At 45.2% G+C, this 57,671-nt stretch carries 50 protein-coding genes and 3 tRNA genes (2 of these 53 running past the window's edge); 26 read left to right on the top strand and 27 right to left on the bottom strand.

The window, feature by feature from the left end; translation table 11 throughout:
- The 3 genes from ACJJIS_RS06610 to ACJJIS_RS06600 all read right to left on the bottom strand — a co-directional run.
- Positions 1 to 711: the beginning of a SulP family inorganic anion transporter gene (locus tag ACJJIS_RS06610; RefSeq protein WP_445361991.1), read on the bottom strand. Its footprint begins 1,017 nt before the window's first position; only the first 711 of its 1,728 coding nucleotides appear in the window; it begins with the start codon at positions 709 to 711; its stop codon lies beyond the left edge, outside the window.
- 97 nt (positions 712 to 808) lie between these two features.
- On the bottom strand, positions 809 to 1,222 hold the full coding sequence (locus ACJJIS_RS06605; RefSeq protein ID WP_475709761.1) for a protein tyrosine phosphatase family protein: 414 nt from the start codon (positions 1,220 to 1,222) through the stop codon (positions 809 to 811).
- Positions 1,223 to 1,277: 55 nt separating this feature from the next.
- Positions 1,278 to 2,156, bottom strand: coding sequence for an MBL fold metallo-hydrolase (locus ACJJIS_RS06600; protein ID WP_475709760.1), 879 nt, complete (start codon positions 2,154 to 2,156; stop codon positions 1,278 to 1,280).
- A 92-nt stretch (positions 2,157 to 2,248) separates the two neighbouring features.
- On the opposite strand from ACJJIS_RS06600, the gene ACJJIS_RS06595 reads away from it, so the two are divergent.
- The 16 genes from ACJJIS_RS06595 to ACJJIS_RS06520 all read left to right on the top strand — a co-directional run bounded on the left by ACJJIS_RS06595 (position 2,249) and on the right by ACJJIS_RS06520 (position 18,045).
- Positions 2,249 to 2,563, top strand: coding sequence for an ArsR/SmtB family transcription factor (locus ACJJIS_RS06595; RefSeq protein ID WP_282932131.1), 315 nt, complete (start codon positions 2,249 to 2,251; stop codon positions 2,561 to 2,563).
- Between the two features lie 4 nt (positions 2,564 to 2,567).
- Positions 2,568 to 3,011: a YeeE/YedE family protein gene (locus ACJJIS_RS06590; protein ID WP_444897843.1), complete on the top strand. Its 444-nt coding sequence runs from the start codon at positions 2,568 to 2,570 to the stop codon at positions 3,009 to 3,011.
- The gene (locus tag ACJJIS_RS06585; protein WP_444959741.1) at positions 3,011 to 3,445 is read left to right on the top strand and encodes a DUF6691 family protein; all 435 of its coding nucleotides are present in this window, start codon (positions 3,011 to 3,013) and stop codon (positions 3,443 to 3,445) included. The genes ACJJIS_RS06590 and ACJJIS_RS06585 overlap by 1 nt, the downstream gene beginning before the upstream one ends.
- Positions 3,446 to 3,540: 95 nt before the next feature.
- A complete protein-coding gene (locus ACJJIS_RS06580; protein WP_444897845.1) occupies positions 3,541 to 5,271 on the top strand; it encodes a SulP family inorganic anion transporter in 1,731 nt (576 codons plus the stop codon).
- 66 nt (positions 5,272 to 5,337) lie between these two features.
- Positions 5,338 to 7,557 (top strand): ATP-dependent helicase, encoded by a 2,220-nt coding sequence (locus tag ACJJIS_RS06575; RefSeq protein ID WP_475709759.1) that lies wholly within the window; start codon positions 5,338 to 5,340, stop codon positions 7,555 to 7,557.
- A gap of 60 nt (positions 7,558 to 7,617) precedes the next feature.
- A complete protein-coding gene (locus ACJJIS_RS06570) occupies positions 7,618 to 8,106 on the top strand; it encodes a DUF1993 family protein (protein WP_475709758.1) in 489 nt (162 codons plus the stop codon).
- A gap of 248 nt (positions 8,107 to 8,354) precedes the next feature.
- Positions 8,355 to 8,996: an outer membrane beta-barrel protein gene (locus ACJJIS_RS06565; RefSeq protein WP_475709757.1), complete on the top strand. Its 642-nt coding sequence runs from the start codon at positions 8,355 to 8,357 to the stop codon at positions 8,994 to 8,996.
- Between the two features lie 251 nt (positions 8,997 to 9,247).
- Positions 9,248 to 9,324 (top strand) — tRNA-Arg (locus ACJJIS_RS06560).
- 806 nt (positions 9,325 to 10,130) lie between these two features.
- A complete protein-coding gene (locus tag ACJJIS_RS06555; RefSeq protein WP_475709756.1) occupies positions 10,131 to 10,928 on the top strand; it encodes a potassium channel family protein in 798 nt (265 codons plus the stop codon).
- A 693-nt stretch (positions 10,929 to 11,621) separates the two neighbouring features.
- The gene (locus ACJJIS_RS06550) at positions 11,622 to 12,647 is read left to right on the top strand and encodes a hypothetical protein (protein ID WP_475709755.1); all 1,026 of its coding nucleotides are present in this window, start codon (positions 11,622 to 11,624) and stop codon (positions 12,645 to 12,647) included.
- A gap of 190 nt (positions 12,648 to 12,837) precedes the next feature.
- Positions 12,838 to 12,914: transfer RNA gene (locus ACJJIS_RS06545), tRNA-Arg, on the top strand.
- A 119-nt stretch (positions 12,915 to 13,033) separates the two neighbouring features.
- Complete coding sequence (locus tag ACJJIS_RS06540; protein WP_413662625.1) at positions 13,034 to 14,017, top strand: right-handed parallel beta-helix repeat-containing protein; 984 nt, start codon at positions 13,034 to 13,036, stop codon at positions 14,015 to 14,017.
- 157 nt (positions 14,018 to 14,174) lie between these two features.
- Positions 14,175 to 14,489 (top strand): hypothetical protein, encoded by a 315-nt coding sequence (locus ACJJIS_RS06535; protein ID WP_413662626.1) that lies wholly within the window; start codon positions 14,175 to 14,177, stop codon positions 14,487 to 14,489.
- Positions 14,489 to 15,031: a hypothetical protein gene (locus ACJJIS_RS06530; RefSeq protein WP_444911155.1), complete on the top strand. Its 543-nt coding sequence runs from the start codon at positions 14,489 to 14,491 to the stop codon at positions 15,029 to 15,031. Before ACJJIS_RS06535 ends, ACJJIS_RS06530 begins: the two co-directional genes overlap by 1 nt.
- 621 nt (positions 15,032 to 15,652) lie before the next feature.
- The gene (locus ACJJIS_RS06525) at positions 15,653 to 16,813 is read left to right on the top strand and encodes a patatin-like phospholipase family protein (protein ID WP_475709754.1); all 1,161 of its coding nucleotides are present in this window, start codon (positions 15,653 to 15,655) and stop codon (positions 16,811 to 16,813) included.
- Between the two features lie 584 nt (positions 16,814 to 17,397).
- The gene (locus ACJJIS_RS06520) at positions 17,398 to 18,045 is read left to right on the top strand and encodes an MOSC domain-containing protein (protein ID WP_444897856.1); all 648 of its coding nucleotides are present in this window, start codon (positions 17,398 to 17,400) and stop codon (positions 18,043 to 18,045) included.
- Between the two features lie 401 nt (positions 18,046 to 18,446).
- On the opposite strand, the gene ACJJIS_RS06515 is transcribed toward ACJJIS_RS06520, so the two are convergent.
- Entirely contained in the window at positions 18,447 to 19,931 is a 1,485-nt protein-coding gene (locus ACJJIS_RS06515; protein WP_475709753.1) for an APC family permease, read from the bottom strand.
- A gap of 730 nt (positions 19,932 to 20,661) precedes the next feature.
- Entirely contained in the window at positions 20,662 to 21,369 is a 708-nt protein-coding gene (locus ACJJIS_RS06510) for an alpha/beta hydrolase (RefSeq protein ID WP_444914241.1), read from the bottom strand.
- A gap of 174 nt (positions 21,370 to 21,543) precedes the next feature.
- Here ACJJIS_RS06510 and ACJJIS_RS06505 point away from each other — a divergent pair, with 174 nt between their 5' ends.
- The 4 genes from ACJJIS_RS06505 to ACJJIS_RS06490 are packed head-to-tail and all read left to right on the top strand — an operon-like array spanning position 21,544 to position 24,159.
- On the top strand, positions 21,544 to 22,629 hold the full coding sequence (locus tag ACJJIS_RS06505; RefSeq protein ID WP_475709752.1) for an alkene reductase: 1,086 nt from the start codon (positions 21,544 to 21,546) through the stop codon (positions 22,627 to 22,629).
- A gap of 10 nt (positions 22,630 to 22,639) precedes the next feature.
- On the top strand, positions 22,640 to 23,212 hold the full coding sequence (locus ACJJIS_RS06500) for a TetR/AcrR family transcriptional regulator (protein ID WP_475709751.1): 573 nt from the start codon (positions 22,640 to 22,642) through the stop codon (positions 23,210 to 23,212).
- 26 nt (positions 23,213 to 23,238) lie between these two features.
- Positions 23,239 to 23,541 (top strand): YciI family protein, encoded by a 303-nt coding sequence (locus ACJJIS_RS06495; protein WP_475709750.1) that lies wholly within the window; start codon positions 23,239 to 23,241, stop codon positions 23,539 to 23,541.
- A gap of 9 nt (positions 23,542 to 23,550) precedes the next feature.
- Positions 23,551 to 24,159: a DNA-3-methyladenine glycosylase I gene (locus ACJJIS_RS06490; protein ID WP_475709749.1), complete on the top strand. Its 609-nt coding sequence runs from the start codon at positions 23,551 to 23,553 to the stop codon at positions 24,157 to 24,159.
- A 108-nt stretch (positions 24,160 to 24,267) separates the two neighbouring features.
- Here ACJJIS_RS06490 and ACJJIS_RS06485 read toward each other — a convergent pair whose 3' ends face one another.
- The 3 genes from ACJJIS_RS06485 to ACJJIS_RS06475 all read right to left on the bottom strand — a co-directional run bounded on the left by ACJJIS_RS06485 (position 24,268) and on the right by ACJJIS_RS06475 (position 26,372).
- Entirely contained in the window at positions 24,268 to 24,555 is a 288-nt protein-coding gene (locus ACJJIS_RS06485) for a LysR substrate-binding domain-containing protein (RefSeq protein ID WP_475710337.1), read from the bottom strand.
- A 36-nt stretch (positions 24,556 to 24,591) separates the two neighbouring features.
- A protein-coding gene (locus ACJJIS_RS06480; RefSeq protein ID WP_475709748.1) for an IS3 family transposase occupies positions 24,592 to 25,730 on the bottom strand; the annotation gives its coding sequence in 2 pieces (ribosomal slippage) (positions 24,592 to 25,481 and positions 25,481 to 25,730; 1,140 coding nt in all).
- A gap of 21 nt (positions 25,731 to 25,751) precedes the next feature.
- Positions 25,752 to 26,372 (bottom strand): LysR substrate-binding domain-containing protein, encoded by a 621-nt coding sequence (locus tag ACJJIS_RS06475; RefSeq protein WP_475709747.1) that lies wholly within the window; start codon positions 26,370 to 26,372, stop codon positions 25,752 to 25,754.
- Positions 26,373 to 26,499: 127 nt separating this feature from the next.
- Here ACJJIS_RS06475 and ACJJIS_RS06470 point away from each other — a divergent pair, with 127 nt between their 5' ends.
- Positions 26,500 to 27,609 (top strand): NADH:flavin oxidoreductase, encoded by a 1,110-nt coding sequence (locus tag ACJJIS_RS06470; RefSeq protein ID WP_475709746.1) that lies wholly within the window; start codon positions 26,500 to 26,502, stop codon positions 27,607 to 27,609.
- A gap of 127 nt (positions 27,610 to 27,736) precedes the next feature.
- Here the strand turns inward: ACJJIS_RS06470 and ACJJIS_RS06465 are convergent, their stop codons facing one another.
- Positions 27,737 to 28,873, bottom strand: coding sequence for a serine hydrolase domain-containing protein (locus ACJJIS_RS06465; RefSeq protein ID WP_475709745.1), 1,137 nt, complete (start codon positions 28,871 to 28,873; stop codon positions 27,737 to 27,739).
- Between the two features lie 575 nt (positions 28,874 to 29,448).
- Between ACJJIS_RS06465 and ACJJIS_RS06460 the strand changes: the two genes are divergently transcribed.
- The 4 genes from ACJJIS_RS06460 to ACJJIS_RS06445 all read left to right on the top strand — a co-directional run bounded on the left by ACJJIS_RS06460 (position 29,449) and on the right by ACJJIS_RS06445 (position 34,363).
- Positions 29,449 to 31,026: a phytoene desaturase family protein gene (locus ACJJIS_RS06460; protein ID WP_475709744.1), complete on the top strand. Its 1,578-nt coding sequence runs from the start codon at positions 29,449 to 29,451 to the stop codon at positions 31,024 to 31,026.
- A 771-nt stretch (positions 31,027 to 31,797) separates the two neighbouring features.
- Positions 31,798 to 32,775, top strand: a complete 978-nt coding sequence (locus tag ACJJIS_RS06455; protein ID WP_475709743.1) for a trypsin-like serine peptidase — start codon at positions 31,798 to 31,800, stop codon at positions 32,773 to 32,775.
- Positions 32,776 to 32,878: 103 nt separating this feature from the next.
- On the top strand, positions 32,879 to 33,100 hold the full coding sequence (locus ACJJIS_RS06450) for a hypothetical protein (protein ID WP_475709742.1): 222 nt from the start codon (positions 32,879 to 32,881) through the stop codon (positions 33,098 to 33,100).
- 675 nt (positions 33,101 to 33,775) lie between these two features.
- Positions 33,776 to 34,363, top strand: coding sequence for a hypothetical protein (locus ACJJIS_RS06445; RefSeq protein ID WP_413662643.1), 588 nt, complete (start codon positions 33,776 to 33,778; stop codon positions 34,361 to 34,363).
- A 758-nt stretch (positions 34,364 to 35,121) separates the two neighbouring features.
- Here ACJJIS_RS06445 and ACJJIS_RS06440 read toward each other — a convergent pair.
- The 7 genes from ACJJIS_RS06440 to ACJJIS_RS06410 form a co-directional block, all read right to left on the bottom strand.
- Positions 35,122 to 35,469, bottom strand: coding sequence for a hypothetical protein (locus ACJJIS_RS06440; RefSeq protein ID WP_475709741.1), 348 nt, complete (start codon positions 35,467 to 35,469; stop codon positions 35,122 to 35,124).
- A gap of 93 nt (positions 35,470 to 35,562) precedes the next feature.
- Entirely contained in the window at positions 35,563 to 36,009 is a 447-nt protein-coding gene (locus ACJJIS_RS06435; RefSeq protein ID WP_444907774.1) for a GNAT family N-acetyltransferase, read from the bottom strand.
- A gap of 97 nt (positions 36,010 to 36,106) precedes the next feature.
- Positions 36,107 to 36,637 carry a DUF6882 domain-containing protein gene (locus tag ACJJIS_RS06430; RefSeq protein ID WP_444907773.1) on the bottom strand — a complete coding sequence of 177 codons (531 nt, stop codon included), beginning with the start codon at positions 36,635 to 36,637 and terminating at the stop codon, positions 36,107 to 36,109.
- Positions 36,638 to 38,298: 1,661 nt separating this feature from the next.
- A complete protein-coding gene (locus ACJJIS_RS06425) occupies positions 38,299 to 38,706 on the bottom strand; it encodes a hypothetical protein (protein WP_444907772.1) in 408 nt (135 codons plus the stop codon).
- A 490-nt stretch (positions 38,707 to 39,196) separates the two neighbouring features.
- Positions 39,197 to 40,561 carry an IS4 family transposase gene (locus ACJJIS_RS06420; protein WP_475708396.1) on the bottom strand — a complete coding sequence of 455 codons (1,365 nt, stop codon included), beginning with the start codon at positions 40,559 to 40,561 and terminating at the stop codon, positions 39,197 to 39,199.
- 1,650 nt (positions 40,562 to 42,211) lie between these two features.
- A complete protein-coding gene (csrA, locus tag ACJJIS_RS06415; RefSeq protein WP_444893306.1) occupies positions 42,212 to 42,391 on the bottom strand; it encodes a carbon storage regulator CsrA in 180 nt (59 codons plus the stop codon).
- Positions 42,392 to 43,743: 1,352 nt separating this feature from the next.
- A complete protein-coding gene (locus tag ACJJIS_RS06410) occupies positions 43,744 to 44,367 on the bottom strand; it encodes an IQM protein middle domain-containing protein (protein WP_475709740.1) in 624 nt (207 codons plus the stop codon).
- A 488-nt stretch (positions 44,368 to 44,855) separates the two neighbouring features.
- Here ACJJIS_RS06410 and ACJJIS_RS06405 point away from each other — a divergent pair, with 488 nt between their 5' ends.
- Positions 44,856 to 45,179 carry a hypothetical protein gene (locus tag ACJJIS_RS06405; protein ID WP_475709739.1) on the top strand — a complete coding sequence of 108 codons (324 nt, stop codon included), beginning with the start codon at positions 44,856 to 44,858 and terminating at the stop codon, positions 45,177 to 45,179.
- Positions 45,180 to 46,094: 915 nt separating this feature from the next.
- On the opposite strand, the gene ACJJIS_RS06400 is transcribed toward ACJJIS_RS06405, so the two are convergent.
- The 11 genes from ACJJIS_RS06400 to thrS form a co-directional block, all read right to left on the bottom strand.
- A complete protein-coding gene (locus tag ACJJIS_RS06400; protein ID WP_475709738.1) occupies positions 46,095 to 47,954 on the bottom strand; it encodes a hypothetical protein in 1,860 nt (619 codons plus the stop codon).
- Positions 47,955 to 47,968: 14 nt separating this feature from the next.
- Positions 47,969 to 50,521, bottom strand: coding sequence for a DUF8727 domain-containing protein (locus ACJJIS_RS06395; RefSeq protein WP_444917716.1), 2,553 nt, complete (start codon positions 50,519 to 50,521; stop codon positions 47,969 to 47,971).
- Between the two features lie 588 nt (positions 50,522 to 51,109).
- A tRNA-Pro gene (locus ACJJIS_RS06390) sits at positions 51,110 to 51,186 on the bottom strand.
- Positions 51,187 to 51,300: 114 nt separating this feature from the next.
- Positions 51,301 to 51,669 carry a MerR family transcriptional regulator gene (locus tag ACJJIS_RS06385; RefSeq protein ID WP_108733836.1) on the bottom strand — a complete coding sequence of 123 codons (369 nt, stop codon included), beginning with the start codon at positions 51,667 to 51,669 and terminating at the stop codon, positions 51,301 to 51,303.
- The gene (gene ihfA, locus ACJJIS_RS06380) at positions 51,650 to 51,955 is read right to left on the bottom strand and encodes an integration host factor subunit alpha (protein WP_108733837.1); all 306 of its coding nucleotides are present in this window, start codon (positions 51,953 to 51,955) and stop codon (positions 51,650 to 51,652) included. The genes ACJJIS_RS06385 and ihfA overlap by 20 nt, the downstream gene beginning before the upstream one ends.
- 129 nt (positions 51,956 to 52,084) lie before the next feature.
- Positions 52,085 to 54,460: a phenylalanine--tRNA ligase subunit beta gene (gene pheT / locus ACJJIS_RS06375; RefSeq protein WP_413662663.1), complete on the bottom strand. Its 2,376-nt coding sequence runs from the start codon at positions 54,458 to 54,460 to the stop codon at positions 52,085 to 52,087.
- Positions 54,461 to 54,589: 129 nt separating this feature from the next.
- Positions 54,590 to 55,603 carry a phenylalanine--tRNA ligase subunit alpha gene (gene pheS, locus ACJJIS_RS06370; RefSeq protein WP_108733839.1) on the bottom strand — a complete coding sequence of 338 codons (1,014 nt, stop codon included), beginning with the start codon at positions 55,601 to 55,603 and terminating at the stop codon, positions 54,590 to 54,592.
- 193 nt (positions 55,604 to 55,796) lie between these two features.
- On the bottom strand, positions 55,797 to 56,156 hold the full coding sequence (gene rplT / locus ACJJIS_RS06365) for a 50S ribosomal protein L20 (protein ID WP_108733840.1): 360 nt from the start codon (positions 56,154 to 56,156) through the stop codon (positions 55,797 to 55,799).
- Between the two features lie 36 nt (positions 56,157 to 56,192).
- Entirely contained in the window at positions 56,193 to 56,387 is a 195-nt protein-coding gene (gene rpmI, locus ACJJIS_RS06360; RefSeq protein WP_020413351.1) for a 50S ribosomal protein L35, read from the bottom strand.
- A 146-nt stretch (positions 56,388 to 56,533) separates the two neighbouring features.
- Positions 56,534 to 57,073 (bottom strand): translation initiation factor IF-3, encoded by a 540-nt coding sequence (infC, locus tag ACJJIS_RS06355; RefSeq protein WP_282934667.1) that lies wholly within the window; start codon positions 57,071 to 57,073, stop codon positions 56,534 to 56,536.
- 27 nt (positions 57,074 to 57,100) lie between these two features.
- Positions 57,101 to 57,671, bottom strand: the end of a protein-coding gene (thrS, locus tag ACJJIS_RS06350) for a threonine--tRNA ligase (protein WP_475709737.1). Its footprint extends 1,358 nt past the window's final position; 571 of the gene's 1,929 nt are visible here — the last part of the coding sequence; its start codon lies off the right edge, out of view — the gene reads right to left on this strand; it ends in the stop codon at positions 57,101 to 57,103.

Raw genomic sequence — 57,671 nt, 5'->3', positions numbered from 1 at the left:
AAAAGTATATGAGAAGTACACGGTTATCAGCACTGCTACTGCGGGGGATGACTTAGACAGAAGATTAGCGGTATCAGCTCTGATTCCTAATCTTTGCAATAGTTTTGCCGCACAAGCTCTAGATAGGTATAGAAATAGCACCACCCCCAAACCGACTAACAAGGTCAACTGATTATAGCCTCCCAATTTTTCAAACAAGCCAGGCAACAGCTCTAATATTGTATCTCCATGGACCGATAGCCCCAGCAATTGGGTAATCTGATTAAGTGCAATTAATAATGCAGAGGCAGTTATAAAGCCGGAGATTACCGGGTGTGATAAAAAGTTAGCGAGAAAACCTAACTTTAATATACCTAATACTGTGAGAATTCCTCCAGATAAGAGCGCCAATATCGCTGCTGCAGTGAGGTAGTCCACCTCACCGCTCGCTGTTACCTTTCCAAGAGCAGCGGCGCTCATTAAGGAGATTACCGCTACAGGTCCTACGGATAGTGTTCGACTGCTGCCTAACAAGCCATAGACTAGCAGCGGAACAATACTCGCATAGAGGCCCACCTCAGGTGGCAATCCGGCAAGCAAAGCGTAAGCAAGGGACTGGGGAATAAGGAGCACGGTAACAATTGAAGCCGCCAGTAGGTCCTGGGTTAGCAGCTGCCGATTATAGGAGTGAATAGTAGCCAGAATGGGAAACCATCTGGTGAGATGCTGCATCGCCATGATCTGTTTTCCGCTCTGGCCTTACGGCCTGAGTTCTATCGCCTTAAAAGAAGGGGGTGAATTGCAGCACCGAAAGTGCTGCACTTTAGAGCTAGGGTTCAATCGATATCAGCACAGCGCCAATATCAAATCCTGCGGCCTGTGCCTGGGAATTGAGCTGCTTTTTATCTGCCCCCATCAGGATCTTGGCACCGGCCCATACCTGGCTGGAACGATTTCCCGTCCGGCAAAACGCGTGCACTTTGTCTCCTTCCTGCAAAACATCACGAAATGCCTCGCAGTGATTCCGCATCAAACGTCCGCGAGTAAAAGGAATAGCCACAAATTTAATGCCCACCGCCAATGCGGCCTGCTCCATTTCCACATAGGAAGGGTGAGTCTCACTCTCACCTTCCGGGCAATTGCATACTACAACTTGCACCCCACTCTGAGCCAATGGCACCATACTTTCACAGGTTATATGCTCAGAAACGCTCACCTGTTCATCTAATTGTTTAATATTCATTGTCACCTCAGTTCTATGCATTCAACTGAATTAATATATCGATCAATAATTTCGTCTAAAGCTGATTAAGCGGCACTTTCAAATAAACGGTGCCATTCGATTCTGCCGGGGGCATTTGCCCCGCACGAATATTCACCTGCACAGACGGTACTATCAGCCGCGGCACAGATAAAGTGGCATCGCGCTTGCGGCGCACCGCGACAAAATCTTCCTCGGCAACCCCATCGCGCAAATGAATATTCTCCCTGCGTTGCTCTCCCACGCTGGTCTCACACTGATAGCCCCGTTTACCTTTAGGCGGGTAGTCATGACACATAAACATGCGGGTTTGGTCGGGAAGGGACAAAATCTTACGCACTGAACGATACAGCTCTGACGCATCGCCGCCGGGGAAGTCACATCGCGCACTGCCAACATCCGGCATAAATAAGGTATCGCCAACAAAAAGCGCATCGCCGATTAGCCAGGCCATATCTGCAGGGGTGTGACCGGGACTGTAAATCACTTTCGCTATCAGCTTACCGACCTGGAAGGTTTCACCATCCTTAAAGAGATGATCAAACTGACTACCATCTGCCAGGAATTCCCGCTCAAGGTTAAATACATCGCGGAAGATTTTCTGCACCTGGCAAATGTGTTCACCGATCCCGATACGTCCACCCAATTGCTGGCGTAAAAACGGTGCCGCTGATAAGTGGTCAGCATGGGCATGAGTCTCCAGTATCCACTCCAGAGTCAGGTCTTTCTCTTGAATAAATGACACCAGCTCCTCAGCACCTCGGCTACTGGTGCGACCCGAGGCTGAATCAAAATTCAGCACAGAGTCCACAATAGCGGCGGAACCCCCTTTCCTGTCGTACACCACATAGCTCCAGGTTTCTGTATCCCGATCCAGGAACGGCTGCACCCGGGCACAGTGTTCTTCATGAGCCATCTTCTGCTCTCCCGTATTCACTACACCAACAATATACAATGTGATATTATATAAAACAATATATTGTAATTGTGTAAATTGATTTAGTTCCTATGCCTGATACTGAACATCTCGATCTCAACAAAATGCGCGATTCCGCTGGCCAGGCGGCAGCGATGTTGCGCTCCCTGGCCAATCAGGACCGCTTGCTACTTCTATGTCAGCTCAGCCAGGAAGAGTTAAATGTAGGCGAATTGGAAGAGCGCCTGGGTATTCATCAGCCAAGCCTGTCCCAACAACTGGGTGTCCTCCGTCGCGAAGGCCTGGTCGAAACACGCCGCGAAGGAAAAAACGTCTTCTACCGGGTTGCAGACCCGCGAGTACTCGCCCTGCTGCAAACCCTTTACCAGCTCTACTGTGCGGAGTAATCCCATGACCATCGATTGGACCGCTTTCACCCCGGGCACTGCACTCGCCGGGGGGCTACTGATTGGCCTCGCCAGTGCCGCTTTACTCGCCTTCAACGGTCGTATCGCAGGTATCTCCGGCATCATTGGCGGACTGCTTGACCAAATCCAGGGTTCCCTGTGGCGCCTGGCCTTTATCGGGGGGCTATTGATAAGCCCTCTTGCCTGGAAAATCTTTGCAACAGTGCCCGACATTGATATCCAGGCAGGTTATCCCACCTTAATTGCAGCGGGATTACTGGTGGGCCTGGGCACGCGGATGGCTTCCGGTTGCACCAGTGGCCATGGTGTTTGCGGCTTGTCCCGACTCTCCACTCGCTCGCTAACCGCCACCCTGACATTTATGGCTGGGGGCTTCGCAACCGTGTTTCTAATGCGACACCTCCTGATCAGCCAGCTGGGGCAATGATGATGAAAACCAATATCAGTGCACTTTTGGCCGGGCTCACTTTCGGCCTGGGGTTATTGCTCTCCGGTATGGCCAACCCGGAGAAAGTTCTGGGCTTCCTCGATTTAGCCGGCGCCTGGGACCCCTCTCTGGGACTGGTGATGTTTGGCGCTATCGCCGTGGGCCTGCCACTATTCCATTTCATCAGACGGCGGGGACAGTCTATCTGGAAGCAACCGCTTCACCTGCCGGCAAGTAACCAGGTTGATCGCCGATTGGTATTGGGCAGCCTTCTATTTGGCGCCGGCTGGGGACTGGCGGGGTTTTGCCCCGGACCGGCGATTGTCGCTACCGGGGCGGGACAACTTAAAGCGGTAATTTTTGTACTCGCCATGCTCACGGGTATGGGGATATTCCAACTCTTCGGGATCAAGCGTACTGCCGCAGTGGAGTAACTTGCGCCCAAGCACAACGGTGAGGCAGCCGCCGTCTATCTTGTTTGAGCAGTTCACACAATTGCGGCAGGAAGAGAGCGGAAACAAGTGTAAGGATGCGGCTACTCCACCTAATCCCTCCATGGCTTCGACGCTACCAGCCCAAGTGGCTGGTGGGAGATAGTGTTGCCGCCCTCCTGGCCAGCATGATGCTGATCCCACAGGCCCTCGCCTATGCCGCACTTGCCGGCCTACCCCCATATCTAGGGCTCTACGCTGGGCTGCTCCCATTAATAGGATACGCACTGTTTGGCTCCAGCTCAGTGCTGTCCGTCGGCCCGGTGGCCGTGCTCGCCCTAATGACCGCTTCAGCTCTCACCCCCATAGCCTCACCGGGCAGTCCCGAGTACATTTCCGGCGCCATATTATTAGCACTCTTGAGTGGAGTAATCCTGCTATTAATGGGGTTTCTTGGCCTCGGTAGCCTCGCTAACCTCTTGAGCCTTCCGGTTGTTGACGGTTTTGTCTCCGGCGCCGCGCTGCTGATTATTGCCGGGCAGTTTGCCCCCTTGCTGGGAATATCAAGCAATGGGGATACGGTTCTCGAAATATTGATCAGCACCTTTAACCACCTGCCCGAAACCGATCGGGAAGCAGCTCTGCTAGGGCTCATTGCACTGGCCAGCTTAATTGCCGCCCGTCTAGGTTTGCCCTTCCTGTTCAGGAAAATCGGGGTCGGCCCAGCACGATCCAAATTGCTTTCGCGGTTGGCGCCCATGCTTATCGTGGTGATTGCCATTGTGCTTACCACTATTTTTCACTGGGAGAAAGAATTACCCGTTGTGGGAGTTATTCCCGCTGGCCTACCGCACTTAAGTATCCCCTCTATTAACCCGGGGCTGATTTACAAACTGCTTTTGCCCGCCCTGATTATTGCCCTGCTCGGCTTTGTCGAAAGCTTATCTATTGCCCACTCTATCGCCCAGCGGCGCGGCGAGAAGCTCAACACTAATGCGGAACTACGGGGACTGGGTGCCTCCAACCTTCTCAGCGCATTTTCAGGAGGATTTGCGGTAACCGGCAGCTTTGCACGGACAGCCGTTAACGATGAGAGTGGAGCAAAAACCCCTCTCAGCGGCGTGATAGCCGCAGTGCTAATAGCCCTGCTACTCCTGTATGCCACCAAAGTCTTTACCGAGCTACCAATCTGCGTGCTAGCTGCCACCATCATTGTTGCAGCCGCAAACCTGATCAACTTCCAGGGTATGGCCCACCACTGGCGCTACGACCGCACCGATGGACTGGCTATGGCCGGCACATTTCTCGGGGTAGTGTTTTTTGGCGTGGAGACCGGGATTGCCCTGGGCGTCGGGCTCTCATTCGCCACATTGATCTGGCGAGCCAGCCGGCCACATATCGCTGTTGTGGGGCGTGTACCGGGTACTGAGCAATTCCGCAATGTACTTCGCCATACGGTGAAAACCGACTCTGAGATTTTGTTCCTGCGTATTGATGAGAACCTGTTTTTTAGCAACATCAATGCGATTGAGGAGCGACTTTTTGTAGAGATAAAGCGACATCGCAATACCCGCCATATGGTGCTGATCTTATCGTCTGTTAACCGGATCGACAGCACAGCGATAGAGCGTCTGTTACAAGTAAACCGGGATTTACAGAATCGAAATATCCAGCTGCATCTGGCTGAGGTAAAGGGGGCTGTACTGGATCGCCTGGGCCACTCCAAGTTACTGCAGGAATTGAGCGGCCGCGTGTTCCTCTCCCCCTACATCGCAGAGCTTGCTCTGCGCCACCATCAAATCTCCGATAGCGACAAACCATCCGAATAAGGTTGCGCGACTTGTAAGACAGCATCAAACACTGGCAAAATATCCAGTATTTGAGCAAAGAGCGCGATGGGCGGAAATAACCTTACCTCTGAACAGCAGGCAATTGCAGATCATGCCGGTGGTCACGCCAAGATCATTGCCGTTGCCGGCTCTGGCAAAACCACTGCTCTGTTGCACTACATAAAGAACCGCCTTGATGCAGGTATCGCCCCCGAACGACTGCTGGTATTAATGTACAACCGCAGTGCTCGGGAGGACTTCGACCGCCGCTTACGGCAGCTGACTGAAGGCTCGACACCAGCGGTACATACCTTTCACAGTGTTGGATATCGTTTATACCAACGCATGATCGCCAATGATCATATCGCTGCTGCCAACCTATCCCCCCTGCCCCAATCCACAATCCAATTACAAATCTGGAAGGCCATTGAAGAGTGCGCGCCCACTCACGAACTCGAAGAGATTAGAGCACGAAAGCAATCTGAGATTGAGGCCGCTGAATTTTTTATTGACTACACCAAAACGATTCTGTCGGGAGATCTCAGCGCATTTCAGGAACTGAAGCTCGGCGATGAATACATGTATTTTCTGCAGGTGTTTCGCACTTTTGAAGCTTGGCGCCGCAGCCAAAATGCGGTTACCTACGCCGATCTGATTTATGACCCAGCCATACTGCTCAGCATGGATGAGGAAATGGCCGAGCAGTACGGCAGCTATTACGAAGATATCCTGGTGGACGAATACCAGGACATCAATGAGATACAACACTTTTTATTGCGAGTTCTCTACGGAAAGTCTGGCAACGTCATCGCGATTGGCGACCCAGACCAAACCATTTACGAATGGCGAGGCTCCAAACCAGATTTCCTGCTCACATTTTTCGATGGGGATTTTCCCCCCTCGAATATTTATCACCTGAGCCGCACTTTCCGTTATGGCCACCAATTATCCCTGGCCGCCAACCACTTTATTGAGAACAATCGCGATCGCGCCGATATATTCTGTGTTTCAGCCAATGAAGATCAGCAAACAGAAATCGAGTTGGTAAAAACCGATAAGGAGGGGCGCTGGCTTGTAGAGCACCTGCGCCGATGTCAAAAGCACGGCCAGTCACTCAGGGAGGTCGCCGTATTGGTGCGGCTGTGGTCTATCGCCGCTCCTATTGAACTGGCACTGCTGGCCAATAATATTCCCTACCGTTCAGCAAGCCGCAACACCGTCCTTTCGCGCCGGGAGCTCCGCCCCTTATTTTGGAGTTTAAATATTGCCTCCGGTCGATTCGCCGAACTTCCTCCCAAGCGTCGCCAGCAGGGACTTTATGAATGGCTGACCTCTCCCCATGTGCGTATTCCGCGCAAAGTCCTGGAGCCCATCTGTTCCTCTCTGGCAGCGCTGGACAAAGGCTGGGGCAAGAAGCTAATTGCCCTGCTACCTGAAAACCTGAGCAAGCCCCAGACCAAACGCTTGCGCCAACGGGCAGACCTGCTTACCCAGATTGAGAACTGGCGCGGTCACGCCGGAGAGCTACTGCGTCGCCATATCGGTGAACTGGAACTTCTCAGCGGAATCGCTGACGACGCCTTCACCCGCCAACAAGGGGAGGAAAGGCAGCAAACCATCCTCGCTTTCTGCAAATATCTGGACACACTGAAGCAGCCGCCCGCTGAAGCCCTGGCACATCTACAAGAGCTTCAACGCCAACACCGGGAGGGTGAACAAACCGAAGCGGATGCTATACAAATAACGACTATGCACCAGGCTAAAGGTTTGGAGTGGGAACAAGTGATTATCCCCACCCTCACCCAGCACAATATGCCCTATCAGCCCCAACGGGACTTCAGCACACCCGCGTCACTGGAGAGCGAACGCCGCTTAATGTACGTGGCGATGACCCGCGCCAAGTCAAAACTCTTCTTGTTGGCCCCTGCAGAAGACTCCAAAAAGAATGATCCCGAGGCTTCGCAGCCTTCATTATTTATTAATGAAATGCAGCTTCCTTTAAGTAAATTGATGGCAGACTCCCTTAAGGAGCGCCCGGAAAAAATCGACACTGATGTGCCGGTTTCACGCCAAGCGCTCCACTATTTAGAAGCTTGCGATTACAACCCCACTATCAGTGCACCCCGGGCACCAATACGAAAACCAGAACCTGGAGAGGGGCTGCGGCATCGAAAACTTGGCTATGGAAGGGTTTTGGGATGGGAGGACAAGCGTATCGAGGTTTTATTTAGCGATGGAAAAGCTCGGCGGTTTGATTGGGAGACTTTGTCACAATATCTGATGTAGCAATACCCAGGAACGTGCGCACCAAAAAAATTAATTCACTCCGCTGTTATCAGGTTACCTATGCAAATATCTATCAAGAGCCTTCTTCATAATCATCTTTCCCAACTGCTTTCCATTACGACTAAAATTCCACAGGAAATATTTCACAAGCAGCTGGCACCTGACATGTTCAGCTTAGCCGAGAATGCAAAAATTGCAGCCAATTTTTCTCTTCGCGGATACTGCCCACTCGTTGATCAGAAAATTGTGATATTTGAAGAAGATGGGAATACAAAGGAAATTATTCTGAGAACTATCCAGAAAACACTAAATTATTTAGATTCTTTACCCGAAGCAACCGATCTGGACAGCAGTAAAAGAATCAATGATAAAGCAGGTTTTACAACCGTAAATCTCCCACAACCTCAATATATCCATCAATATATACTTCCAAACTTACTATTCCATATAAGCATGGTATATGCAAATGCACGCCACTGCGGTGCAACCCTTAGCAAAGGCGATTTTGATGGGTTCCACAGCTATCCAGCTGAATTTAGCTTTATGTAAAACTCACCAAAATACTTCAATACCAAATTCTACCAGCCCTTTACTATCAAACTACTTCGCCGAACATACACCCTCACGGCATTAACCAGAATATCACCATGAGTCGTAACTATTACTATGGTGCTAAGAATTCAGACTCAGAAATTTCACCTCATTTAAAATAACTTGACCAAGTTCATAAAAAAAAATATAAACGCGATACAATTCGACATCTACACCAAACTTTTCATGGAATAGAAGTAACCGGTATGAAAATCTCCAAACTATTATTAGTCCCCTTAGCTCTAACAATCTCTAATGCCACTTTAGCAGAAGAGAACCCGTTCTATATCGGGTTTGGCTTAGGCTACTATGACCTTGATGGCCAGAAGGCTCAGTCCGATCATTACCTTGATGGCCAGCGCTTTGGCGATCAAACAAATTCTTTAAATATTTATCTCGGGTATAAATTTAACCCGCACTTCTCTGTAGAAGCAGCATACAGCAATTTTGGCAGTGCCTATGACGAATATATCGCCTCGGTTAACTATTATGACGAATGGGAAGGAGAGTACAAACATGCCTACATCGCAGATGACGAAACACTTAAGGTCAGCAGTTTTCAGTTGAGCGGTGTCGCTCACTACCCCGTTCTCGAAAAACTAACCTTGAGTGCGAATCTTGGTGTTTCCTACACCAAAGTCGACAGTGAGTTCAGACCTGTATCCACTTGGTGGTCACTCATATCTCCAATTGAGAGATACAGTGAAAAAGATGTGGATCTAACTTACGGCCTTGGTGCTACCTATGACTTTACCGATAAGTTCTCAGGAAAGCTTCAGTGGAAGACAATCGATAACGACATCGTAGCCGTTAACGGGTTTGACCTATCGCTGGAAGCCCGCTTCTAATCCACCTTGCAAACAGGAGGGGCTACAGAGAAAGCAGCTGCAGCTCCCTTCACTTACTAGAGTTAAGAACAATCAAATGCCTCTCAGCCACCTAGAGGTAACCGGGAGCCAATCGGCAACCAAGAAAATCTCGGCTTGCACTAAATACCCCCAAAATGCCTAATCTTTAGCCAACACAATGATTTTTAAGGGTTTTTTCATTCTTTAGGTTGACTTGCACCAGGGGCATCTATAATATCCGCACCCGTAACGCGCTCGTAGCTCAGCTGGATAGAGTACCTGGCTACGAACCAGGCGGTCGGAGGTTCGAATCCTCCCGAGCGCGCCATACAAACAAAGGGCTTATGCTTAACGGCGTAAGCCCTTTTTTGTTATAGCGCGGTAAAACCCGCATGCATATATCACCGCCAGCACTACCTTTATGCCTGAGTCGGCCCCACCGCTATCAACTCCCCCAGAACTCCACCATAAGGCATCCGTCACCGGGCCGTAATACAAGAACTTCTAGGAAGTATTCCTCACCTTGAACCCATTGCTGGGAGCTAGTGATGGAATTGGCCGTTCACTGCCAGAAACATAAATTGCCAGTGATATAGATAAATTTATATAAGCAGGGGCTGAGCCAGCTCCTCTTTCCCAAGAAGAAAACCAGCGATTGGGTAAGTGGTAGATTTTAACTGAGTTCCACTAGCAATAATTAATTGGACGAACCGCAGTGGGTAAATAGCCAACGAAAAGCCATTATTAGATGCAATAGCATTACGTATCAGGACCCGCTTCTAAAGAGCAATAATTATATCCCCTCGTGTACAGGCAGTTTTAGGTGTTAGAAAAATTGAGGGGCGAGCTTCTCGATGATATAGCCAACCTCTTCCCCATCAAGTCATGAATGTAAATGATGCTCTCAACATCACCACCAACCTATAAGCAATACACCTTGTAGTATCGACTCAATAATTCACAACTTAGCTAACGTTACTATGCTAATAGAAACGTAAGATCAAAACAGTCACCATAATCCAGATTGACTGATTGCAAGCAGCCCTCTTTTAAACTTGCTGGCGCGATCGTAATTATCCGAAAAGGAATGACGCAGGCACAAATTATATCGCTTATAGTTAATGAGCACAGAACATGACACATTTCCTATCTTTTCTGACATGGAAAAAAATACTTGTCGGCTATTTTTCAGCAATCTTCATCTTTGCCGCCATATATAGTGGGTGTGACTCCTGTATAAATGAAAAGCTCAATTTCACAAAAAGCATTTACTTCAGCATTGTAACTATAACGACTTTGGGCTACGGAGAAATTCACCCTATCAATGAACTCGGTTATCTACTAACCTCCATTGAAACACTGACGGGAATTGCAACATTTGGGCTACTATTGAATGAATTTACAAAATACCAATCAAACCGACAAGAAAAATTAAGACAAGAAAAAAGAGTCGAACAATTAAAAAATGCATACCACTATTTTCGAGTTCATATGGCCGACTTTTGTGCCGCGGCTATCAGCACCATAACTCACAAAGAACAAGCCCCAGCATCCTATGACATGATGGGTTTTAGAGCATACTTGGAGAACAACAATAATAGAAATGCAAATATCCTTAAGGAAGCCCTCCCTCGCGACTACAAGTTCAGAGTAATGGTCATGACGGAATACAAAATATATGCCCGACAAATAGAACTGGCTTGCTCAACGATAAATCTCCACGATACAAGGCTATTGGACTTCTTCTATACCCATATAAGCCAGTCTGTCCGACTTGAAGCTGTGAGTGAAGCATCAGAGACCTTATCGGAAACTCTATTCAATCTAATCAATGACATTATGGCAGGAGTCGATGCAAATGGAGACAGGCGTGACCGAGACATATATATGGGTTATATCAATTCACTAGAATCGCACGTTAGCCAAGGCTAATAAACCGCCAAGAGGTTAAGGGCAAACTAGATCCAAGCCTTAATATTTATCTCAACCATAAGTCATCCTGTTCGGGGTATACAAGGGCCCCACCTTAATAACAGATACTGCCGGACATGCTATATCCAGCTTCCAAAGTTCCAATTCAAGTATTATTTATCAGTAGCAAGTAGCAATTTTTCGAATTGTACTACGATTTAAGTCGGGAGAGGTCTGCTTAATGGCCTTTCATCTTCGCTGACAATATCCACTACTTAAAACCTAAGATAATTTTTAATAGAAGATATTACTTGGAATTTAATGGGCACTAAAACCTGAACTTTCTTCCTAGTAATTTAACACTGAGTTCCTATGGCAACTTCAACTCAGATCACCAACACTTTCCCTGCACCGATTGACCTGATCAAGATGTCGCGAGAAGGATGGCTGCACCGGGGTTACCCAAAGGGCTTCCCGTGAGACGAGTGACAGAGCATAAATGGGGTCAAGTTGCGTGAAGTCTTTCGCCAGACGCCTCCTACAATTTGATAGCCTCCTTTGCAGTATTTGGCTACAACTGCCCTTAGCGCCACTCAAAACAGCCCCCAATTTTGACACTATCAACTTCCCCTTAGAGGGCAACATAACCAAGTATGCGCATCCTACTGATATCAATCCAACTACTATTTCCATTTACACCCTAGAGGTCGCACTATGAAAGCAAATTTTTTAGTTATGGCAGTTGCACTTACTACTTTCAGTGCACATCTACAGGCAAATAATAATACTTCCATTGTACAGCAGACCGGTACCGGCAACATGGCAATGACGGATCAATCCGACTTCAGTACTCAGAACAGTACCATTCTACAAGTGCAAAATGGCAACAATAATTTCTCTGAAGCAACCCAATTTGGAACTACCCTTAATAGCTCCATCAGCCATACACAAATAGGCAATGCAAATACCAGCCTAAACTTAGAGCAGGAAAATGCTGAATTATCCAGTATGACTATCCTACAGAATGGTGATGGAAACACACTGTCAAATTTTCAGATTGATTCTATTGGAACTACATTATCCCAGACACTTTTTGGGACCAATAATGGAACAGCCGGCACGCAAATTCGCTCTTCTAATGACACTGCCATCTCCTTACAACAAGGCGATTCTAATACTACCTTGCTCACCCAAATAGATAGCACCGATAATTTCATGGATATGACTCAAGATGGTACTAACAATGTCGGAGTATCTATACAGATTGAAAGCTCACTGGGTACCGTTCAAATTTTACAAATCGGGGATCAAAATGAGAGTGGAATATCTCACAGCTTAAGCATTTCTGATTTTGCCAGCTCTACACAATTTGGCACTGGAAATATATTCAGCCTTGGTCAGAGTGCAGGCGGTAATAATTTTGCTATTGGAGATCAAGTTGGTGAGCTAAATACCGTGTCAGCCAATCAATCCAACAGTTCCTTTAGCCAATTAAATATAAGCCAGCAAGGCATGCAAAATTCACAAACACTGTTTCAGACAGGCTCAAAAATTAGCTCATGGACCACCCAAAGCGGCATGGAGAACTCTGTAATGTCGAATCAGAGCGGAATGAACCACACTTTAACATCCCTTCAAAACGGGACCCTGAACAGCCTCACAGCTAACCAAAGTGGAACCTCACAGCTTTCCAATGTGACCCAGCTGGGAACAAGCAATAGCGGAACGATTAGTCAGTAGTCGCCGTAGAGCCTCGAAAGCCTCTTATAACCTCTAGAAAGCCCTACCCACGGCTCCTGAGCCAAATCCCTTTGTGCGAAAGCAGAAACAGACAAACAGGCTTTACGGCCACCAAACACCAAAAAAGTGCTTCATATGAAAAAAATGCTTGACTCTACCTACACCAATCTATATTGTGCGCCTCCTCGACGCGCTCGTAGCTCAGCTGGATAGAGTACCTGGCTACGAACCAGGCGGTCGGAGGTTCGAATCCTCCCGAGCGCGCCATTTTCAAGGGGCTTACGTTTTTTGACGTAAGCCCCTTTTTTATTGCGACAACCTCAACACCAAAACACAGCTAGGCTTTGGATTATGGAAACAAGGAGAAGTTTTCAGGGGGTAGCGCCATGGATATCACGACTCTGAATGTACTTAAGCAGCTAGGTTTGTTAGCCGCAGTCTTTACCCTATCTACGGCCGCACTGGCCATTGAATGCGGCGACACTATATCTGAGCCCACCACTCTATCTCAGGACCTGAATTGCGAGTTGAGTATCGCCAATCCTGTAGCACTCACCATTGTAGGCCCATCAGGGAGCCTGAATATGGCGGAGTTTGAGCTTAGCTGCGTATCGCTGGACCCAACCCAAACAGATTTCTACGCAATAGACCTACAGGGCACCGCAGCATATCTCAGCAACGGCCAACTAACCAACTGCACCAATGGTGTCATCACCTCCAGCTCAGGCTTCCACTCCATCTCCAATATGGAAATAAATAGCGCTGTAAGAAATGCAATTTTGCTATTCGGCAACGGCAATACCATCACCAACGTCGATATTACAGGTCCTGCTACTTCAACCATCTCTGATGGTATTGAGGTTTTTGGCGATTACAACACCATTAGTCGCAGTACGGTACTAGGAGGCGGAGACGAAGGCATTGAAATCCTGGGAGACTATAACAATATCTCCTTTACTACCGTTTCTGGGTTTAGCGAGGACGGCTTCGAGATTGACGGCAACTTCACATTTGTATCTAACAGCATCATTGAGAATAACGGTGAAGCTGGAATCCTGATAAACGGTAATTTCAACAACATAGCAAGTAACAATGTGGCGGATAATGGGCAGGTGGGCATTAATCTAAGTGGCGGCTCAAGCAATTCGATTGCAAGCAACACGGTATCCAATAATGGGCTATCGATACTATCAAGCAATGGCGGTATTATCGTTACTGACTCGAATAGCTTAAACAACCGGATTACCGGGAATACCCTAAACGGCAATCAGCAATTTGACCTCGCAGATCCCTTTGACCCCGACTGCAATGAAAGAAATCTTTGGAGTGGAAACCAGTTCACTACTTCAGACCCCACATGCTTAGACTAACTACCCAAACTAGAGAAGTGGCTTGCGCTGCAAGGCCGGACACCTCCAGTCTCACGAAGGCTATATCCGGGGTTTAAACAGAAGCAAATAAGACTCAAGTACCAAAATTACTGTTCAAAGTTAAACCAAGTTGAATCAAGAGTCTCAATAGTTAAAAATGCATGAGGAGCTGTCAAAATCAGAAGTAAGGGACTACATGACTGATATCCTCAAAGATATACTTCAGTTCGTACAGAATGTGGGGCTTAAGAATGGCCTCTTTGTCATATTTTTCATCTTTGCGCATTACCTCCTCTTCTGGATGTACAGTGGGCGCCTGAAGGACCGACAAGTTGAAATTGACCGGCTTGCAGCAGATAATAAAGAATATAGGGACAGGTTTTTAAAGTTGATGGACAACGCCTTCTCTTATTCACCTCCCACTAGGAAAAACGCGCCCAAGAAGCCAATTAATGAAAAGGAGTTTGAGTAGTGCTCTATCTATTGCCGGCAATTGCTCTTGTCTTCATTTTCGCGAAAATATATCAGCTTCTGGAAGTAAAGAAGCATGATCAACACTTATTTGAGTTTTGTCAGCTACGGAGAGATACGATCGGCTATCTCTCCGATTCTTATACCGACCTATCAAGAAATGATTACATAGCCTTACGCAAGATCAATGATGCACTCAGCACCATCATTGCCGGATATAAAGAGCACAGAACGGTTGTGTTTAATCTCAGGTTATTTTCAGAGTATGTCAATCAGCTAAAAGCCTTTGAGAAAAAGGCCGAGAAGATATCAACCAGCAATCCAGATATACAAGAGTTACTAAACAGAGTTCATCAGTCTATATTTAATGCCTTTCTGGCATTTACCCCCTACCTAAAATCAGAACTCGCGTTCAATGTAGTGATGAAATTGATCTCTCTGGGAGTAAATGCCGGGGCCAATTCATTCAAGGCACACTTGCTAAGCCTTAAAGAAGCCAAAACCCTGCTCAATACATTTAAAAAGCATTCCTCTCCTTGCTGAGCCCCTCTTTTCAGCCACCGAGAGCTTTTTGGCTATTTGCATGGCAAGCGCTATCAAGGGCAAATTTGATACCAGCCAGTACGCCAAGCGCTGATATCAATCCTGCTGGGAGTCAGCCAATAAGGCTGGACTCTGTGGACACTCAAGATTCTATGCGTGAAAAGTAACTAAAGGCGGAATTTTCAGTCAAGCAAAAAGCACTGAAAAATTAATGGGTTAATACAGAAATACACTTATTTTTTGAAATGTGTATTATCCTAAATTAGGACAGCACTCCATCCAGCATCAAACTATTGATATTTAACTAAATAGTCATCTTCAGCTCATATTAAACCATCCGGTCATCATCGATATATCGATAATTTCGAAAAAATCGATATACGAAATAATCATTACCAGAAAACTGAAAATAAGACGCACAGACCTAGAAATCGCACTTTTTTCTCACCGAAAGCCCTTACAACCGAGAAAAAACTACGGACCGTTCAACCCATAAAAAGTAATATCATACGTTTTTTCCGCCCCCCCTTCTTACCCGACAAAACCCGCTCTCTCCATTTAGTCAATATCAAAGATTCGGTGTCTATATCCTTGCGACGTAAATACCTTATAGGTGCAGAAATGGAACTCAGTTATTTCCTTATTATATGTACAGTGATCATCGTGATTTTCACTGCCTGCGCCTATCTGTACAACTACATCCTTACAGCAAGCGCAACATTTTATCGCTCACCCGTGCAAGAGGATGAGACTGCGATACGCAATCATCTCAATGATAAAGATACGATCAACATACTTGTCATTGACGGTGGTGGTATCCGTGGACTCATACCACTATATGTCATTAAGCACTTGGAAAAAGCACTGGGGCAACCAGTTGACGAGCTTTTCGATGTGTTTAGTGGTGTCTCGACGGGCGCTGTCATTGTTACCGGGTTGAATGTCCGCTCATCTCACCTGGCTAAAAGCTATGCCAATGTCGATTCAAAAACAGACTTGCTTATTAACTTATACAAGTCGAAAAGTAATTATCTGTTTTCAACCCCTTGGTATCATAAACTGCTTACGGCATCCGGTCTTTTTTCTCCAAAATATTTGGGCCGCCGCCTTCACAAAGTGATGGAGAAGCACTATACACCAGAGCTTAACTTCACCGATTTGAAAAATTATGTGATTATCCCCTCACTCAGTGTAAATACTGGTGAACTTCACCTCTTCAAAAACCGAGGAGGAGATACCAGTGAGCTTCCTACCAACAGCCTATATCAACTGGTCACAGCTGCAGTTAGTGGGGTTTCACTGTTTCCCCCAGTTGGCTTTATGGCTGACAGCAAAGAAGTGGGCCATAAATACTTTGCCGACGCAGGTATTTCTGCCAACAACCCTGCAAGTGTTGCGCTCCTGGATATCATCAAAGAGTTCCCTCACAAGAACTACTATGTGCTGATTCTTGGGTCCGGCACCTCCCCGCTAACCAGTTCGCAGGTGAAATATAAAGACCTGAAAAACTGGGGCATACTACAGTGGGCACGAGATGCTATCTCAAGTGTTCAAAGATCAATGGATGAGCAGCAATTGCACGCCCTGGAAATTGCGTCATTACTCTCCAACAATGTAAAGATCAAATATGACTATCTCAATGTAGAGGTAACTGAACCCCATGTCGGTCTATTTGAATACGACAATATCGATTCACTCAAGATTCACTCAGATCGACTCATTAAAAACAATAAACATAAAATACAACAGGTAATTGACCAATTGGCCACTGCCAACGGATAAAAATCTCATCACAATGTAAGGCGGCAACTCAAAAAAAGTTGCCGCCTAGCCTAAGGACAGTGGCATTCACTCTATCAGAAAATACACGCTTAGCACTCATCATCTGCACACCCGCCTGCCAGCAAACCAACCAACAAATATTTTACTGATTTATCGCTAGTGACATTACTCTTCAGGAGCAAAATCAAACGGCGTTTAACCATGCCAAAGCTACGCTATCTAATCACAATTCTAATTACACTGACTTCCTGCCTCTTTGTGAATGTAAGAGCTGGAGAACTTCATGATCGTGAGGCTCGAAACAGGTGTATAAAAACCTGTAAGAATAGCTACTATGACTGCATTAGAGATAATGAAAATCAAGACTGGTGCGTAGAGAAGAAGATCCACTGCGATAATATATGCTATGAGTACGAAGAAGATCGCTGGCGCTGGTATCGGGATAAATCTTCCAACCATTAACCAATAAACAGATATATGTAAGCCGTCCTATAGGACATTAAAGCAACATAGGATAGCTGTGCATTAAGCGTATATTTTGCTAAGATCCAGGTCCTGCATAAATTATCTACCAATAAGAAAATATGAAACTCCTCTCTATAAACGTATCCAAAAAAGTAGATTGCGAATACAGGGGTAAAACTGTAACAACGGGGATCTTCAAGAAGCCAGTCCAAGGAAAACTTTTTGTTGGAAAGAATAATTTGGAAGGAGATGAGCAGGCAGACTTAAAAAATCATGGCGGCAAAGATATGGCCATATATGCGTTTTCTAATGACCACTACCCTTACTGGGAAGACCTGTTAGGCAGAAAGAGCCTTAAGTATGGCGCATTTGGTGAGAATTTAACTGTAGAAGGGCTTCGAGAACAAAATATCTTTGTTGGAGACCAATTCCGCATAGGCAGTTGTATCCTTGAGGTAAGTCAACCCAGAATACCCTGCTTTAAGCTAAGCATGGCCCTAGATAATGACGCTGCAGCCAAGATTCTCACTAGTAGCTTTAATTGCGGTGTATATTTTAGGGTTATTAAGGAGGGGCATATTAAAGAAGGGGATTCGATTTGTAAGATAGCTGAAGCTCCAAACTCAATCGACATACGATCTATGTTCAGAGCTTTTTTTGATAAGCAATTTCCCGATACCAAGCAAGTACTCCAGGCTGCAAGTCAACTACAACCCTTATCCAAAGAGTGGAGAGAGAAAGCTGTAAGACGGCTCTCTAAGCTCTGACAATTGAGCAATTTATCACATCAGCCTACTAACTATGTTCCCTCCGAAAGTGAGCCTCCAGGAGGGCTGTGTAGTAAAAGTTAAAACCCGGCACTCCCCCGGACTTAAATGTGTTAACCGTAATTTTTTGGAGAAAAGTACTAACTTATTAAACAAACAAGAATTAATAGGCTTCCTCAAGTTGATATTACTGCGCGAGCTATACTCGAACACCCCCTATTGCCATCTACCAATATATTTGCGGATAAAATGATAGCTATTATCAGGCATTCAATAACTTAAACTGACCCTGTCAGAATTGGCCTTGGCAAAAGGGTTCACTCATGTACTTGGATCCACCCAACACCCTGTAATCTTTTACTAATATCACAGACACCAACCATTTAAAACCATACATCAAGCTACAGCTTATTATATACCCTGCAAAATTTAACATAGGGCTTCGAAGATATTAACAAATAAAAAGCAACTGAAAAAACAATTACCGCCCAAATATACTGGATAAAATATAAAATCCATAAATATATAATAAACGGCAGAACTAACACAGATAATTTCTTAACCCCAATACTGGCAATATGCAATGATGCATAAATACAGATAAGTACTGACAAAGAGGCGCACACCAACAAAAGGGATGATGAAGTTATGGTAATCATGAGCACCCCCAGTACAGCAAAAACAGCAGCCCCAAAGTATCTCGTGCTAGGTTCAAGTGCTCCCATGCTGATGGGGGCGGCCATATATCCAACTATATGATAGCCAGATACGATCACCATAAGTGCTGCCCAACTATCAGCATGAGCAAGTACAACTGCTGCTATCAACCAATTAGTAAGCATCGAGCGCCTTGATAAATTATGTACAGGATCTAAAACAGCTAACCATCGCGGCATTTGCCCTACAGAGGCCATTGCAAATAGAATTCTTGACGAGGCTCCCAAATAAGTATATCCAGATGCCGAGGGACTTATCACACTGTCTGCAAGTAGTATCATTGCAAGAAAGTGCAAGCCAAGCAGTGTCGCCATGTCCAAAAGCGGCGAGTCAAAATTAATCCCTTGCCAACCACCATTTTCCACCAGAAGATCGTTCGGCACTGAGGCCATAAAAGCATATTGCAATGCAAGATAAACAAGCGTCATTATTGTAATTGATAAAGTAACGGCCAAAGGAATATTACGCTTGGGATGTTTTATCTCACTGGCAAAGGCAACACTGATCTGAAAGCCATTAAACGAATATATTAGACCTGCCCCAATAACAGCGGAAAAAGCGCTTCCAAACCCAAACTCCTGATTAGAGTCAATTGAAAAATTTGACCCACTTGTATCACTACTAAATACAACTATAAGCAATACAACTATTGCAAAGGTGGGAGTAAATATCTTTAGAACAGTGACAACATTGTTAATCTTGGCAAGAAACCGTATTCCATAATAGTTAATCAGCAAATATACAAAAAGAATACTTAACGCGAGAACCTTCCCCCAAGGAGTCAAGGTGTGATTGTCAATTAACAAAGAGGAATCTATAGCAGATGAGAGGTATTGGGTTGTTGCCTGCGCCTCGGTCGCAACAACCATTAATGTGCCAAACCAGTTAGCAAACGCGAATGGCATTCCAAAAATACTATTGTGCGACAATGCACTGGATTGAGCGAGGGCTCCACGGACTGGGTAGAATGCAACGACACGGCTTAGGCACAAGCCAACCATCAAGACCAAAAGCGCCGCTAATACCCAAGCTCCAAAAGCCCAATTACCTGCATAGTTTGCCGTAAGCTGTGCACTAAACAACCAGCCCGAACCTATCATACAGGTGGCACTAAGCAGCGTAGCACTCAACAGAGAAACGCGTTTTTTTCCGCCTTTGGCACAACCCATATCGACCGTTTTCTAGAGTGTTATGCAGGCGTCTTCTCTATTTAATCTGATAGCTCCTGCTACTAGTATCTTTAGTTTAGCCAGCCCAGTTCATCTCAACCAAAAACAGTAAGTTATCTCTTTCTACTTCAGGTATAAGTCAAAATTAAAAATGGAGATATTGTATAGAAGCCTTTAAAGTCCCTATCGAAATTTGACATGAGCATCAACCCGCCTTTCCAAAAGCTCAGGGCTGCCTGCCGGGAGGCACGTTCAACATATGCAGCAATGAAAGTTAACGCAACTATACAGAGGGCTGAAGGAAATCCCAGCGGTTGCATCTTTCAACATCAAGGTATTCTTTCAAGATTGACGCCATACGCCCCCGCATCCGCCAGAACTTTTCTGGCACATAGTTAGTCGCAAAAGCTATAGAAGCCTTACATTCAGGAACAACTAAAAGGTAAGCCGTAGCCGCATCATCAGTCACGCCACCGTGATGCAGTACCAACCATGGCTTATCTTGCTCCCCTAGATTTATGCCACCCACCCGCAATCGAGGAAATATTTTTTCTCTTTGATTTCTTCACTATGTAATTAGGCGTAGTCAACGCAAAACTTGGATTCAATAGATCAATTATTTTTTATATCGACACGCTCTTCAATTATACAGAGACATACTTGACCCATCTCGCATTGGAGCATCCATAAGGGGTGCCCCATATAAGTTGCTAAAGTAGCGCAGCTATTGCTATATCGAGGCTATCAAAATTTGGGTAAGTTCTTTGGGCATATCTAGCATCACATCATGACCACAGGGAAGGTTTATCGTCTCCCAACCAAGTTCTCTCTGGGCTCTCTCAAAGAACGGCCTACCAATTCCTGGTGCCCAGCCCGACGCATAGATGTATCGGTGCCGAGCTACTTGCTTCCATAAGCCCTGTAGTTGAATCGGTTGCTCAAATGATCCGAGAGGATGGTCGACACAGCGCCGATCCACCCATGCCTGATCTTGAATGTTAACCCCGAAATCTATTGCAGGACTTGGCGCTACGCGAAATCCATCACCCTGAGTTCTGGCAATATCCTGAAAACTCAACCCGACCTCTACAGGCAAAAGATCTAAGACATTTTGCCCATCCTCTGGAACTAAGGCATCAAGATAGACAAGGGATCGTATATGCTGGTGCACCTTATCAGCCACACCGGTTATTACCACTCCACCATAACTGTGGCCACACAAGACAATATCCGTTAACTCTTCACATGCGATAACACCCAGAATGTCTTGTATATGCGTATCCAGGTTGATTGTGCCATCTAAAAGGTGCGCCCTTTCTCCGAGCCCCGTCAGAGTTGGGCTATAAACCTCATGGCCGTACCGCCTAAGAAACGCTGATACCCGCTTCCAACACCAGCCTCCCTGCCAAGCACCGTGTACCAGAACAAATGTTGCCATAAAGACTTAACCCCACGACCAGGCACTCCACCTGTATGAATTATCGCCACTTATAGCTTCCACCCCCATCCCAAATGATAAACGGTTGACAAGCCTAGGACGCTTGACCTAGCATTATTGATTCTAGGCCAAGCGTCCTAGTCCCTGTAATGCTAGTTAAAGAGGAAGTACAGCATGGCAAATCTATTTCAATCCTTCGATTTATCAGGTCTTCGACTTACAAACCGCATGGTTATGGCGCCGATGACGCGAAATCGAGCGGACAAAAATGGAGTCGTAACACCTATGATGGTTACGCACTACCAACAGCGGGCAAGCGCTGGCCTAATTATCGCTGAATCATCTCCTATCTCTACGCAAGGTGTGGGATACCCTTACACGCCAGGTATATACACCGCTGATCAAGTTGATGGTTGGAGGAAGTTAACCCATGCAGTGCATCAAGCTGGTGGGAAAATTTTTATACAGCTGCAACATTGCGGGCGCATTTCCCATCCTGACCTACAACCAGATAAAAAGGCCCCCGTGAGCGCATCTGCAATTAAACCAATTGGGCAAGCGGTTACCTACGAGGGGCATAAGGACTTTACTCTTCCCCGTGCACTAGAAACTAGTGAGATTCCAAAAATCGTGGAGCAATTTGGCTTTGCTGCACAAATGGCTAAAGAGGCCGGCTTTGATGGAGTTGAAGTTCACGGCGCTAACGGGTATCTGATTGATCAATTTCTGCGTGACGGGACTAATCATCGCAACGACCTCTATGGTGGAAATATAGAGAATCGCATGCGTCTTTTAAACGAAATAATTGATTCCGTGATGGAAACTTGGCCTTCAAACCGTATAGGCGTGCGTCTAACACCAGAGAATAGTTTTAACTCAATGTCTGACTCTAACCCACAAGAAAATTTCGAGTATGTTTTAGAGCAGCTAAGTAACCGGAATATTGCCTACGTTCATATTCTGGAAGGCGATATGATGAAAAAAGAGAAAACCGTTAATTATCCAGCTTTACGCAAATGCTTTAAGGGTGTGTATATCGCGAATAATGGCTATAATCTCGAACTGGCCCAAAAATCCCTGAAAAGTAATAATGCCGATCTAATTGCATTTGGAGCACCATTTTTAGCCAACCCTGATTTAGTTTACCGACTAAAACAAGGCATATCACTCAATCAAGCCGATCACTCAACTTTTTACGGTGGAGATGAAAAAGGCTACACTGACTACCCATTTGCCTCAACCCAAATAGAAAATCAGTAAAGTAATCGATATGGAAAAACTAGACACCCGCGAGCGAATCATCGCAATAGCAGATGACTTATTTTATCAACAGGGTTTTGAGCATACCTCATTCAAGGATATCGCTAATCTTTTAAATATTTCTCGCGGAAACTTCTACCACCATTTCAAGACTAAAGATCAAATTCTATCTGGTGTTATAGAGAGAAGATTGCAAAAAACCCAAGCAATGCTTGAAGATTGGGAAGCACAAGGAAATACATCTGAGCAACGGATAAAATGTTATATCCGTATTGTCATTACCAACTGGGATAAGATCAGAGATTTCGGCTGTCCCGTAGGTACTCTATCCAATGAACTTGCCAAGTTGAACCATGTAGGGCGAGAGGATGCCAATAAAATTTTCAGTCTGTTTCGGGAATGGCTAAAAACACAATTCACACAACTAAATCCCAATACTGATGCCGATAAACTAGCTCTACAGGTTCTCTCTTGGAGCCAGGGTGTTGCAACCTTAGCAAATGCTTTTCAGGACAAGGACTATGTTGAGTACGAAGTCAATAAAATGTGCTCTTGGGTTGACACATACAAGGCGAAAGCTTAGCGCTATTTACAAGGAACTGTGAGTATATGTTTATTATTTTGTTAAAATTTTCGGAAAAAAAATCACAAGCAGCAAAATATATGACTGGCCACAGAGAGTGGTTACAGAAAGGCTTCAATGATGGAGTTTTTATACTGTCTGGAAGTATAAAACCTGGAATTGGTGGAGGTATCCTAGCATTTAACACCACTTATGAAGAATTGCTAATACGCATCGAACAAGACCCTTTCGTATCTGAAAAAGTGGTTAGTGCCGATGTCATAGAAATTGATTCATCCAAGGCTAGTCCGCAGCTTGAATTTTTATTAGACCCAGAGACAAACGGTTAGGTAATTGGTATGGCCGCGCAACTTATTCAAAGTCATGATGGTAAATACCGTTGCAACTGGTGCGCTTCTGCACCAGATTTCCTGGAGTACCATGACAGAGAATGGGGCTTTCCAGTTAGTGACGATTTTCGCCTATTTGAAAAGCTATGCCTGGAAGGTTTTCAGTCGGGTTTAAGCTGGCGTACAATTCTTGCCAAAAGAGAAAACTTTCGGGAAGCTTTTTATGGATTTAACTTTAATAAAGTAGCCCGTTTTACCAATACAAATATGGAAAAGTTGCTATTAAATGAGGGAATAGTCCGACACCGAGGTAAAATCGAAGCCGTTATTAATAATGCCAAATGTGCCAGGGAAATCGTAAAGAAAGAAGGATCTCTTGCATCATTTCTCTGGAGATACGAACCTAAAAAAGAGATGCTTGGCAAGCCTCAGTCTATGTCTACCTCAAACGAATCGATCACACTATCGAAAGATTTGAAAAAGTTAGGCTGGAAATTTGTAGGTCCAACAACTGTCTATGCCTTTATGCAAGCAATGGGATTAATTAATGACCATCTAGAGGGATGTGTCACGCGATCTAAGATAGAGAGAGCAAGAAATAAGTTTGTAAAACCCTAATGCTTAACTAGAACTAATCCGCACGATCATAGGTAATCTATAAAAGGGTATAGCTTGATAGGGGATGTATGCCAGCTAAAAGATATTACCTCTGATACATCCCCAATCTTACTCACCAAGCTGCTCGCATATAAAATTGTATAGTAATTTTAATCGATAGGAGGACATACGGTCCCCAGGCCTAAGAGAATAGAGGTTTAATTCAGCAGTTTGAAAGCTTGTCAAAATCGGGACTAATCGCCCCTCTCTAAGATCATCTTCAATGATAAAATGGGGGATCAGTGCAATGCCCTTCCCCTCTAACAAAGCACAATGGAGTAATTTACTGTTATTAGAAGTCAACCTAGGTTCCAGATAAATATCGAGCCATTTACCTTTATCTTTAAACTGCCACACGCTGGGTGTTGTGGTCAACTCCAACCGGACACTTCTTTAAGCACATTTCTCAAATTCGATAGGGGCTAGGTCTCCCAGTGTTGTATGTATTCTTCGTGAGTTGTAATAAGCAATATAGGCTCTTACATCTGCTACCGCATCCTCCCTTGTCGGATATAGGTTTCCCGTTACCCACTCCCGCTTCAGGCTGCTGAAGAAACGTTCAGTCGGTGCGTTGTCCCAACAATTTCCCTTACGGCTCATTGAACACACCATCCCATGCTGACTCAATAACGTTTGGTAGGTATGGCTGGCATACTGACTGCCACGATCAGAGTGATGCAGGAGACCTTTTGGGGGCGAACGCAAATTGACAGCCATCATCAACGCACGAGTTACCAGGGCCGTTTCCATCTTCCGATCTAGATGCCAACCAATAATCCGGCGCGAATAGAGATCAATCACTACCGCCAAGTACAACCAGCCCTGCGAAGTCCAAATATATGTAATATCAGTCGTCCAAACTTGATTTTTAGCACTCGGTGAGAACTCCCTATTCAGAAGGTTCTCTGCGACCGGCAGGTGATGTTTACTGTCTGTCGTCAGTGTAAATCGCTTCTTACGCTTTACTGCCAAGCCTAGCTTTTTCATGAGCTTGCGGACTCGATAGCGCCCGACTTCAAAGCCTTCTTTACGTAACAGCTTCATTAACCGACGACTTCCCAGGCTCTGTCTAGATTCTGCAAATAGGGCCTTCAAACGATGGCATAGTTGCCATGTTTGAGCATCTATTGAGCTATTACCACGGCAACACCAATCGTAATAACCAGTTTTACTTACTTGCATTACCCGGCAGAGCACCCTAACAGGAAAGCTGCCTTGCTGTTTTTCAATAAAGCTGTACTTTATTTCATTTCTTTCGCAAAGAAGGCGCTGGCCTTTTTTAGGATTTCTTTCTCCATCCGCAACTGCTTATTTTCACATCGTAATCGCTCTAACTCTGCGCGCTCACCTACATCCAACCTCACACCGTCTTCTTCCTGCTTCAGTTCCTTTATCCAGCGTCGCAGGTTATTGGCTGTTGTTCCTACAGCCTCTGCTGCTTTAGAAATTGAATACCCTTGCTCAGAGACTAGCGCTACGGCGTCTTTCTTAAATTCCGGCTTGAAATGCCGACGTGTACCTTTTGTTGTCATACTTCACCTCGCTTGGTAGTTTTACCATCTTAGCGAAGTGTCCGGAAGGATTAGACCACTACAGGGTTTACCCGGTAGGGTATATACCAAACAGTGATGGTCACTTAACTCACGGGGGTGGCCTGGCTCCCCATATTGTTTAAGGTACTCAGGCGCCGCACAGGCAACTCGATGATAACTGGTAATTTTTCGGCATAACAAGGCGCTGTCAGCTAGCTCATTAGTTAGCCGTAGCACAAGATCAAATTTCTCTTCTAGCACATTCACATAATGATCTCCCATTTGAATATCTAGAAGGATTTCCGGATACCGATCCATAAACATATTCAAAATGGAACCGAACTTGGATAACCCCCAAGACATCGGGACGCCAATCCGTAACTTTCCTCTAGGGCTTTCATTGGATTCACATAAGTCATCCTCTAAAGCATCCCACTTGCTGAGCACTTCAAGTGCCCGCATGTAACACCGTTCCCCGGAGCTAGTCACCTGCATATGCCGGGTACTGCGGCGCAAAAGCGTGATTCCCAGGCGAGATTCCAATCGCTCTACCGACTTAGAAACCCAAGCTGCAGACACACCCAAACGTTTTGCAGCGCTAGTAAAGCTTCCACACTCCACGACCGCACTGAAAATCCTCAAGCTCTCTAATTGATTAATTCCTGCCATATTCAATAAATAGTTGAGACTGTAATTACATAATGTCTGATTTACACAACAATTCGTTAATTGTCAAAATATGGAAAATCTTAATAGGTAAAAAATATTTATGGCTACCAAATATCACAATCTATTCAACACCGTTGAAATCGGAAACTTACGTATTCCTAACAGGCTCGCAGTCGCACCTATGACACGGGTCAGCGCCGGGCTAGATGGTCGCATTGGTCCACTGATGAAGGATTACTATGAGGGATTTGCCCATGGAGGGTTTGGGCTGATTATTACCGAGGGATTATATACAGATAGACTTTACAGTCAGGGTTACAAGTATCAACCCGGTATGGCCAATCACGATCATGCACAGAGCTGGAAGCCGATTATCTCAAGAGTTCATAAGCAAGGAGCCCGGATATATGCCCAACTGATGCATGCCGGCGCCCTTTCACAATATAACCCCTATACCAACCAAAATGCTGGCCCCTCTATGGTTCGTCCCCAGGGAAGGCAAATGCCCTTCTACTATGGAGAAGGCCCCTATCCCATGCCGGAAGCCATGACACAGCGAGATATTGCAATGGTTGTTAAGGGCTTCGCTCAGGCTGCCCGCCTGGCACAACTTGCCGGCTTTGACGGTGTTGAGATACACGGTGCCAATGGCTACTTGTTAGACCAATTTTTAACCACCTATACCAACAAACGAAAAGACTGTTATGGAGGAGTACTCACTAACCGTTTACGTATTTACAAGGAAACACTTAAATCAGTAAGGGCAGCGGTCGGAAAGGACTTTGTAGTAGGCGTTCGTTTCTCTCAGAAAAAAGTGAATGATACCAACTATATTTGGCCTGAAGGCGAAGCTGGAGCTGCCGAAGTTTTCGAGCTAATGAAGCAATGTGGTGCCGACTATATTCATACTACCGAACCAAAAATAGACAATCCCGCCTTTGAAAACAGTAACTCATTAGCAAGTCTGGCAAGGAAATATAGTACTCTACCGGTTATTGCCAACGGCGGAATTACAGACCCAAAACTCGCAGCTCAGGTCCTAAAAAACAATGAAGCAGATATCATCTCGCTTGGTAAAACGGCCCTAGCCAATCAGGACTGGCCCAATACCATAAAACGAAATCAGACCCCAAAGAACTTCACTTTTGATATGCTTTCACCCCATGCGACACTGGAATGTGCTCGTGATTATTTTCAAAGAAAAAGCTAAATAGTTACCTGAGGACGGCGGAGGGGTTTAATTACCCTTCCCCTCATTGTAGACCAGACAATGGCTCTAAGCGAGTGAAGGGTAATCTTAAAATTAGCAACTTTAGCTTTCTGACACCTTAAATTGATTAGTTTTTATTATGGAAAATATCTAATGTTTTCAGAGATAGCTCTACCAAGTCAGCCGTTTGATCACTATCTACATTCTTGACAACGCTTATAGAGCGGGCATGATCAGGGCAAAGCATTAGCATGGTACTTCCGCCAACTCCTTCACCACTCATCAATTTAATGTTTGGATGCTCCTCGATAATTCTAATCAGCTCCGCATCCTCCTCCGGATCATACCAATCGCTTAAACTGACAAAGTCAACAATCCAACCAATTCCGTAGCTTACTTCCTCACCACTTGTTAGAGTTCCTGGGCTAAAAAGCTCAGAAAGTGATTCATCACTCAGATAGCCACTATCAAGATGTGACATAGCAAACCTAACCAGGTCACTTGGTGTAGAGAGCATACCTCCGCCAGCATATTTATAGCTACTATTTACTTCTGGAGAGTTGATTAGACTTCCTCCCCAGTAAGAATAAGCTCTTTGCCTGTGGGAAATTATGGGAGAGTTTTCATCAAAAGTACTATTTTTGAGGTTCAAAGGATCAAATACTTCCTCTTGAACTAACTTCTTAAATTCAGTTCCTGATGCAGACTCCATTGCGGCAGCGAGCAATGTCCAAGCATAGGTCGAGTAATTAGAGTCTGTCCCGGGGTAGAAAAGTAAATCGTCATCCTTAAAAAGATCTAACGCATCTATTGTGGAACTATACTCCACATTGTAAAGAAATTCCCCCAAAGATTGGTAGTGGCGAATCCCTGAAGTATGATTTGTTATCTGTCTTAAGCTAATATCAGCGTGTGAATCAGGCCAAGCCTCTACCAGCGAAGAGACATAGGTATCCAACTCAATAATCCCCTGTTCTTTCAACCTCATGAGAGCAGCTGCTGTGATAACTTTCGAAACACTGGCGATTCTCAATTTGGTTCTTCTAGTCATTGGAACATGAGATTCGAGGTCAGCAAAACCATAACCTCTTGCCCATCTAACATGCCCATTTTCCCCTACAGCCACGCTAATCCCAGGCACAGACTCCTCAGAAACCGCATTTACAAAAAGACTATCCAAGTCACCCGTATGCGCTACTGAACTTTCAGCCGGAAATACCGAACATAAAGAAAGTACAGCGCTTAAAGTTATACGTTTGTACATATTTTTAAATCCTTTTAATCTTCACACACCAAATAAAAACATTTACTAATTGACTTTATCACTCAAATATAACCCGGACAATTAAAAAATACCCATCAACTGCACTAGTTAGCTTTAAACACTCTACTCAAAAATTGATATATAGGAGGTTTTACAAGAACACACATAAACAGACTTTTAATTTAAGGGATATCATTCTCCACCCATAAACAAGTAGTCGTTGGCGAAATTCGAAAGTACTACGTGACTGCAACCTGTGACAATATCTTTATCCGATCAAGATTAGAGAAACTTCAACATCCGGCACAACAATAATACCCAGAATTAAGCTGTCTTTTTAATTTATATCTAAATAACTTCAGCAATTACTTTTTCTTCAACTTCCGTTACTCTACACTTACTCAGACAACATTACCTAGAGTTAGGGCATTTAAATTCCGCTTCTCCAATACCCTAAAACAGATAAGTAATGACTAAAGTTATCGCTCCAAAACTGAAACCCAAAAAATACTCTTTATTTTTTGATAGTTTTCTGTAAATATTCATACTAGTCCTTATCCATATAGAGAATAATAATGAAGGATTATGTGATTATTGGTGGTGGTCATAACGGCCTGGTCTGCGCTTGTTATTTAGCAAAAGCAGGGAAAAAAGTAACGATCCTTGAACGCCGGTCTATAGTCGGGGGGGCAGCAGTAACTGAAGAGTTCTATCCAGGTTTTAGAAATTCTGTAGCAAGCTACACAGTAAGTTTGCTCAACCCGAAAATCATCAAAGATCTCAATCTCCGTGAACATGGCTTGAAAATCAAGTTACGGCCACAAGCTAACTTCTTTCCACTTTCAGATAGTGGAAGTCTCTCTTTCCATAAAAATATCTTGGATACACAAGCTGAGATTGCACGTTTCTCAGAAAAGGACGCAGCCACCTTACCTGACTTTTATGCCATGCTGGAAACCGTAGCAGATATTTTGCGCGAGGAATTACTCCGCTCTCCCCCTAATGTGGGCGGTGGCTTTGTGGATTTAGTTCGTGCTGGGGGGTTTGGCTTAAGAGCGAAAAAGTTGAGTATGTCATCTCGTCGCGATGCACTTGACCTGTTCACCAAGAGTACTTCAAGTGTACTGGATGCCTGGTTTGAAAATGACCATGTCAAAGCTGCATTTGCTTTCGACTCTATAGTCGGAAATTATGCAGCTCCCAGCACTCCTGGCTCTGCCTACGTGCTGTTACACCATGTATTTGGCGAGGCTAACGGTGAGAAAGGCGCTTGGGGACATGCTATGGGCGGTATGGGCGCTATCACTCAAGCCATGCGAAAAGAAGCTGAGCGCCTTGGGGTCAATATTCATACAGATGCGGAAGTCAAAGAAGTTCTGGTAGACCGCAGTCGTGCCAACGGCGTACGACTTAGCAGTGGAAAAACTATTACGGCCGACAAAGTAATCGCCAATGTTGGTCCCAAGCTGCTTTACTCCCGGATGATTGACGAACAACACCTAGAGCCAGAGTTCCGCCGCCGCGTACGTGGCTTCAGGGTGGGTTCCGGTACTTTCCGTATGAATGTGGCGCTGTCTGAACTCCCAGACTTCATCTGTAAGCCTGGAACTCACCTACAGCAGCATCATCAATCTGGGATAGTCATTGGTCCAACAATGACCTACTTGGAGCAGGCCTTTGTCGATGCAACTCAATACGGCTGGTCAACACACCCCATTGTAGAAATATTGATCCCCTCCACCATCGATCCTACTCTTGCTCCAGAAGGCAAACATGTCGCCAGCCTATTTTGCCAGCAATTCGCTCCAGAACTTCCGCAAGGAAAAAGCTGGGACGACTATCGTGACCAAGCTGCAAAAACAATTATCGATACCGTCACCCACTATGCACCCAATTTTCGTGATGCGGTAATCGCCCAACAAATTCACTCACCGCTAGATTTAGAGCGCAAATTTGGCCTCATGGGAGGTGATATATTCCATGGCGCCCTAGGACTGGACCAACTGTGGAGTAATCGCCCCTTTATGGGCTTTGCAGATTACCGCACACCGATACAGGATCTGTATCTCTGTGGCTCGGGTAGCCACCCGGGAGGCGGAGTTACTGGAGTACCTGGGCATAATGCTGCTATGGAGATTCTCAGAGATAGATAAGAGTGGCCTGCAGTATGCGGGCCCTTTGTCGCTTTACTACCAATTAGTCTTGATTCCAACTAGTAGCTCTAAAGAGTCTGCTATTTTAAATAGTTGGAGCACCTATTTCGAACACTTCACAGACCCCTCTGGCGCTACAAAATATCTGAGTGCCAAACAGTTATTTCCTTTGAGGATGATTGAATATCTAGTGCCCAGCGCCACAAAAACCTTTATTTTGATTATAGCCCCCTTCCATTTATAGCCATCAAGGTTCTTCACGACTTTAATGGGTATCTGCCGCCGCAGCTGATTTAGAAAATAGCACTTCTATAACAGTTTATTTATCTTGTTGGTTCCTACACTTCCGACCTCTATATCTCTTACATAAACACTTTCTATTTAAATAATAACCAAGATTAAATGCAGCCATAAGCTGAGCAAGTGATAATCTTCAGCTGCGAGAAACATTGGATAAATGACATAGACCTCACTATGAACCAATTAATTTAATATTCGCATACTAAAAAATCTTAGCTTATTCACTCAATACTTTAACAAATATTAGCAACCACAAAACCCTCAACACCTAAAGCAATTAATATAATCTTTTAGACAAATATTTTCTGCTTTCTCTCGCATAAAAACTGGCGCCGGTTATTTTCTCATTAACTATCATCGAGTTGTAAACATGTACGATGGTACTATATTATGCGCCCGCACATAAATTAAGTGCGAAAACAAAAATGGCTGTACCACTACTTAAAACCTATTAATTTAGAGGGATCAGATATGAACAGAAGTCATATTTTTCTTTCATTGGTAGTGCTCTCAGGGGCATCCCATGCAGCCCCCCTTTACAACTTTGTTGAGATAGACCAAACCGCAAGTTTTATAAGCGGTCATAATGTTGCAAAACAACCAGTAGTCAATGATGCCGCAGTAAGAAAAGAATATACGTTAATGGAACGCACCGCTTCTTTAAGTGCTGTTTCGGTTACTCCAGACGGTAGGCAATATACTGCAGAAGTAGATCAAGAATCCTTATCGCTATTGGAGCAAGCGATCGCAATTATTGAATCTCATGGTTTGGATTCAAGAATTTTTTCATCAAAAGGACAGACGCCCACCATGATTCGTGGTGAGGAACAACTGCTCCCCACAGTTGTAATTGGTACCGACGATAGAGTTCAAATTACTAATACCGTGCAAAATCCTCACTGGTACAATGGCCGCATTGATGTAGGCTGTACCGGCACATTGATTACCGCAAAGCATGTGCTAACAGCAGGACATTGTGTTTCTGATGGCTCCGGCAACTGGTATAGTTCTCTTGATTTTACAGTGGCTCAATCTGGTAATTATGAGCCCTGGGGGAGTGAATCCTGGACAAATGCTGTGACTACCAGTGCTTGGCATAATAATTCAGATACGAACTATGACTATGCAATTATTGTGTTAGCGGAACCACCACACAATGGATATTCCGGATGGGGTGTCTATTCTGGCGGCACTCATAGCGTTACTGGATACCCAGGAGATAAGCCATTTGCTACTATGTGGACAGATTCCGGTAGCACGTCTTCAAGTACATACAGAGTGTGTTACACATTAGATACAGCTGGCGGTCAGAGTGGCAGTGGGATTAAAGACACGTCCAACAGTGTTCGCGGAATCCACACAACTGGATCACCCTCGCAAAACTGTGGAACGCGTATAACCAGCTCCGTCTATAACACTTTGCAGGATTGGATTGAGAATTACCCATAAAATAAATTACTTCACCCAAATTTAGGATAAGGCGCCCTTGGGCGCCTTTTTTAAAAGTATGAGAACGCTAATTTCTTTAATATTTTTTCTAAGTGCATGTGGAATGATGGCAGATGATGAACCCGAATGGCAGCGAATAATGGTGAGAGGCAGCCTAAATACACCTGATCCAGTTTTACAGGAAGTGCAGCGTCTGGAAGAATTAGGAAAGGTAAAAGATGTAGTTATTCTTGAGTCCTATCCATTACAGATATGGTTTAGTTCCGATTTTAAGACAGCCGAGAAGCTGAAGTCCCTGTCAAATAAATATAGTTCATCTCGCTAGCTTTCTCTTTACCTACGCGCGAATGATAATTTTTTATAGGATCGTGCTAATAGTAGAAGCCCGCCACAGCAGATTATAACTCCGAAACACCGAAATTAATCTAACGACCTTTCCTCCTTGTTATTCTAGTTCAGATTTTTTTCGACCATAGCAATGCTCCACGAATCAAGGAATAATGAGCTTTAAGCAGAAATCTACTCCTCAGCTAGTAATAGGAGCATATGCAAGCTCGAAACACTAACCCGAGATCGTCCGGTCAAATGGTAGTCCCTACCGGTTGCCATAGTTCTTCTAGGAGGGATAGTGGTGAAGCCGCGCAACTGACACAGGCCCCGCCACTCTCATTTCCCTAATCTCCAAATGCCGAGATAACAACATCTTTATCTTGGTCATCACTCCAAAGCAGATAAGATCGATTTTTACGAATGTCAACGATTACGAAGATAAAATGATCGATGCCTTTCCTTTTCTTTATCTCGCCCATAGCAGATTGCAGCTCGTATCTCCTATTAATCAACGGCATTTCCTTACATCTTAACCAGGTTAAGATCTACCACTGCTTATACGCTTCATGTAACTGACACCTTTCGCCAATTCTGAAATATCTTGAATAATTCATTCTGTGAGGAGCTTGGTGTTATAATTCAGGTGTCGTGATAATAACAAGGTGTAAAAATGGCAAAGTATATTTACCTCCCCGTAAACAGTGAAGAAATGCTAGAGTTTGCGGAGAATATGGCGAGCGCATGGAGTATTCCGAAGAATCATATTCTTGCCAACAAGGTTACATCCGGTATTGGTAAGTCTATGTACCGATGGATTGATAAATGTCTTAGTAGCCTAAAGTCTGGTGATACTCTTTATATTGTTTCTCATGGTACCGGCGCTGGCGATGGTGAGCAAATTGGTGCTCAACGCAATAACGGTAAGAATAAACAAACAAAAGTTTTCGAGAGGGGCGTAGAGTCGTGGCAGGGTGGAGAATGGAAAACCTATACTCCCACGCAACTAGCAGCTACTTTGGTTAAAGAAGGTTTGCCTGGTAGTTTTGTGGACCTGCATCTCTGTGCTTGCGGGTCAGGTTATGATGGTGAGAGGCTAAGGCCCTGGGCACAGCGTTTACGTGAGGCGATGGCTACTACCCATAAAAGCCTAGAGGTTACTGGGTACCTTGGTTGGTTTGACGCTACTGGTAGCTCTGTCAAAATTAAGGTTAATACCAAGTATTATGATTTGAATGAGCGTGCAGTGACTTTTTCTTGATGGTTATCGATTTAAGAGTAGTATAAGCATCTACTAGAATACTCAAAATTCTCTGCGAGCTAGAAAGCGAATCGCCAACTGTGGTCGTGTCAGACTCTAATATTGAATCGGGCACGTCCAAGGTTCGGGGCATTAAATCTTATTATTTAAGACAAATTCTGGCATATCATTTTTTGATTCATAAATGTAATGCGGCTCACAATTACAAACTTAAATCAAATTCCCCTCAAAGAGTTATACTTTGAAGATTATTAGGTATTGCAATGATATCCCTCCCCCCCCCCTTTGGCTTCCGCTTTAAGCACTTGACAGGCTGAGTTGAACTGATACAGCTGATTGAGATATAGCAATATACGGGGTATGGGCCTGTTAAGTTTTTTTACCTTCCATGACCCTACTAGCTAGCGGCCAGAGCGCAGCCTCAGCCGTCCGAAGGGAAGTAGCAACGTACCTGTGATTGTTAGCTGCCTTTGCGTAGTTACTCATTATATATTTCCTGTATCTCAGCATAGCCAATTACTCTTGAGCCTTCTCGAACCTGTAGATTGGCACCTACCTCTAGGCATTTTGGGTATGCTTATAGTGTAATGAGGACGCTATCATTCTCCAGCCTACTAATATTGACTTACTATCTAATCTTTAAAACTTCATGCATATAACAACTTAGTCAGCAGTATTTTGGCTCTATTAGAACTTTAACGTAAGGTGGCGCAGCCATGACAAAACGGATTGTAGACCAAAACATCAACTGCGATAAATTATTGTGTATTTTTAGCTCTTCGCTCAATTATCTCTTTTAAGTTCCACACATTGACATATTTTACCCCGGCAGAATCACCAGCCTCAACCCAATACCGCCCACTAGGCCATTCGAAAACATCTCCGCGTTTTACAACCACTGGCTCCGTATTAGAAAATGTTAATTCACAGCTACCAGATATAATAAAGCATAAGCAATTTTCAGAAGAGCCTGAAAATTTTCTACCGGCATCATACTCGTACGGACTCACGCGAAACTCTCTTTTGCCTGGGTACAAGGTACGAATTTCTTCAATGTTCTCTTTATAGACGTCACTTACAGGAAACTTTCGTATATTAATACTCATTGCTTATCTACCACACATAGCGTCAGGTACAGCGGCCATGACAAGCGAAGCTTGACGGGGTCCGCTGGAAGCAGAAATGTGCTGCAACCTTTGTTATTTATTTTCACCTATTTTCTTTATAAAAATTATTTTACTTTGCAGAGGGGTTCCTTTATTTTCATACCCACACACTTGGTAGCCGTGAGATATAAGAAGATGCAACATTGAAGGAAATCTATTCATCGATTTAATGCTAATAAACTGAAATCCTTTGTTCATCACCCACCGCTCTTGGAGCTCAAGTAGAGACTTTCCTATACCTCGGCCCCGGTAATCTGGGTGGACTGCAACAGACCAACTATAAAACTCCGTTTCGGATACTTTATAACCAATTTTGTAGCCTACTTTCCTATTACCAACTGAAGCTACCAGTAATAGGTAAAGGCGCCCCTCTAATCTTTGTTCTATTTTATCTTTACTATTTTTAGTGTCGAACTCTGGAATCTCAGAATTGATCTGTATGACATCTTCTATCGTGCCTTCGCTGAAGGAAATGTTCATGTCGCCACCTAGGTTTATACATAATGTTCGGCTCTGCGTTAACCAAAAGCGAAGGCTGCTTTTGGCTGGAACTTTTACACCTGACAGCATCCGATTGTTAGGGCCGCTGATTTCTTAGCTCAATTTCACCAAATATCATATAAACAAGAGGTCCACCCGCATCAGCCCTGTAAGCTCCATTTGCTTCAGCCAAACGGCTGGCAACGGCTGAAAATTCCCATGCTTGATCTTCGGAAACATGGACCTTTCTTGAGGTAAAGAGCTTTACTCCGTGCTTTTCACCATACTCTTTAACTAAACGTGAATGTTGCTGAAGAGGTTTTAGCACTGAAGGGTGATCCCACCCCCATAGAAAGCTTCTATCCTTCGGATTGTAAGTACCTATTATTTGAACTGGAGCTACAGCGATCCGACCATCCTCAAGCGACCAAAATATAATGCCTTTGTCTTGGTCGACATTCCATGTTTTAGCAGAGCCCAGACCCCATGTCTTATCGTGAGCATCAGTTTGAATTCTTAAACCTTCAATGCTCCCTTCAATAAACTTTTCGACCTCCACGGAGTAATCTCCAGCATGCGTGTTAGTTGATATGAATAGTACAAATATAACTGATACTAAATTTTTCATAACTCTCTGATACTTGATTGCCTTAACGACTGGTTTTTGAGCTGAATTAGAGCAGCGAAAGGATTGTGATTGTCAAACGCAGAGCTAAGCAAGAATCCCAGAACTGAAAACCCAATAGTAAATTGGACCGCAAACAGCCCACCCTGCGACTACAAATTTGAAAAAACTATCCCGCCTTGGCGCTCCTATACTTGCAAGGCCCGTAAGATCTTTCTCTTGAATTGGTTTTATAAGTCTGTAGGTTTTTACCAGCAGCCATCCAACCAGAAGTGGAAGTAATGTCAATAGAATGATAGTGCCGATTGTAAGTAAAGCTTCAGGCGATGATTTTCTCATTTATCTTATCAACTATTTAGAGTATTGGGGATAAATATACCGAGCGCACGCCAGTGCGTCCGGTGCTTTTACTAGTTAGGCATAGTACTGAATCGCCTACCAAAAGGCGGCAGTAGCTACCATACCCACATAACACATGAAAACAGCAGGCCTATGACATGTACATAGCTGGACAAGCTTGTCCGGCCTGATTATGTGTAGCTTTGTTATCCATGGCTTCTAGTCTTCAACATAGATTCAAATAAAAGTATGAAAAAAGCGCCACTTATAACTGGTAAAATTATTCCGAAAATGAAAAAAATAGCAGCCAATGAGCGACTACCTGCCTTATAGCGTCTATAGCCCTCTATGAACGGATACAAGAGGAATCCTATCAGTACGCTATATATGATGAACTCCGGAACCCTCAGTAAAGCTCCGCCCCCTAACCTTTCCAGGCCGAGGAGGTAGATTACCGGATAAAGAAGACCGGCCAGTACAAAAATAACTAAAAGATAAAGCCACTTACTCAAAATTCATACCTCTTTATTGGAGCATATAACACTAAGCCTGTGTTTTATACACATATTTTAAGCTTACTCAATGCCTCTACACCGCAGCACTAGCTACATGTAGTCCTAAAAGTTGCATAGATTATATCCAATAGTACCGTTTGCAGAGCTGAGGACCGTAAAAACCTATAACAAATATTGGATTCGCTCTGATCTAGTACGGTTATAGGACAAATAAGACCCTCTATCTCACCCTGCCTTACTCCAGAATTGGCTCTGAATTGAGTAAGGTAATATTTCTTCTACTAGTTTAGAGTATAACCATGGGTCCGATACGAAACAAAAATACTTGTGTATAAAACTTAGCACTAAGCTTAGGGGCGGGCCACGCAGTGAGCCGCCCCAGCAGCCAAAGGCTGTGACAACAGTGCCTTGTTATGTATTTATACGCGTCTTTATTGATTTGTAGGTAAATATCACTGCACTGAGAGCAATACTGTAAATAAACGAGAAAACACCAAACACTATTACCCCGGTTATTAAACCACCCTCAAATTCAACGTTTAGGACAAATACGCTAATGATAGCCAAAACTAAACATATGAACGTGGCAAGATACGGATTGATAGAAAAGATATTTGGCCAGAACCTCTTGCATAAAGCCCAGATCAGCAATGACGGACCTAGAAACACTATCTGTAGGATGATGCCAATCGCTAAGAACATTAATTCTATCAACCTCTACCTAGATATTTAACAACTACACGGGGGCTGCTGCGTAGTGTAGGCAGTCCCACGAAGGGCCAAAGCCCCTTAACAACCTGCTTGTATTTGTTAACTTTGACCATATTCCGATAACAGCTCTAGAGCTATAAAAGCAGGCTTTTTCCCAATGCCTTTAGAATGAGCAGACACTTCAGGGTGAACCCTAGACCAATCATCAATTTCCAATAACTCTTTATTGGCTCGATCTGTCATTACATCAAACTCGTAGAACTCTTTTTTCTTCGTTAGCCATGTGCCCATCCATTGAGTTCCATACTGCTCAAAAATATCGGAACAATTCAATAGAATTCCCTCATTCGCGGACATCCCCTTTTGGGATAACAGCAAGCTTAACCATGGGTACATACTTTCATCATTTATAAATTTGTCCGCGCACTCTTTCATTTCAAGGAACGAGAGTTCATTTTGTTGTTCAGTATTCTTGTTTCGAATTCGGCGAAGCTGTTCGATATTCATGATAAAGTTAACACTCTAAAACCGGCAGCCGGAGCGCAGACTCTCCGGCACGCGTCCTTCGCGCGTAAAGTTAATTAGTTTGTTATGAATTTCCCTCACGCAGCTCCCCGATAAAACTATCTACTAATGACTTGCGAACCGACATTGGCCAGCTCACTGAAAATGTAAAGGGTATTCGCCAGGTAACCAGAAAGCAGGTGACATATTCATCTTTACGCTTTATAAGTACTAATTTTCTATTCAAAGAATAGCTGGCGAAACACGATATTGGGTAGTTGGCCCATTGAATCGGATGTGAAAAAGAATGAATCTAACCTACTTTTTTTCGAAAGTTTAGTCTCTAGGACCTCAACCCACTGTTTTCCATTACTTCTGAATATAGCCATTGTGTTGTTTTTTGAAAGGACTTCAAACTCTACGTCCAAATTCAAAAAATTGAATGTATACCTCATACCATTTCTCATAACGCCCTGTCTGTGTTTTATACACATCATTTAAGTCCATTTAAAGCCTCCGCTGCCTCCATATAATGGAGAAGCTTTGTGTACCCCTGCCAAACGGTTTTAACTCCAGGCTCACCATCGCCGCTCCGCCCCAGAAAGCCTCCAAGTCCTGCCAACATACGAGTTATATCTCTCATACTTGGAGCTTCATTGGGTGGGGAGGTTTTAGCTTGCATTATCCATATCATACGCCACTCTTTTTCAGAGTAGAATTTCGTACACGACGTATCAGGAAGCGTTCGTGCCCGTGTTGTCATGGAGTGTAGACGCCACCCAATAATCATATAGATTGCAATACAGTTCAACATGCGCTGCTCAGTTCTAAAGCGATTACTTTCTATCTGGCATCCGCCTTTCACCACTCGAAAATAGGTTTCAATTTCCCATCGACTTCGATACCACTCAATAATGATCCTCGCTTGCTTAAAGTCCTCAACTGCAAGATCGGTCAGCAGCATCCATTCAATACCTTTTTCCCCTTCTGGTGGGCTTAATTCCTTAGCAAAGACTGCGTAGAGAGAAAGAGGTCGTTTTGATTTTCCTTTTCCCTGCAATCTTACTTCTGCAATGGATACACTGACCTTAGCTTCCCTTTCTGGCCGTCCACTCCTTTTGGGGATACCTACTGAGTATTTCCCGATGGACTTCTGCTTGGTCATATAGTCCCAAAGTAAAGTCGTATCTTCTCCTTCGATCTCTAAACTACGGTTAGCCTTGGCTCGAACAATATAGCTTGCACGCCGCTGTTCATTTTGATCTTCAGCTAATTGAAACCACTCATGAATATCCCCCTCTCTATCCGCGATGCTCACAATCGTGGTTTCAGGGCAGCGCTCTTGTATCTCACAAGCTGATTCATAATGGTCTAGCCAGCGTCGACTCTCTTTATCTTGTATCGACTTGGTATAGCGAGAATTAGCACTAGATTCTTTATCTCGCTGCCACATACTACCTTCAACAACACCCAAATTAATTCTGGATGGTGTTATCGCGATGGAGGTGTGCAAGAGTTGTTGGTTGGTCTCTTTACACCTAAGTGTTCCCATCTCTTTACTTTCTAGGTCAGTGGCAAAATTTAGAAAAGTAGTATCTTGTGGAATAAGAACAACAGGCTGCGCCTTGATTCTCTCAAGAGTTGCCGATTTATGGCCGCTCATAATAGAGTCAAAATTGACTTTATCATTTTCGATAAAGCGATAAGCCGCAAACGTTTCTGCCCAAGTTTTGTTTGCACAAGGAATGCTATTCTTTGGGTCGGAGCTTAAATTACTAAGAATATTAGACAAGCGTTTATTCAAGCGTGTATCACCCATAACCTGATTTTTTACTTCGTCCATGACCCAGTCCTGCATAATTATCCAGCCAAATCTGTAGTTCTTACTGGGCTAAGCTGTAACTTATTGATTTATATGATAAAACTGAAAAAACTTGTGTATAAAACTTAGCGCCCTGTTAAGTGGCCAAAGTAATCGTGGTAAAGTGAGCGAAAGCGAACCACGCTTACTTTGGCCCGCCACGACAGTTTGTTATGCTTGCGTTCATATTAATACTGGTAACACCCATAAAAATAAAATAAAACAGAAATTTACCGAACACAAAAGCCCCCTATAAGATGGCTTAAAACTCATTAGCTTCAGCTGATAAATTGAATGTAAGCTCCAAATTATAGAGTGAATAATAACCACCACAAACAGACTTGATATCGTCCAAAGTAACATTTCTACAGGATCAACTACAGCATCAGTTCTCGGCCAGTAATGACTATGATCATATAACCTCATGAGGCCATATACATAGACAAATGCAGTAACAACAAAACCTACAAAATATTTCATTAGGATTTAAAATTTTGGACTAGAAAGCATAACAGTTAATTCAAAAGAAGCTTCTTTATATCACCCTGCTTTATATTTCTACGCCCGATTCCCTTTCAAATCTCAATAAAATCAATAAGTTACCTTATTTTTGTGTAAATACGCAAGAATATATACAAAGCAGCGCCTTTATAATTCTGTATTTTCTCAGCTTTACATCACCTTTGGCACCCTTTAAGTATCAATGAGTTACTGAGTTTCAACTAGAAGTAGGTGCAGCTTCTGCTGGCTTTTGTTATTGAAAGTACAGCTGTACACTTCTCGATCAGCGCCAACTAATTTACATGGCCCAAAACTGATAATCTGAGGGTTATGGCTTGCTAGCCACTTGTGCCGTCTAAGCAACCCCATCACTGATATGTGTTTGCACGCGGTATGCTCCATATCATCAGGCATAGCCTCCCATCCAAGCTGTAAGCCTAAACTTCACTGTGTTGTAAACACTGGTCGATCCCCTCTTCCTTGACCTTATTGATATCCTGATTTTTGTCACACGGCGTCAACAGGTTCTCCGTTGCTACCATTCTTATACGTGGCGGTAACGATTCTGCGGGGCTGACTATACAGGTTCGGAAGAGCGTGACGAATTGAAATCTAGCGATGTGGAGGGACACCTTGTATGTTAGGCGAGGAACAGAAAAACCAAAGCATAGATTCCGTCAAAAGTGGAACCTCATCTGCTGGAGCTGGATTAATCACTGACTCAGCACACAAGAGCTAGGGAGCATTGTTGGGAATATTCCTCCTTCATCAAAAGGCTAGGCATCTTCACTTAGCGTAGGCTCTGTCTTTAGCCCAATCCTGAAGGCTGCTTGAAGCAGCTGGTGGGCTCGGCGACATTCATCTGGAGGATCTGTGTATAGCAAGCCAAGCATTGAGTACACATCTTATGACGCAGGCAAGGCTTGCTTACCCTCTCTTCCTGTCGGATAAGAGGGTCTGCTTGTTAAACACCTCCAAGACATTAGCACGGTCACTCCTAGTTCGCTACCTAGTCACCTTTGGCATCCAAGAGGCATTCGAATCAGTGCGCGTATATCGCCTTACTAACAGAGGCGCAATGATTCTTCTTGGAATCCCGCTTTCAATTATTGGGTGCCTCAAGTCGCCCTACCCTTTTTAGGATATTCAGGCCTTTGCTCGCTGCTGCTTTTTGATCCGCACATAGATTTCTTCACGGTGGATGGGGAGTGATTTGGGTGCGCTTATGCCTATCTTCACTTGATTGCCTTTCACCTCCAGCACTGTGACTGAGACATTTGCTCCAATCCTCAGAAGTTCACCTGTCCGTCGCTTTAAGATCAACATACTTATTTCCTTCGATGGTCAAAGTTTGGGCGCTTCCGGGATGGGGAAGCTTGGGCTTAACGTTTGGAGGAAATGTGGGGTGGTGCGCGGGGGCGGTAGGCAGAGAAGAGGAAAAGGCGGGCGCTAGGCTTCCAGCGCTTGGGAACCGGCCCCAAGCTGCTGAATGTACTCCACTTTATTGAAGACGAGCGGGTTTCTAGCGTACTATGCATATAGCCACTTTGATAGTCTACGTATCAATTTGGTTAGCTGGCCCCGGGTGTTCCTAGCACCTTGGGTCAGCGCCTTTTACTTACTCTTACGTCACGCTACCGTTCTCCTTTGAGGGGATGGGTCTTTTAGAAAATTCTCGGCTCTATCGGAGCTTCCAAAATCCTTTAAACTTCTGAAGCCTTTTTAATTGGCTCGCTCAATTACGGCCAAAATACCAAAAATATCTATCGATTTTACGCAGCTTTGAGAGCGAAACAAACTGAATAAATTCCAATAGGATAATTTTCGCGCCTATATTTTAGTTATTTTTGACTAAGGAAATCTCAATCAACCATTGGAAAACTCAATTCACATTGAAATTCACCCTATGCTTTTCTTAAAATATTAAAGAGCAACATTCTCAATCACATGACTAACTAAAGGCAAAACCGGGGAATGTGAAAATTCACTAATGATTTTATTGGCTCATTAGTTTTAAACTCGTATCCACACTCCTTTGTTAAATACTGGAGGAACGGGATTCCGTTGTAGGGATAAATATTGAGTTCAGCATGGAGTTACCACCTTGCAAGTCACCTCTCCACATTAGTGCTATTGCTTGGTTATTTTGGGTTAAAACCAACCGTACAAGTAGCCGCTGGTGAGGTCATTTTAAATTCCAGGCTTAGCTCTCTCCTTACCAGTATTGCCAAGATATTGAAGACTCTGATTACACTTGTACTCAACAGCGCATTCGCACAGTCGTATCTAGTGAGCAACCCAAAGCTCTACTTTATTTATTGGTGGTGAGCGCTTGAAGGAAGCTATAGCACTCCCCTTTCAGTTGGAATACTATTTCGAGCCAGTGACTGGAGTGGCCGGTATTTAGATCCTTAAAACGAGGTAGGATGTGCTGTATCAGCCCTCCTATCCGAGATACTTGATACCTCACCTCTCCATTGGCTATGAAGCAACCATATTTTGAAAGCAGATTAAAGTGTAGGTGACTGCCAGTAGCTTCCTCTCATCGCTCCTTATAATCTGGCCTACCCCCAAAATCAGCCTTCCCAAAAACCTGAACGTCAATTTCTGGTACTCCACTTCCCCTGCCTGTATGTCAGAGATGGAGAGTCTACAGAAAGCTCTCATGGCTATTTACATCAGAGCCACTGCCATCTGGGGCCATCAGGATAAAGCCTTAACCTTTGCCCTTGAATATGTGTACGGCCGGTATAAGTATCCTCGCTCCCATCGACAGTCTCTTTAACAACAGTACCGCGAAAACGTTGATACCATTTGCCTGTATAATTATGATCTTGAAAATTTTTTAAGCGCAACTTACAGGTTTTTGACGAAATCCCAAAATCCATTTCGGTTTCACTTAAGTCAACATTATTTTTTTCCAGTTCTTCTTTAAACTGCTCCATATAATCGCTAGTGGGCTGGTAGTGGCCACTGAAATTGTTAATATGCTCTATTATTCCACCTACCACAGAGATATGCCCAGCCGCAGCAACTGGACGCCCCGAAAAAAATGCTGAATGGTGCTGAATGTCACCATTTTTGTTACCACAAAAGATACGTCCATTTTTGTCCATAACAAATGCCCAAGATCCGCCAGGATTGGTATTAAGTTTCTCACCGCGCCAAAACAGAAGCCCACCTTGTATAGTAACCTGATATTTTTCTCGTTCAGCTTCACTCATATAGGGCACAACAACTCCACTAAAGGCATCTTTACTTAAACCGCTATCTTTTAGCATTCCAAGTTCTTTGTATGGCATGGCAGTTATCTCCTTTATAAATGCGCTTAATAGAAATCCATCAATAATAGCTAGTAATATTGACAACTATTTCAAGAGTATTTCTATCTCCAGTCATAAGTTTGAATCCAATGTAAATCATTGAGTTTCCGGTTACATACGCAGGGCTTTTCTTTGTGGGAAAGATACCCAACCCCGGAGAGATTATGAGCATCGGCGTCAGTGTATTGAGGGTAGAATGCAAAAGCTAGTCGCCATCTTTGCGCTCGATATTGCAGGCTATACTGTAATGAGAACCCACTACTGTATTCTGCTCTATATCGACGCAGAAACCGTCAAAACTAGGCCCGATACCTAGAGCCTTACTCGCTGATGAGAGCTTTTAGGAACTTCCGTACCAACTCAACACTATCTTCAAGTGTACACTCTCGATTCTAGCGAAATAGAAAAGCTCCATGAGCTTAAAGAATGGCGATAATGAATGACTTGCCACTAGAGGCCTATAAAGCATGATGAATTTCAACGAATATAATCAACCAGCGAAGACATTAGCTCTGTATTATGCGAAACAACTAAACTCTGAAATTGCTCAATCTGTTGTTTCTGGAAACTCCAATTTAGGCAGTAAAGAGGAGGCAGAGTCTTTGGCTTACTTTTTCTGGGAAATGACAGATCAAGCGGTTGATGACGAAAAAGGCTGCAAGATGATTGAGGGTATTTCAGATATTCAGTCTTGTCTAGAAAAAGCACTTCATATATTTAGAGGTTACTTCAAAAAGCAAGGCTATCAGCAAGAGTGGTCAGAGGGCTATGACAAATATCATAGTGAGTAGAGCCTCATAACAAACTTCCATCTAACTGCTATGAGGAGAAGTAAGGTCGCCACTTTTGGAAGGTGAGCATTCAAATCTCAAGCTTTCGTGGATAAGCGCACTCTATCAGGCTGAGTGGATTTAAATTCTATCCGAGCCAAAATAGCCAAAACCCCGGAGGAGTCGAATTTCACTTCGATCCGGCAGCAAGTTAACGCAGTGGCTAATGGTAAGCAGCCCGACAATCTATTGCCGATGCTCGGCGGTGAACGCAAAGTAATACCCAAGGGGCTGCCCTTTCAGCCGAATCACTATCTCGAACCAATAAACTGGAGTGGCTGACAACTCAACTCACAGAAACAGGAAGCTATTGATGAAAATATCCCTGCGATTCTTAAGCGGTTGGGAATACCAGCAATACACCGGTTCTATCTAAACCGCAACTTTGAGAGCTGCTCTAAGTGCTTAGTAGACTCGGCGGAATTGGTGCGACAGGTCTGTACCCAGCAGAATAAGCGCTAGACACATGGACTGGGAGATTACCAACTTATCTTAGCACCGCTTCAAGTTAAATAGCCGAAAATCCACTCGACGATGACTAAAGCATTTTCGCGAATAGCGGCACTCCAAACCTATCTCTCAATTATTCAAAAACCCAAGCTATCTGCACCGAGTCACTATCTGTATTGGAGTTGATATAGCACCTGCCGAATGGTGACGTACAAACTTTACTTATATCTTAGTGTTTCTACTCCGCTGGCTGATCTACGGGTGCTTAATGGGCTGTCCATCGCATAATTAGCACCCCTGCTCTGACATTTGGGTGTCCAGGCTTGCTGATTTCCCCCCTCACCTCTAAATCAGAGATTTAGAGTCTCTAGAGCTTAGGTGGCAAGCCTAACGGATAGCATTGGGTATTCAGAACCGTCCCGCCAACTAAATAGCATGTAGCATTTCAGGCGTAATCCTCGGATCTTCTAGTGGAATGCCTAGATGACTCATACAGGAATCAAGCAATTCTCGAATTATTTCAAGAGTTGAATAGCTACCAGCATACACATTTGTCGCGTCAATCTTAACCCCATGCACGCCAAGTATAGGAAAAGCCGTGGAATGCTCCATAAGTCCAAATGGAGGCACGTGAAAATCGGCGAATGCGTCTTGACTGAATGGTGAAATTAGTACAAGAGCTAGTGTTGGGGAGTATCCTTCAGCACTCAACCCGTGCACGTATTTTTTGGTGCATTCCGGAAGGTATTTCTCAAAAGACGTCTTCGGCGATGAGTATTTTGCATCAAGAATAACCAGGAAATTTTTCCCTTGATATTCTAGAGAAATCACAATATCAGGTACTCGCTTAGAGAATTTATGATTAGGTGGGGAATACTCATTAGACCTGAGAGCCTTCTCAAATCTTCTTATTTCTGAATTAAAAATACTTCCGGATTGCTGATCATGGGCATACATCCAGTAGTCAGGCTCATAGAGCATAGAAATGTCAATACTTTTATATTTTCCCGCGAACAAAGTTGAGTGCCCCTCAAGGTCTTCATTTACCCGCATACACAAACTCGATAGAGCCTTCTTAATTTTCAGCACAGAATAATATTCAAATAACTTCGGGATACTTCTGATGGAAAGTAGAAAATCTTTCACAGTCCAATCAATTCGGTTATTCTTATACCACTCTGCAACTGCTCTAAACACAGTAATATATGCTCGATTTCCTTTTGCCTTTTGAGTAACTACAGGAAGGCCCGTTTCGACTTTTGTGACAGGAATCCTCTGCCTTGCAAGGGAAATAAATGCTCCAACACGACTTAGCAGGCTAGCGGAATTGATCCCGCCATTAAAAACTCCTTCATCAACCCAGCGATTCATCGCCGAGAAAAAACTGACATACCCTTGATGTGAATTTCCTGAGCACCTTTGCTCTACAGAAGAGGCTATCTCGGCCAGTTCATTAATATAAACCTGCAATGTCTGGAGGAAACCGTGAATCACACGATTTTCATAAACATCACTTTTTTCCAATGTGATTGAAGTTTGAATTTCGTTAGCATAATAACGTTCATCATCATATTCTAAGTGATAAATCTCTTGGTCATATGATGGCTCGAGTACAGATAGATTTTCAACTAACCAGCCTATACCTTGCTCACCTACCTCTTCAGATTCCGCCCCCCTAACAACTCGCGTATCTGATAGTACCCTAGTAATAGGTGACGCAAATATATAGGGCAGAACTTCATCCAAAATATTCAGTAGCTGGTTGACTTTCCTCTCAATGAACTTAGGCTCATTTCCACCAGGGCAAAAGCGAGACCCCATACTCGATGGACTAAAACAGCTAAAAACCTTTCCATCGCCCTCTGTAAAAATATACTCGATCATATTTTCAGCTTGTATAGCTGTTAATTTTCGAGCAAGAATTTCAACTGGGGGGAAAGTGATGCTATTCGCACAACCTTCAGAAGAAAAACTGAGTTGGAAATTGGCTACACCGAAGTAGTTATAAAATAGAGCCTCAAATCCCTTACCTCCACGTCGAACTTTCGGCATCAGGTAATATATATATCCAGTGGAATCATCACTAGCTTTCAAGCTGAATTCGTATTCAACCCCATCAAAAAGCAGTTTAACGTCCTCAAGTAGCTCCTCAGAACTAAAGTTAAGCTGAAGTGCCTCTGTTTCTAGAATATACGGAATTGATTCTCCTGTCTTAGCAGCACCGCTGTCGAGGAGAATTTCTTTTCCCGCCCTTTCACCGGAAAGAAACTTAATGATAAGTAACAAATCAACCTCTCTGATCAAAAGAAGCTGTAGCTATCTACGTACATTTCACCACTTTTGAGAATGTTATCTATTATTGATTCACTTCGCTTCAATTCATTTCTTACTGACAACTCCAATAAGGATTCCAACCTCCTACTAAATGGCTTTCCATGCCCCGATATCAAAGGAAGCAAATATTGAGAAATAGCAAAATCTACTGCCCCCAGGTGGCCCAAATAACCGGAGGCAACACTATAATATTTACTGATAGCATTTCTTTTCCTTGGGCTAATTCGTACAGCACCACCAAACTCCCTATCGAGGCGCTCCATTCTTTCTATGAAATCGTTTATAAGAGAGGGGGCTTCTTCAAAATCATCTCTATTAAACCACTTTTCTAGCTGCGCATAACTCACCACACCATCGAGCGTGCCAGATGCCACTTGCTGTATATTGCTAAAGTGCGGAGCAGCCATTGAAATAACCGGAACACGGTCACACAGCCTAGGGGATAACGCCTCTGTTGTACTATCATTATTGATTGTTGCGGTGAACCTCACACCATCCGGAACCCTCAAGAGACGCTTATCGCCAACGATTCCTGTATCAATCGGACGTGATCGCCCTTCTTTATCACAAAGCGATAAGAACTCAGACCAATAATGCTCTATAGAACTTAGGTTAGCCTCATCCAAAAGTATTAGTCTTAAGTAGCTATTTGCCTCCTCATCCTCTCCCCGTCTTAGAAATTGATACAAACCAGTTTTTGCGGGCTGGTACACTCCCTTCAATGAATTATTAAAGCCTATAAAATCCCTTGACGAAACCCAACCTCTAGACACAGGAACATTAAGAAAGCAATCCTCTGTACCAGCCCTTAGTCCCGAGTGTTCAGCAATTTTAAGAATGCTAGACGTTTTTCCTGACCCCGGGGGTCCTGACAGGACCGTAAGGAATGATTGCTGAATACAAATTAACAAATTAGATAGTTCTGCGAATGATAGTGTGTGAGAATCATCATCCAGCAAGTCCACTAGAGTTTGTATATATTCTTCACCATTCACTGGCACTGTTGCAGCCATCTTTGGCGGCGTAAATGAATACTTCTCTTCATCAGCACCATCAATCGAGCGCCCCCTCAGAATATCGATAATTGTTTTTACTTCAGTTGCTTTTTCCCCAAGACTTGTAGAATTCAACAGCTGCTGTTGAGTTTCAACAGCTTTTTTTGTTTCGTATTCATGCTGCTTTAAATAGTCTATCTTTTGCTTGATCTCTTGATAGGACTTTACATCATTTATTTCTTTATATTTTTCTTCAAGATCAACTTTTACATCAGCCAATTTTTCTTGAGCATTTGAAAGCTCTGTTTCCAATTGGCCTGATCGAATTTTTCGTTCTTCTTCAAGCTCTTCTTTTGATTGCGCCCTAATTTTTTCAATTTGCGCCTTGGAAACTACCCTTACCTCCTCAATCTCCTCGGTAGCTTTTCTCTTCTCTTCTTCAACCCGGGTCTTCTGAGCAGAAGCCTGATCCCGCAACGTCTCAATTTTATCCTCAAGCTCAGCTATTTCGGTATCAAGCCTTTCTTTTTCTTCCGTCGCCTTCTTTTTTGCTTCACCTAAAAATCGATCCAATAATGCTGGATTTTTATCAACATAACCCTTTAAAAATGACTTCCCTATAGAGCTTGTAAGAAAGTCACTTACTATCTCCTCGCCAACATCCGAATCAGACAAATAACGGTCAAGCAACTCCGACAATCTCTTCGTCCGCTCCTTATTAGATTGGATCTGATTTTTCTTGAGCAAATCAGCAATGCCAGCTTTGAGCTTTTCGGCTTCCCTTCTACTCAGAATTCCATTTTTCTTTCCAATCTTTGCCTTGGAAAAATATGAGATCAACTGTTCATCTGAAATAAAATCTTCTTGCTCTAAGCTATTTTCACTCAGTTCATTTAGTCGCTTGAATGATATCAGGTATTCATAGGAACCTAGCCCGTCTGAACCAAGAGCTTTAGCAACTGAACGAGCATTATCTAACGCAGAATATTCCACCTTAAAAACATATTGATTTTTAAGACTGAATAAAGATTGTTGATACGGAGCTACTTTTAGCCCCTTATCTTCTTCATACGCCGCTATCGTGAAAGGACCGTAAACAAAACCGTTATGATTAACAAAAAATGGCTTGTTGTGGGTGGCTACAGTTTCTTCCATTAGCCCAGTATTTTTATCTGGTGGAGGACAACGGAATATAGGTAGAAATTCAGAGTTATCGATAGTCTTAACCGAAGACCCAAAAGCCCAATGTCGATGCTTTTGTAAAACGCCAACTGGAGTGGCACTTAATCTATCTGAATCTTGCAAATTCCAACGGGTTAATCGAAAGAGCTCTCCCTCCTTGAAACGGGCTTCTAGTTCTTGATACCCCTTACTTATCCATATCCCAGCTGTCGGAAATTCACTTTGATCTGGCTGATCTACACTATTGTTTTCTGAAATAACGAAAACTATTTTCAAAGAACCCATGTCTGGGTTTTTAGCTTGACCACCTTTAGCAACTATCAACTCACGTTCTTTAGACATACCACCCCCGTAAATATAATGATACGTACATAGTCAAAAAAACTGCTATTTCCTTGTCGAATGGCTATCAATAATAAGCGAGCTTCACACTCTATTACAAAGTATTATTGTCAACTCCACAAATATGCTTTCCCCAAAGTAAGGCCACCAGTTTTCTGAGCAACATACACATGAACAAGTTGCTCTTTATACAGAATATAATCGCTAATAACGCATGTTTAGAGAAATTTCACATTAACGACTGCTAACCTTATATTCGAATCTAGCCCCCTATTGATTAGGATCGGAAAGGTTGAACCCTTATATCTCAACCTCTATGCAATCGAAATGTCCAGCCCCTCAATCATCTAAAGACCAGTCCGAACTTCAACTAAGGTAACATGCTTCAAAATCCCAGGTATCGCAGGCACCGGGCCTAGTTGGTTTTGGAAAAGAAAGGGGTGGGCTAGTAATTCAATAAGCCAACAGTCTTATCTGAAATTAAACCAGAGTTAGCTGATTACTGCTTCTATCTCATTTTTTAATTTTACCCACAAAAAAACCCGCTAAAAAGCGGGTTTCTTGGCCGTTGCTGTGCAACGATATATATGGTCGGAGCGGCCGGATTTGAACCGACGACCACCACACCCCCAGTGTGGTGCGCTACCAGGCTGCGCTACGCTCCGATTTTTAAAAGTCGCCCACTTCGCTAAGTGATTGATTTTTAAAGACATCGTGTCTCGATGTGGCGTGAATCATACCTGAGTGCGGCTGGATTGCAAGCCCAGGTTTACAGTTTTTTATAAATTATTTTTCCCCTCCAGCAGGGCCACCACGTCCTTTAGTTCTGCGATCACTTCGGGCAGTACTTGCTGTAGCTGTACCACCTCTGCCCGCTCACTACCGGTTTCGATCTGCTGGCGGGCTCCACCAATGGTATAGCCCTCTTCGTACAGAAGCGCACGGATCTGGCGGATCATGATGACATCTTGGTGCTGGTAGTAACGGCGGTTGCCGCGACGTTTGACGGGTTTCAGCTGGGGGAATTCCTGCTCCCAGTAACGCAGGACATGGGGTTTAACGGCGCACAGTTCACTCACTTCACCAATGGTGAAATAGCGCTTACCGGGGATTGCAGGCAGCTGAGCGTTATTGCTCGGTTCCAGCATGCTCTTCTACTCGTGTCTTGAGTTTTTGCCCGGGTTTAAAAGTGACTACCCTGCGGGCCGAGATGGGGATTTCCTCGCCGGTCTTGGGATTGCGACCGGGACGCTGGCTTTTATCGCGCAGGTCGAAATTGCCAAAGCCGGAGAGCTTGACCTGCTCGTTACTTTCCAACGCATTGCGGATCTCCTCGAAGAAATATTCGACGATCTCTTTCGCTTCGCGCTTGTTAAAGCCCAGCTCTTCGTACAGTTTCTCGGCGAGCCCGGCCTTGGTCAGTGCCTCTGTCATTGGATCCTACCAATTGATTCAGAGGCGTCGACTCCAGATCGGAAGCGGCCCAAACCGCGGCGGCTTTCAACCCGGTAGCAGACGCTCTCGGGGTGCAATTCAGCCTGCACCCGAGAGCATCATGCTCTACTAGCGCAGACTAGCGTTATATTTTTCTTCTAGTTTTCCGACCACCGCATCTACAGCGGCATTGATTTCGTCGTCATTAAGGGTGCGTGACGAATGCTGAAACGTCAACCCCAAAGCGACACTTTTTCTATTTAAATCAATACCTTTGCCCTGGTAGACATCAAATATCTTGAGGTCCGTCAAGGTTTCACCTGCAACTTCGACAGCAGTTTCCACCAGGCTGGCGGCAGGAACCTCTGCATCAATCAACAGGGCCAGATCGCGGCGCACTTCCGGGAACTTGGACAGCGGACGGAAAGCGGGGGTTTTGCCCTCGCCGATCGCTTCCAGGCTCAGTTCAAATACGAACGCGGGCTTGGACAGGTCCAACTTCTTCTGCAGCTGCGGGTGCAGGGCTCCGATAACCCCTACTTCGCGGTCGCCGCGCATAATCTTGGCGGTTTGGCCGGGGTGCAGCGCGGGGTGCTGGCCAGCAACAAAGCGGAACTCATCGGCTACACCGGTGCGAGCCAACAGAGCTTCTACATCGGCTTTCACGTCGAAGAAATCCACTGCGTCTTTGCTGCCAGTCCAGTTTTCTGCGTAACGGCTGCCGTAGGCGAGACCGGCAATCATTTGCTCCTGGTGCAATTCGGCACCCGGTACAAAGCGCAGGCCGGTTTCAAACAGGCGCACGCGGTTTTGCTGGCGATTCAGGTTGTACTGCAACGCTTTGCACAGGCCCGGCAATAAGGTGGTGCGCATAACCGCCAGCTCGGCGCTGATCGGGTTTTGCAGGGCCACCGGATCGGCTTCCGGATCAAACAGCGCGGCGCTGTCGCTATCGATAAAGCTGAAGGTAATCGCTTCGTAGTAACCGCGGCTCAGCAGGGTTTGCTCCAGGTTGTCCTGGGCAATGGTACTCTCCGGGCGCGGGGCGATTTCCAGTTCGGCAGTAAAGCTTTCACTGGGAATACGGTTGTAGCCGTATACACGGGCCAGCTCTTCCAGCAAGTCTGCTTCGATGGCGATATCGAAACGGAAGCTGGGGGCGAGGAAGGTCCAGCCTTCGTCGTTCTGGTCGATTTTTTCCAGGCCCAGACGGGTGAGAATATCGACGATTTCGTCATCGGCCAGTTTGATGCCCAGGCCTAACTCTACTTTCGCACGGCGCAGGGTAATGTGGCGCTCGGCGGGCATAATCTCAGTCAGCTCACGCACGTGTACCGGGCCGGGTTCACCGCCGACAATATCCAGCAGCAACTGGGTAGCGCGCTCCACCGCTTTCTCTTGCAGGTGGTAGTCCACGCCGCGCTCGAAGCGGTGGGAGGAGTCGGTGTGCAGGCCGTAAGAGCGAGCCTTGCCGGCAATGGCCAGCGGGCTAAAGAAGGCGCTCTCCAGGAAGATATGCTGGGTGCCCGCTGTCACGGAGGAATCCAGGCCACCCATAATACCGGCCATCGCCAGAGGTTTTTCCTCATCGGCAATTACCAGGGTGCCCTCTTTCAGTTTGACTTCCTGGCCGTCCAGCAGGGTCAGCTCTTCACCGGCTTCTGCCATACGCACTTTGATGCCGCCGGAGAGTTTCTCCAGGTCGAAGGCGTGCATGGGCTGGCCCAGTTCCAGCAAAACATAGTTGGTAACATCTACTACCGGGTCGATACTGCGCAGGCCACTGCGACGCAGGCGCTCTTGCATCCACAGAGGTGTTACCGCTTTGATATCGATATTGCGAATAACACGACCTACGTAGCGCGGGCAGGCGGCTTCGGCCAGCAGGGATACGGGCATGCTCTCGTCGATCTGCTGGGGTACCGGAGCAACTTCCGGGCCCTGAACGGCGCAGCGATTCAGTACACCCACTTCGCGAGCGATACCGGCAACACCGAGGCAGTCGGAACGGTTCGGGGTGAGATCCACTTCGATGGTCTCGTCGTCCAGCTGCAAGTATTCGCGCAGATCGGTACCGGTGGGTGCGTCTTCTGGCAGCTCCCAGATACCGTCATTGTCTTCGCCCAGTTCCAGTTCGGTCTGTGCGCAGAGCATACCGAAGCTCTCTACACCACGGAGCTTGGCTTTCTTGATTTTAAAATCGCCCGGCAGCTTGGCGCCTACCAGGGCAAAAGGAATTTTGATTCCGGTGCGCGCATTGGGAGCACCGCATACAACCTGCATTTCACCGTCGGGGTGGCCAGCGACTTTGCACACGCGCAGCTTGTCCGCATCCGGGTGCTGTTCACAGGCAACAATCTCACCGACAACCACTCCGGAGAAATCGCCCGCAACTTTTTCTATACCGTCCACTTCCAGGCCGGCCATGGTGATTTGATCGGCCAGTTCCTGCGTGGTGAGTTCCGGGTTTACCCATTCCCGCAACCAGGAGTTGCTGATTTTCATAGTTGATCTCTTTCTGTATTCCGTCAGCGCAACTTGGTGCGCATTTCGCCTGGGGCTATTTCGCCTCCCAGGCCTCCACAATTCGACTGCTGTTGCGAAGGGCCATTGCCATTCGCGCTGTCACTTGGCTTAGAACTGTTTCAAGAAGCGCAGATCGTTATCGAAGAACAAGCGCAGGTCGTTGACGCCGTAGCGCAGCATGGCGAGGCGCTCGATACCGATACCGAATGCAAAGCCGGAGTATTTTTCGCTGTCGATATCGCAGGCGGCGAAGACGTTCGGGTGCACCATGCCGCAGCCGAGAATTTCCAGCCAGCCGGTGCCGGAACATACGCGGCAGCCTTCACCGGAACAGGCGGTACACTGGATGTCCGCTTCTGCGGAAGGCTCGGTGAACGGGAAGTAAGACGGACGGAAACGCACCGGTACTTCCGCTTCGAAGAAGGCGCGCAGGAACTGGTCGATGGTGCCTTTCAGGTGGGCGAAGCTGATGTTCTCGCCGATTACCAGGCCTTCTACCTGGTGGAACATGGGCGAGTGGGTGACATCGGAGTCGCAGCGGTATACGCGGCCCGGGCAGATAATGCGCAGCGGTGGAGATTTTTTCTCCATGGTGCGGATCTGCACTGAGGAGGTGTGGGTTCTCAGTACGGTGGTGGGGTCCACGTAGAAGGTGTCGTGCATCGCGCGCGCGGGGTGGTGCGCGGGAATATTCAACGCTTCGAAGTTGTAGTAGTCCTGTTCGACTTCCGGGCCGTTCTCAACAGAGAAGCCAATGCTCGCAAAGAATTCTTCCACGCGCTTTAAGGTGCGCGTAATGGGGTGGGCATTGCCCTGCTCTTCACCGCGCCCCGGCAGAGTGACATCAATGGTCTCTTCGGCCAACTTCGCGTTGATGGCGGCCTGCTCCAGCATATTGCGGCGCGCGTTAATTTTTTCCTGAACCTGCTGCTTGGCTTCGTTGATCTTGGCACCCGCCGCCGGACGCTCCTCAGCCGACAGCTTGCCCAGGCCTTTCAGCAGCGCCGTCAGCTGGCCCTTTTTGCCCAGGTAATCAACACGCACCTGATCCAGTGCGGCGAGGCCATCGGCCTTCTCCACCAGCTCCATAGCCTGCTCGGTGAGGGACTGCAAATCTTGCATCGAACTGTTCCCGTTTGAATCCAACTTCGATTAATTTTTTCTGCTTTGTTCGGCCGGTACTTTCTGTACCGGAGGGAATTTCCCCAGGCACCGCCACCGGTAAAAAATAGCGGAAACTCCATAAAAAAATAGGGAAGGGCCACTACAGCCCTTCCCTATTTTGAGTATTCAGTTTTACAACTGAAGTGACAGCTTACGCTGCCAGGGCTGCCTTAGCTTTTTCAACTACGGCAGCAAAAGCGACTTTATCGTAAACAGCCAGATCAGCCAGTACACGGCGATCCAGTGCGATGTCCGCTTTTTTCAGACCTGCGATCAGGCGGCTGTAGCTCAGGCCTTCAGCACGGGACTGGGCGTTAATACGAGTAATCCACAGAGCGCGGAAGTTACGCTTTTTAACGCGACGGTCACGGTATGCGTACTGACCAGCTTTAATTACTGCCTGCTTGGCAACGCGGAATACGCGTGAACGCGCACCGTAGTAACCTTTAGCCTGCTTCAGAATCTTCTTGTGACGACGACGCGCCTCTACACCACGTTTTACACGGGCCATACTTCTATCCTCTTAAACCTTTGCGATTTGGACCAATTACTTGGCGCGCAGCATACGATCGACCAGTCCAGCATCAGACTTGTTCATAGTCTGGGTGCCACGCAGCTGACGCTTACGCTTGGTGGTCATCTTGGTGAGGATGTGGCTCTTGTTAGCGTGCTTGTGCTTGTAGCCCGCAGCCGTCTTCTTGAAGCGCTTGGCAGCGCCACTGTGAGTCTTTGCTTTCGGCATTTTGTACTCCAAAGTTAATATTCGCCTGTAAAACAGGCACCTTTAGTAACTGCCGACAACCGAAGTTACCGGCACTGCGAGAGTGGGGAGGCAGCCGTCGCCCAACCACTTCTCAAAGGAGATCCCGGGAATGACTTCCCCAAACCTCACTTTTTCTTTTTGAGCGGAGCAATCACCATCAGCATTTGACGACCTTCCATTTTCGGTCGCTGCTCTACGGTGCCCAGCTCTTCAAGGTCCTTTTCGATGCGCTGCATCATTTCCATGCCCAGCTCTTGGTGAGCCATTTCGCGGCCACGGAAACGCAGGGATACTTTGGCCTTGTCACCCGCTTCCAGGAAGCGGGCCAGGTTGCGCAGCTTGATCTGGTAGTCACCGACATCGGTGCCCGGGCGGAATTTCATTTCCTTGATCTGCTGCTGCTTCTGCTTCTTCTTGGCGGCATTCTTAGCTTTTTTAGCTTCGAATACGTGCTTACCGTAGTCCATGATCTTACAGACTATCGGCGTGGAGTCCGAGGCAATTTCAACGAGATCCAAGCTAGCTTTCTGTGCAGCTTCCAGCGCTTCATCCAGGGAGACAATGCCTACCTGTTCGCCATCAGCGCCTATCAGGCGGAGTTCTGACGCTTCAATCTGATCGTTTATGCGGGCCTTTTTGGACCGTCCCTTAGTGTCTCGTTTAATAGCTATGGTCTCCCAGTTGCCAAGTTGTTATGCATTATCTTCTGTCAAACGACCGCGACGATTCACGTCTTGCTCGAGGATCTCGAGGAATGACTCATACGTCATTGTACCAAGATCTTCACCGCTACGGGTACGTACTGCCACGGTCTGACTTTCTACTTCCTTATCGCCAATTACCAATAGATAAGGAACACGCTGAAGCGTGTGCTCGCGGATTTTAAAGCCGATCTTCTCGTTTCTCAAGTCAGCTGTGGCGCGGTATTGCAGCTCACCCAGACGGTCTTGCAAATTGCGACAATATTCGGCCTGGCGATCGGTGATATTCATGATCGCCACCTGCTGCGGCGCGAGCCAGGTGGGGAACGCGCCTTCGTAGTGCTCGATCAGGATTCCGATAAAGCGCTCGAAGGAACCCAGGGCTGCGCGGTGCAGCATTACCGGGGACTGGCGCGAGCCATCTTCCGCTACAAACTGGGCATCCAGGCGGCCCGGCATGGAGAAGTCCACCTGAATAGTACCGCACTGCCATACGCGGCCGAGACAGTCTTTCAGAGAGAATTCGATCTTCGGTCCGTAGAAGGCGCCTTCACCCGACAGC

It is taken from the genome of Microbulbifer maximicatervae (SeqCode), assembly GCF_056231245.1.
This window is presented reverse-complemented; position numbering and strand designations above follow the sequence as displayed.

Excerpts from the sequence above, each read along its gene's own strand:
- ACJJIS_RS06605 (WP_475709761.1), bottom strand. The coding sequence starts at position 1,222 with ATGAATATTAAACAATTAGATGAACAGGTGAGCGTTTCTGAGCATATA.
- ACJJIS_RS06600 (WP_475709760.1), bottom strand. The coding sequence starts at position 2,156 with ATGGCTCATGAAGAACACTGTGCCCGGGTGCAGCCGTTCCTGGATCGG.
- ACJJIS_RS06595 (WP_282932131.1), top strand. The coding sequence starts at position 2,249 with ATGCCTGATACTGAACATCTCGATCTCAACAAAATGCGCGATTCCGCT.
- ACJJIS_RS06590 (WP_444897843.1), top strand. The coding sequence starts at position 2,568 with ATGACCATCGATTGGACCGCTTTCACCCCGGGCACTGCACTCGCCGGG.
- ACJJIS_RS06585 (WP_444959741.1), top strand. The coding sequence starts at position 3,011 with ATGATGAAAACCAATATCAGTGCACTTTTGGCCGGGCTCACTTTCGGC.
- ACJJIS_RS06580 (WP_444897845.1), top strand. The coding sequence starts at position 3,541 with ATGCGGCTACTCCACCTAATCCCTCCATGGCTTCGACGCTACCAGCCC.
- ACJJIS_RS06575 (WP_475709759.1), top strand. The coding sequence starts at position 5,338 with ATGGGCGGAAATAACCTTACCTCTGAACAGCAGGCAATTGCAGATCAT.
- ACJJIS_RS06570 (WP_475709758.1), top strand. The coding sequence starts at position 7,618 with ATGCAAATATCTATCAAGAGCCTTCTTCATAATCATCTTTCCCAACTG.
- ACJJIS_RS06565 (WP_475709757.1), top strand. The coding sequence starts at position 8,355 with ATGAAAATCTCCAAACTATTATTAGTCCCCTTAGCTCTAACAATCTCT.
- ACJJIS_RS06555 (WP_475709756.1), top strand. The coding sequence starts at position 10,131 with ATGACACATTTCCTATCTTTTCTGACATGGAAAAAAATACTTGTCGGC.
- ACJJIS_RS06550 (WP_475709755.1), top strand. The coding sequence starts at position 11,622 with ATGAAAGCAAATTTTTTAGTTATGGCAGTTGCACTTACTACTTTCAGT.
- ACJJIS_RS06540 (WP_413662625.1), top strand. The coding sequence starts at position 13,034 with ATGGATATCACGACTCTGAATGTACTTAAGCAGCTAGGTTTGTTAGCC.
- ACJJIS_RS06535 (WP_413662626.1), top strand. The coding sequence starts at position 14,175 with ATGCATGAGGAGCTGTCAAAATCAGAAGTAAGGGACTACATGACTGAT.
- ACJJIS_RS06525 (WP_475709754.1), top strand. The coding sequence starts at position 15,653 with ATGGAACTCAGTTATTTCCTTATTATATGTACAGTGATCATCGTGATT.
- ACJJIS_RS06520 (WP_444897856.1), top strand. The coding sequence starts at position 17,398 with ATGAAACTCCTCTCTATAAACGTATCCAAAAAAGTAGATTGCGAATAC.
- ACJJIS_RS06515 (WP_475709753.1), bottom strand. The coding sequence starts at position 19,931 with ATGGGTTGTGCCAAAGGCGGAAAAAAACGCGTTTCTCTGTTGAGTGCT.
- ACJJIS_RS06510 (WP_444914241.1), bottom strand. The coding sequence starts at position 21,369 with ATGGCAACATTTGTTCTGGTACACGGTGCTTGGCAGGGAGGCTGGTGT.
- ACJJIS_RS06505 (WP_475709752.1), top strand. The coding sequence starts at position 21,544 with ATGGCAAATCTATTTCAATCCTTCGATTTATCAGGTCTTCGACTTACA.
- ACJJIS_RS06500 (WP_475709751.1), top strand. The coding sequence starts at position 22,640 with ATGGAAAAACTAGACACCCGCGAGCGAATCATCGCAATAGCAGATGAC.
- ACJJIS_RS06495 (WP_475709750.1), top strand. The coding sequence starts at position 23,239 with ATGTTTATTATTTTGTTAAAATTTTCGGAAAAAAAATCACAAGCAGCA.
- ACJJIS_RS06490 (WP_475709749.1), top strand. The coding sequence starts at position 23,551 with ATGGCCGCGCAACTTATTCAAAGTCATGATGGTAAATACCGTTGCAAC.
- ACJJIS_RS06470 (WP_475709746.1), top strand. The coding sequence starts at position 26,500 with ATGGCTACCAAATATCACAATCTATTCAACACCGTTGAAATCGGAAAC.
- ACJJIS_RS06465 (WP_475709745.1), bottom strand. The coding sequence starts at position 28,873 with ATGTACAAACGTATAACTTTAAGCGCTGTACTTTCTTTATGTTCGGTA.
- ACJJIS_RS06460 (WP_475709744.1), top strand. The coding sequence starts at position 29,449 with ATGAAGGATTATGTGATTATTGGTGGTGGTCATAACGGCCTGGTCTGC.
- ACJJIS_RS06455 (WP_475709743.1), top strand. The coding sequence starts at position 31,798 with ATGAACAGAAGTCATATTTTTCTTTCATTGGTAGTGCTCTCAGGGGCA.
- ACJJIS_RS06450 (WP_475709742.1), top strand. The coding sequence starts at position 32,879 with ATGATGGCAGATGATGAACCCGAATGGCAGCGAATAATGGTGAGAGGC.
- ACJJIS_RS06445 (WP_413662643.1), top strand. The coding sequence starts at position 33,776 with ATGGCAAAGTATATTTACCTCCCCGTAAACAGTGAAGAAATGCTAGAG.
- ACJJIS_RS06440 (WP_475709741.1), bottom strand. The coding sequence starts at position 35,469 with ATGAGTATTAATATACGAAAGTTTCCTGTAAGTGACGTCTATAAAGAG.
- ACJJIS_RS06435 (WP_444907774.1), bottom strand. The coding sequence starts at position 36,009 with ATGAACATTTCCTTCAGCGAAGGCACGATAGAAGATGTCATACAGATC.
- ACJJIS_RS06430 (WP_444907773.1), bottom strand. The coding sequence starts at position 36,637 with ATGAAAAATTTAGTATCAGTTATATTTGTACTATTCATATCAACTAAC.
- ACJJIS_RS06425 (WP_444907772.1), bottom strand. The coding sequence starts at position 38,706 with ATGAATATCGAACAGCTTCGCCGAATTCGAAACAAGAATACTGAACAA.
- ACJJIS_RS06420 (WP_475708396.1), bottom strand. The coding sequence starts at position 40,561 with ATGCAGGACTGGGTCATGGACGAAGTAAAAAATCAGGTTATGGGTGAT.
- csrA (WP_444893306.1), bottom strand. The coding sequence starts at position 42,391 with ATGTTGATCTTAAAGCGACGGACAGGTGAACTTCTGAGGATTGGAGCA.
- ACJJIS_RS06410 (WP_475709740.1), bottom strand. The coding sequence starts at position 44,367 with ATGCCATACAAAGAACTTGGAATGCTAAAAGATAGCGGTTTAAGTAAA.
- ACJJIS_RS06405 (WP_475709739.1), top strand. The coding sequence starts at position 44,856 with ATGATGAATTTCAACGAATATAATCAACCAGCGAAGACATTAGCTCTG.
- ACJJIS_RS06395 (WP_444917716.1), bottom strand. The coding sequence starts at position 50,521 with ATGTCTAAAGAACGTGAGTTGATAGTTGCTAAAGGTGGTCAAGCTAAA.
- ACJJIS_RS06385 (WP_108733836.1), bottom strand. The coding sequence starts at position 51,669 with ATGCTGGAACCGAGCAATAACGCTCAGCTGCCTGCAATCCCCGGTAAG.
- ihfA (WP_108733837.1), bottom strand. The coding sequence starts at position 51,955 with ATGACAGAGGCACTGACCAAGGCCGGGCTCGCCGAGAAACTGTACGAA.
- pheT (WP_413662663.1), bottom strand. The coding sequence starts at position 54,460 with ATGAAAATCAGCAACTCCTGGTTGCGGGAATGGGTAAACCCGGAACTC.
- pheS (WP_108733839.1), bottom strand. The coding sequence starts at position 55,603 with ATGCAAGATTTGCAGTCCCTCACCGAGCAGGCTATGGAGCTGGTGGAG.
- rplT (WP_108733840.1), bottom strand. The coding sequence starts at position 56,156 with ATGGCCCGTGTAAAACGTGGTGTAGAGGCGCGTCGTCGTCACAAGAAG.
- rpmI (WP_020413351.1), bottom strand. The coding sequence starts at position 56,387 with ATGCCGAAAGCAAAGACTCACAGTGGCGCTGCCAAGCGCTTCAAGAAG.